This window comes from Leptotrichia sp., assembly GCF_057270615.1.
Genome location: NZ_DBHIXN010000004.1, coordinates 1 through 57671, shown reverse-complemented (window position 1 = coordinate 57671; position 57671 = coordinate 1). Strand labels below are relative to the sequence as shown.

59 protein-coding genes (1 of these 59 running past the window's edge) are annotated in these 57671 nt (G+C 28.9%); 9 read left to right on the top strand and 50 right to left on the bottom strand.

Going from position 1 to position 57671, the window contains the following annotated elements; genetic code table 11:
• The 5 genes from ACO409_RS01650 to ACO409_RS01630 all read left to right on the top strand — a co-directional run.
• Window positions 1-209, top strand: partial view of a manganese-dependent inorganic pyrophosphatase gene (locus ACO409_RS01650; protein ID WP_485554210.1) — the 3' portion only. 712 nt of this gene lie to the left of the window's left edge; the window shows 209 of its 921 coding nt (coding positions 713-921); its start codon lies beyond the left edge, outside the window; the stop codon is at window positions 207-209.
• A gap of 32 nt (window positions 210-241) precedes the next feature.
• The gene (locus ACO409_RS01645; RefSeq protein ID WP_485554209.1) at window positions 242-595 is read left to right on the top strand and encodes a hypothetical protein; all 354 of its coding nucleotides are present in this window, start codon (window positions 242-244) and stop codon (window positions 593-595) included.
• Window positions 596-671: 76 nt separating this feature from the next.
• Window positions 672-1352, top strand: a complete 681-nt coding sequence (locus ACO409_RS01640) for a peptidylprolyl isomerase (RefSeq protein WP_485554207.1) — start codon at window positions 672-674, stop codon at window positions 1350-1352.
• A 39-nt stretch (window positions 1353-1391) separates the two neighbouring features.
• Window positions 1392-2225: a hypothetical protein gene (locus ACO409_RS01635; protein WP_485554205.1), complete on the top strand. Its 834-nt coding sequence runs from the start codon at window positions 1392-1394 to the stop codon at window positions 2223-2225.
• Window positions 2226-2819: 594 nt separating this feature from the next.
• Window positions 2820-6497 (top strand): LPS-assembly protein LptD, encoded by a 3678-nt coding sequence (locus ACO409_RS01630; RefSeq protein WP_485554203.1) that lies wholly within the window; start codon window positions 2820-2822, stop codon window positions 6495-6497.
• A 414-nt stretch (window positions 6498-6911) separates the two neighbouring features.
• Here the strand turns inward: ACO409_RS01630 and ACO409_RS01625 are convergent, their stop codons facing one another.
• Entirely contained in the window at window positions 6912-7436 is a 525-nt protein-coding gene (locus tag ACO409_RS01625; RefSeq protein ID WP_485554202.1) for an OmpA family protein, read from the bottom strand.
• Window positions 7437-8367: 931 nt separating this feature from the next.
• Between ACO409_RS01625 and ACO409_RS01620 the strand changes: the two genes are divergently transcribed.
• The 3 genes from ACO409_RS01620 to ACO409_RS01610 are packed head-to-tail and all read left to right on the top strand — an operon-like array spanning window position 8368 to window position 11002.
• Window positions 8368-8586 carry a FeoA family protein gene (locus ACO409_RS01620; protein WP_485554200.1) on the top strand — a complete coding sequence of 73 codons (219 nt, stop codon included), beginning with the start codon at window positions 8368-8370 and terminating at the stop codon, window positions 8584-8586.
• Window positions 8583-10778 carry a ferrous iron transport protein B gene (gene feoB / locus ACO409_RS01615; protein ID WP_485554198.1) on the top strand — a complete coding sequence of 732 codons (2196 nt, stop codon included), beginning with the start codon at window positions 8583-8585 and terminating at the stop codon, window positions 10776-10778. Before ACO409_RS01620 ends, feoB begins: the two co-directional genes overlap by 4 nt.
• Window positions 10779-10828: 50 nt before the next feature.
• Entirely contained in the window at window positions 10829-11002 is a 174-nt protein-coding gene (locus ACO409_RS01610) for a FeoB-associated Cys-rich membrane protein (protein ID WP_485554197.1), read from the top strand.
• A gap of 439 nt (window positions 11003-11441) precedes the next feature.
• On the opposite strand, the gene ACO409_RS01605 is transcribed toward ACO409_RS01610, so the two are convergent.
• The 4 genes from ACO409_RS01605 to ACO409_RS01590 form a co-directional block, all read right to left on the bottom strand.
• Entirely contained in the window at window positions 11442-12512 is a 1071-nt protein-coding gene (locus ACO409_RS01605) for a tyrosine-type recombinase/integrase (protein WP_485554195.1), read from the bottom strand.
• 89 nt (window positions 12513-12601) lie between these two features.
• Window positions 12602-12820 (bottom strand): transcriptional regulator, encoded by a 219-nt coding sequence (locus ACO409_RS01600; RefSeq protein ID WP_485554193.1) that lies wholly within the window; start codon window positions 12818-12820, stop codon window positions 12602-12604.
• Between the two features lie 275 nt (window positions 12821-13095).
• Entirely contained in the window at window positions 13096-13245 is a 150-nt protein-coding gene (locus ACO409_RS01595; protein ID WP_314713730.1) for a hypothetical protein, read from the bottom strand.
• A gap of 25 nt (window positions 13246-13270) precedes the next feature.
• Window positions 13271-14038, bottom strand: coding sequence for a protein rep (locus ACO409_RS01590; RefSeq protein ID WP_485554191.1), 768 nt, complete (start codon window positions 14036-14038; stop codon window positions 13271-13273).
• Window positions 14039-14327: 289 nt separating this feature from the next.
• On the opposite strand from ACO409_RS01590, the gene ACO409_RS01585 reads away from it, so the two are divergent.
• A complete protein-coding gene (locus ACO409_RS01585) occupies window positions 14328-14966 on the top strand; it encodes a helix-turn-helix domain-containing protein (RefSeq protein WP_485554189.1) in 639 nt (212 codons plus the stop codon).
• A 531-nt stretch (window positions 14967-15497) separates the two neighbouring features.
• On the opposite strand, the gene ACO409_RS01580 is transcribed toward ACO409_RS01585, so the two are convergent.
• From ACO409_RS01580 to ACO409_RS01360, 45 genes are all read right to left on the bottom strand, one after another.
• On the bottom strand, window positions 15498-16577 hold the full coding sequence (locus ACO409_RS01580) for a Fic family protein (protein WP_485554187.1): 1080 nt from the start codon (window positions 16575-16577) through the stop codon (window positions 15498-15500).
• Between the two features lie 347 nt (window positions 16578-16924).
• Window positions 16925-17221 (bottom strand): type II toxin-antitoxin system YafQ family toxin, encoded by a 297-nt coding sequence (locus tag ACO409_RS01575; RefSeq protein WP_485554185.1) that lies wholly within the window; start codon window positions 17219-17221, stop codon window positions 16925-16927.
• Window positions 17211-17489, bottom strand: a complete 279-nt coding sequence (locus tag ACO409_RS01570) for a type II toxin-antitoxin system RelB/DinJ family antitoxin (RefSeq protein WP_485554183.1) — start codon at window positions 17487-17489, stop codon at window positions 17211-17213. The genes ACO409_RS01575 and ACO409_RS01570 overlap by 11 nt, the downstream gene beginning before the upstream one ends.
• 120 nt (window positions 17490-17609) lie before the next feature.
• Window positions 17610-17876: a type II toxin-antitoxin system RelE family toxin gene (locus ACO409_RS01565; RefSeq protein ID WP_295724635.1), complete on the bottom strand. Its 267-nt coding sequence runs from the start codon at window positions 17874-17876 to the stop codon at window positions 17610-17612.
• Window positions 17861-18088: a type II toxin-antitoxin system RelB family antitoxin gene (relB, locus tag ACO409_RS01560; protein ID WP_295724632.1), complete on the bottom strand. Its 228-nt coding sequence runs from the start codon at window positions 18086-18088 to the stop codon at window positions 17861-17863. Before relB ends, ACO409_RS01565 begins: the two co-directional genes overlap by 16 nt.
• A gap of 64 nt (window positions 18089-18152) precedes the next feature.
• Window positions 18153-18305 (bottom strand): hypothetical protein, encoded by a 153-nt coding sequence (locus ACO409_RS01555; protein WP_485554181.1) that lies wholly within the window; start codon window positions 18303-18305, stop codon window positions 18153-18155.
• Complete coding sequence (locus ACO409_RS01550; RefSeq protein WP_485554179.1) at window positions 18305-18847, bottom strand: hypothetical protein; 543 nt, start codon at window positions 18845-18847, stop codon at window positions 18305-18307. The genes ACO409_RS01555 and ACO409_RS01550 overlap by 1 nt, the downstream gene beginning before the upstream one ends.
• A 242-nt stretch (window positions 18848-19089) precedes the next feature.
• Window positions 19090-19269, bottom strand: coding sequence for a hypothetical protein (locus ACO409_RS01545; protein ID WP_485554177.1), 180 nt, complete (start codon window positions 19267-19269; stop codon window positions 19090-19092).
• A gap of 168 nt (window positions 19270-19437) precedes the next feature.
• On the bottom strand, window positions 19438-20013 hold the full coding sequence (locus tag ACO409_RS01540; RefSeq protein ID WP_485554175.1) for an N-acetyltransferase: 576 nt from the start codon (window positions 20011-20013) through the stop codon (window positions 19438-19440).
• Window positions 19991-20176, bottom strand: a complete 186-nt coding sequence (locus ACO409_RS01535) for a hypothetical protein (RefSeq protein ID WP_021743949.1) — start codon at window positions 20174-20176, stop codon at window positions 19991-19993. Before ACO409_RS01535 ends, ACO409_RS01540 begins: the two co-directional genes overlap by 23 nt.
• 726 nt (window positions 20177-20902) lie before the next feature.
• Window positions 20903-21433: an adenine phosphoribosyltransferase gene (locus tag ACO409_RS01530; protein ID WP_485554173.1), complete on the bottom strand. Its 531-nt coding sequence runs from the start codon at window positions 21431-21433 to the stop codon at window positions 20903-20905.
• A gap of 262 nt (window positions 21434-21695) precedes the next feature.
• Window positions 21696-22148 carry an NUDIX domain-containing protein gene (locus tag ACO409_RS01525; RefSeq protein WP_485554171.1) on the bottom strand — a complete coding sequence of 151 codons (453 nt, stop codon included), beginning with the start codon at window positions 22146-22148 and terminating at the stop codon, window positions 21696-21698.
• Window positions 22135-23427 (bottom strand): hemolysin family protein, encoded by a 1293-nt coding sequence (locus ACO409_RS01520; protein ID WP_485554169.1) that lies wholly within the window; start codon window positions 23425-23427, stop codon window positions 22135-22137. The genes ACO409_RS01525 and ACO409_RS01520 overlap by 14 nt, the downstream gene beginning before the upstream one ends.
• A 56-nt stretch (window positions 23428-23483) precedes the next feature.
• Window positions 23484-23963, bottom strand: coding sequence for an acetyl-CoA carboxylase biotin carboxyl carrier protein (gene accB, locus ACO409_RS01515; RefSeq protein ID WP_485554167.1), 480 nt, complete (start codon window positions 23961-23963; stop codon window positions 23484-23486).
• A 39-nt stretch (window positions 23964-24002) separates the two neighbouring features.
• On the bottom strand, window positions 24003-24854 hold the full coding sequence (gene folD / locus ACO409_RS01510; RefSeq protein ID WP_485554166.1) for a bifunctional methylenetetrahydrofolate dehydrogenase/methenyltetrahydrofolate cyclohydrolase FolD: 852 nt from the start codon (window positions 24852-24854) through the stop codon (window positions 24003-24005).
• 48 nt (window positions 24855-24902) lie between these two features.
• Window positions 24903-25568, bottom strand: coding sequence for a redox-sensing transcriptional repressor Rex (locus ACO409_RS01505; protein WP_485554164.1), 666 nt, complete (start codon window positions 25566-25568; stop codon window positions 24903-24905).
• A 91-nt stretch (window positions 25569-25659) separates the two neighbouring features.
• The gene (fmt, locus tag ACO409_RS01500; RefSeq protein ID WP_485554162.1) at window positions 25660-26637 is read right to left on the bottom strand and encodes a methionyl-tRNA formyltransferase; all 978 of its coding nucleotides are present in this window, start codon (window positions 26635-26637) and stop codon (window positions 25660-25662) included.
• 178 nt (window positions 26638-26815) lie between these two features.
• Window positions 26816-27331 carry a peptide deformylase gene (gene def / locus ACO409_RS01495; RefSeq protein WP_485554160.1) on the bottom strand — a complete coding sequence of 172 codons (516 nt, stop codon included), beginning with the start codon at window positions 27329-27331 and terminating at the stop codon, window positions 26816-26818.
• Between the two features lie 97 nt (window positions 27332-27428).
• Window positions 27429-28313, bottom strand: a complete 885-nt coding sequence (locus ACO409_RS01490; RefSeq protein WP_485554158.1) for a DMT family transporter — start codon at window positions 28311-28313, stop codon at window positions 27429-27431.
• A gap of 21 nt (window positions 28314-28334) precedes the next feature.
• A complete protein-coding gene (gene recG / locus ACO409_RS01485) occupies window positions 28335-30401 on the bottom strand; it encodes an ATP-dependent DNA helicase RecG (RefSeq protein WP_485554250.1) in 2067 nt (688 codons plus the stop codon).
• Window positions 30402-30789: 388 nt separating this feature from the next.
• A complete protein-coding gene (locus tag ACO409_RS01480) occupies window positions 30790-31638 on the bottom strand; it encodes a cysteine ABC transporter substrate-binding protein (protein ID WP_485554156.1) in 849 nt (282 codons plus the stop codon).
• A gap of 41 nt (window positions 31639-31679) precedes the next feature.
• Window positions 31680-32462, bottom strand: a complete 783-nt coding sequence (locus ACO409_RS01475) for an amino acid ABC transporter ATP-binding protein (RefSeq protein ID WP_485554154.1) — start codon at window positions 32460-32462, stop codon at window positions 31680-31682.
• A 54-nt stretch (window positions 32463-32516) separates the two neighbouring features.
• Complete coding sequence (locus tag ACO409_RS01470) at window positions 32517-33194, bottom strand: amino acid ABC transporter permease (protein WP_485554152.1); 678 nt, start codon at window positions 33192-33194, stop codon at window positions 32517-32519.
• Window positions 33175-33834, bottom strand: coding sequence for an amino acid ABC transporter permease (locus ACO409_RS01465; protein ID WP_485554150.1), 660 nt, complete (start codon window positions 33832-33834; stop codon window positions 33175-33177). The genes ACO409_RS01470 and ACO409_RS01465 overlap by 20 nt, the downstream gene beginning before the upstream one ends.
• A 299-nt stretch (window positions 33835-34133) precedes the next feature.
• Entirely contained in the window at window positions 34134-34595 is a 462-nt protein-coding gene (locus tag ACO409_RS01460) for a divergent PAP2 family protein (protein ID WP_485554149.1), read from the bottom strand.
• 232 nt (window positions 34596-34827) lie between these two features.
• The gene (gene yhbY / locus ACO409_RS01455; RefSeq protein ID WP_485554148.1) at window positions 34828-35154 is read right to left on the bottom strand and encodes a ribosome assembly RNA-binding protein YhbY; all 327 of its coding nucleotides are present in this window, start codon (window positions 35152-35154) and stop codon (window positions 34828-34830) included.
• 1 nt (window position 35155) lies between these two features.
• A complete protein-coding gene (locus ACO409_RS01450) occupies window positions 35156-37027 on the bottom strand; it encodes a ribonuclease J (protein WP_485554147.1) in 1872 nt (623 codons plus the stop codon).
• 21 nt (window positions 37028-37048) lie between these two features.
• Complete coding sequence (gene mrdA / locus ACO409_RS01445) at window positions 37049-39016, bottom strand: penicillin-binding protein 2 (RefSeq protein ID WP_485554146.1); 1968 nt, start codon at window positions 39014-39016, stop codon at window positions 37049-37051.
• Window positions 39017-39043: 27 nt separating this feature from the next.
• The gene (gene rsfS, locus ACO409_RS01440) at window positions 39044-39382 is read right to left on the bottom strand and encodes a ribosome silencing factor (RefSeq protein ID WP_485554144.1); all 339 of its coding nucleotides are present in this window, start codon (window positions 39380-39382) and stop codon (window positions 39044-39046) included.
• Between the two features lie 573 nt (window positions 39383-39955).
• Window positions 39956-40669, bottom strand: a complete 714-nt coding sequence (locus tag ACO409_RS01435) for an RsmE family RNA methyltransferase (RefSeq protein WP_485554142.1) — start codon at window positions 40667-40669, stop codon at window positions 39956-39958.
• Window positions 40670-40785: 116 nt separating this feature from the next.
• Window positions 40786-41796, bottom strand: a complete 1011-nt coding sequence (gene ruvB, locus ACO409_RS01430) for a Holliday junction branch migration DNA helicase RuvB (protein WP_485554140.1) — start codon at window positions 41794-41796, stop codon at window positions 40786-40788.
• A 393-nt stretch (window positions 41797-42189) separates the two neighbouring features.
• The gene (locus ACO409_RS01425) at window positions 42190-42816 is read right to left on the bottom strand and encodes a DUF445 domain-containing protein (RefSeq protein ID WP_485554138.1); all 627 of its coding nucleotides are present in this window, start codon (window positions 42814-42816) and stop codon (window positions 42190-42192) included.
• A 62-nt stretch (window positions 42817-42878) separates the two neighbouring features.
• Window positions 42879-43301, bottom strand: coding sequence for a flavodoxin (locus tag ACO409_RS01420; RefSeq protein ID WP_485554136.1), 423 nt, complete (start codon window positions 43299-43301; stop codon window positions 42879-42881).
• A 61-nt stretch (window positions 43302-43362) separates the two neighbouring features.
• Window positions 43363-44559 (bottom strand): acetate/propionate family kinase, encoded by a 1197-nt coding sequence (locus ACO409_RS01415; RefSeq protein ID WP_485554134.1) that lies wholly within the window; start codon window positions 44557-44559, stop codon window positions 43363-43365.
• A gap of 159 nt (window positions 44560-44718) precedes the next feature.
• On the bottom strand, window positions 44719-45723 hold the full coding sequence (gene pta, locus ACO409_RS01410; protein ID WP_485554132.1) for a phosphate acetyltransferase: 1005 nt from the start codon (window positions 45721-45723) through the stop codon (window positions 44719-44721).
• Between the two features lie 28 nt (window positions 45724-45751).
• A complete protein-coding gene (gene ftsY / locus ACO409_RS01405) occupies window positions 45752-46987 on the bottom strand; it encodes a signal recognition particle-docking protein FtsY (protein ID WP_485554130.1) in 1236 nt (411 codons plus the stop codon).
• Window positions 46987-47751: a tRNA (adenosine(37)-N6)-threonylcarbamoyltransferase complex dimerization subunit type 1 TsaB gene (gene tsaB / locus ACO409_RS01400; protein WP_485554128.1), complete on the bottom strand. Its 765-nt coding sequence runs from the start codon at window positions 47749-47751 to the stop codon at window positions 46987-46989. Before tsaB ends, ftsY begins: the two co-directional genes overlap by 1 nt.
• A gap of 109 nt (window positions 47752-47860) precedes the next feature.
• Complete coding sequence (tsaE, locus tag ACO409_RS01395; protein WP_485554126.1) at window positions 47861-48322, bottom strand: tRNA (adenosine(37)-N6)-threonylcarbamoyltransferase complex ATPase subunit type 1 TsaE; 462 nt, start codon at window positions 48320-48322, stop codon at window positions 47861-47863.
• A 54-nt stretch (window positions 48323-48376) separates the two neighbouring features.
• Window positions 48377-48829, bottom strand: coding sequence for a D-glycero-beta-D-manno-heptose 1-phosphate adenylyltransferase (rfaE2, locus tag ACO409_RS01390; RefSeq protein WP_485554248.1), 453 nt, complete (start codon window positions 48827-48829; stop codon window positions 48377-48379).
• A gap of 382 nt (window positions 48830-49211) precedes the next feature.
• Entirely contained in the window at window positions 49212-49508 is a 297-nt protein-coding gene (locus ACO409_RS01385; protein WP_485554124.1) for a PG0541 family transporter-associated protein, read from the bottom strand.
• A 121-nt stretch (window positions 49509-49629) separates the two neighbouring features.
• Window positions 49630-52704 carry an efflux RND transporter permease subunit gene (locus ACO409_RS01380; RefSeq protein ID WP_485554123.1) on the bottom strand — a complete coding sequence of 1025 codons (3075 nt, stop codon included), beginning with the start codon at window positions 52702-52704 and terminating at the stop codon, window positions 49630-49632.
• 50 nt (window positions 52705-52754) lie between these two features.
• Window positions 52755-53954, bottom strand: coding sequence for an efflux RND transporter periplasmic adaptor subunit (locus ACO409_RS01375; RefSeq protein ID WP_485554121.1), 1200 nt, complete (start codon window positions 53952-53954; stop codon window positions 52755-52757).
• A gap of 79 nt (window positions 53955-54033) precedes the next feature.
• Entirely contained in the window at window positions 54034-55311 is a 1278-nt protein-coding gene (locus tag ACO409_RS01370; RefSeq protein WP_485554119.1) for a TolC family protein, read from the bottom strand.
• Between the two features lie 132 nt (window positions 55312-55443).
• Window positions 55444-56061 (bottom strand): TetR/AcrR family transcriptional regulator, encoded by a 618-nt coding sequence (locus tag ACO409_RS01365; RefSeq protein ID WP_485554117.1) that lies wholly within the window; start codon window positions 56059-56061, stop codon window positions 55444-55446.
• Window positions 56062-56516: 455 nt separating this feature from the next.
• Window positions 56517-57671 (bottom strand): PD-(D/E)XK nuclease domain-containing protein (locus tag ACO409_RS01360; protein WP_485554115.1); only part of this gene is annotated, 1155 nt, incomplete at its 5' end.

The window sequence follows — 57671 nt, the reverse complement described above, 5'->3', positions numbered from 1 at the left end:
TTATCGCAAAAGAAGAGCTAAAATTCTTTATGCTTGCAATTACAAATATTTTGACAAATGATTCTACAGCATTAGTTTCTGGAAATGGAAATGATGTTATTGAAAAAGCATTTGGAGAAAAAATTAATAGCAATTTAGTGACTTTGAAAGGTGTAGTTTCAAGAAAGAAACAAATTATTCCGCCATTGACAAAAGCAATTCAAGGATAAATTTACAAAAATAAAAAATAAGGATTTTAAAGATGGCAATAATAAAATTAAAAAAAAGGGAAGAACTAAAAATTTTGTTTGCGATAAAGCTCCCTATGATAATTTCTGAACTTTACAAAGAAGCTAGAAATAAAAGGGAAGCAAATGAAATAATAAGAAATTCCCTTAATATGAAAAAAAATAGAGTAATTAACACATTGGAGCTGGTTGACGGATTTGGAAACCAGTTTTCCGTCCTTGTAATTTATGATAATATTATGGAAGAAAAGGAGCTTTTAAAATATAATATGGATGTTGAAGAGATTAATTTCAGAATCTTGGAATTTGACTTTAACAATAAAATGGAAATCGAAGAGACAATAAAATATATAAAAAGTGCTCATTAAATTTATTTGATAATAAAAAAATTATTTAACAAGGGGATTCGTCCCCTTTTAATAAAATAAAAAGCGAGGGAGAATAATGAAGAAAGTAGCAATATTGGTTAGTATTTTAATGCTTGTAGTAGCTAGTACTCTAAATGCTAAAGGAAGTAAAAATAAACAAGCAAAAGAAGATAAAAAATTTGAAAAAATAATGAAAGATTTTCAGATGGAAGCTGTAATAAAAACTACAAAAGGAGATATAGAATTTTTTCTATATCCTGAAGCAGCTCCTAAAAATGTTGCAAATTTTGTATTTTTGGCAAAAAATGATTTTTACAATGGATTGAAATTTTTTAGAGTTGTTCCAAATGGACTTGTTCAGGGAGGAGATCCTGATGGAAATGGAACTGGGACAACAGGGTACCTTGTTCCAGATGAGAAAAAGAAATGGCTAACTTTTGATGTTGAGGGAATACTAGCAATGTCAAATTCAGGTCCAAATACTAACAGCAGCCAGTTTTTTATTACTATGCAAGCAATGAAAGAATTGAACGGAAAATATACGATTATTGGTGGAATAAAATCTCGTGAAGGTTTAAGCGTATTAAGAACATTAAGGGAAAATGACAAAATATTAAATATTGACATCAAAGGAAAGAAAATAGACAAATTTTTGGATTATTTTCCTGATGAAGTTAGCGAATGGGAATCAAAGCTAAAAAAACCATCAAATCAAATAGATACAAATACAAAACTTTCTGACTATAATCAGAAATAAAATTTAAATAATAATAAAATTAAAACAGAAGGAGAAAAAATGAACAAATTAAGAAATTTATTAAAAAGCGAAAAATTAAGCTTTTCTCAATATTTTGAAGAGGCGTACAAACTTTTTAATGAAATGATCAGAAATGATAACAGAGATATAATAATTATTCTAGTTTTATCGCTAATTTCAGTATTTTTTAAAAATTTTATTGGAACTTTGGCATCATTTGTCAATTTAGTTAGAATATGGCTTTTTTATAAAAAAGTTATTTTCAAAATAGAAAGAAAAAAATATAAAGCCGATGATACAATTATAAAATCACTTATATTGCTTGGAATTATAGCAGTAGCAGGATTTTTATCAGCTCTTTTTATGATTCCATTTATTAGCCAAGCAATAAAAATGGGTCTATATGGTGAAAGAGGATTTAAAGTTTTAGCAACTATAATTATTCCGATTGTTATTTTATTAGTTGTTTATATTGTTGTATCATTATTCATATTGTATTTTATACCTGCATATATCTCCAGAAATGGAAGTATTATTGAAACATTTAAATATAATCTTTTTCTTTGTAAAAATAATAGAATGAGAATGTTTGTACCTATAGTCATTTTGATTATTTTGGGATTACTCATTGGAATTGTATTAAATTTTTTGGGAATTATAGGGGCTATTTTATTTGGAATTGTAAATGGAGCTATTAATATTTTTCAAGTAATAATTATTTCAATAATTTATTTAAATGTAGAATATAATGCTGAAATTCCTGAAGAATTTTCTTTCGCTAAAGAAACTGAAAACAATAAAACAGATAATGAAAGTAAAGAACTAGAATATATATCACCATTAGAAGAAAAAAAAGATGATGAAAATAATTAATAAAAAAAATATTTAATTTTATGAAAAACTGTTTTAGCTATGTAACAATGGCTTGAAACAGTTTTTTTCTTTAATTATTATTTTTATAACAAAAATAATTTAAAACTAAACTCAAAAGCTATGGCTATTTTACTCAAATCGTTAAATTTATATTAGACCTGTTCGATAACTATACAAACTTAGAATTTAATAAAATAAATATCTTGAAGCAAGGGGTCTTGACCCCTTGTATAGATAAAAAAACTTAGGTTATCGAACATATCTATTATTTTTAATAGTTCAATTTTGAGTATAGAATCCGTCCTTTGTTCAAACGAGAAGTTATAAATTATTTAGAGGCATAATTTTTACTCTGTCCTCAAAGACAAAAAATTTGAAACATTTTGTCACTTATGATATAATAAAAACAATAATTAAGTATGTCAAATACGGATGATTTTGAATTGAAAAAGCAAGAAAATTGAGAATGTCTAAAATAATAAAAAATCTCAAAAATCTTATTGACTTTATTATGGAAGGTTCAAAACATAGAGGTGTGATATAATTTTAGTGATTGATGAGATATTATATAATAAAAAATAAAAGGTTGAAAAAATGAAAAGGATGAAGAAATATAAAGTATTGTTTATTTTGCTGTTTTATATCATACTTTTTGGCAAGCTGGATGCTGCTGGGGAAGTAATAGATCTGGAAACAGAGAAATCTAAAATAAATTTGGAAACGGAAGAAATAGAAACAGAAGGTAACGTTACTGTAAAATACGGAGATTACACAATAAATGCTGACAAATTAAAAAAAATTGCTAATAGAAATATTCTTTCAGGTTCTGGAAATGTTGAATTTTCTCAAGGTTCTCAAATTATAAAGGCTGATAACCTCATTTTTGATATGGATACAAAACTGGCAAAGATATTTAATTCAGAAAGTTATGATGCCAATTTAAAATTACGTTATGGTGGTGAAGAAACTTTAAGTTTAGGAAATAAAGCAATTTTTATAAAAAATGGATGGTTTACTACAAGTCCTTATGAAAATCCAAGCTATAAAATAAATGCAGAAGAGCTGGAAATTTATCCAAATAGAAAAGCTATTGCAAGAAATATTGGCTTTTTTGCAGCTGGGAAGACTTGGTTTAAACTGCCATATTATGTAACTTCTCTAAAACCGTCTACTCAAAGGGCCACATTATTTCCTTATATTGGAATGGATAGTGATAGAGGACTTTTTGGGATTATGGGATTTGATTATGATTTAGGACCGCTTGCACAAGGATTTGTTGATTTTGAATTAAGTACAAAACAAAAATTAGCTTTAAAAATTTCAAATGATTATTCTTTTTGGGGAAATAATTCTGGAAATATATTTGTAAATAGAATTGTTGTTCCAATTGGAAATCACAAAAAAGAATGGGACTTCAAATGGAATCATAAAGTTACAAATGTTCCAAAAAAAGCTAAAGAAGATAGAAAATTTTATGATGCGGGTTATGGAATCTGGAACTTAAATTATCAAAATATTACAACTAATCTAATGTATGCAGTTGACGGTGCAAAATTAAAGGACGATTATACTTCGTTTGTAAATAAATATAGACATATCGGTTTTTGGGATATGAATATTAATCAGGAACTTGGTCAAAATGGAGAATTTAATGCAAAATATTATTGGACACAAGATAAGCGTGCATTAAAGGCATTGACTGATATAAATGATAAGATTATGGAAGATGATGATCTTGATCCGCATAGAACAGATGTCGATTTATATAAAAACATAAAATATACAAATGGAAACAAAGACGTTGAAGTAATATTGGAAAATGAAGATTTTCGTGACATTAATCCTGGATATATTGGAGATTTAAATTCATACAGAAAAAAAAGAAGCTATGGAATTGACTTTAAAGGTCCAAAAATAAAATTCAATTATCTTAATTCAGATAATGATGAATATGGTGAACTTTCAGGAATGCGTGACCGTGGTGACGACAAGACAATCCACTGGGTTCAAAATGTTGCTTACGATAAGAGAAAAGAATGGGGACTGACATTTGGAAATTACTATCCTTTTAGGGAAAGTGACTTTTTTGGATATCAACCTCATACTAATTCTCAAAATTTAACAAACACATTGTACTTTGGAGCACAAGCAAAACAAGTTGAGGTTATAAAAAAAGAATATGAATATGATTATACAAGAGATAATGAAAATTACAACTCACTATTTCTTAATCCTACAACAACTGATGAAAGCCGTATTTACAAAGTTTACGAAGATAATGAAACAATACGTCGTCCTAAAAATATTATCTATGAAAAATACAGATCACAAAAATTTAATATAGGTAATGACAGAATTGATATTCCATTGAGAGATTCATTTATTGGATATAACTTGGCATTTGAAAATCGTAATTATAGCAATTTGCCAGTTCCCGAATTTAAAAATGGACGAAAAGTTGAAGACTTGAATTCAAAAACAGGATATAAAGTAGCAAGAAATGCAAGCGGAGATACAATAAAGCAAAGTCCATCAATGAGAATTTTTACATTAGATACAAGACTTTTTACAACAATTTATGATAATACATCTAAAAAAAATAATAAATACGATGTAAAAGTTACAAATGATGCAACTGTCAGTTTACAAAGGACAACTGCAGGAAGTGCAACTTACGGAGGATATGATATTGTAGAAATTCCAACAAATGCACTTGGACTTAGAAATGATTTTAATTATCATATAGGAAATATAACGTTTAATTATAATTTGGCAATGAGAGATGATAGACACTTTAAAGATAACTGGTTAAAAAACAGATATGTCAAAAATTATTTAAAAGCTGATATTGCAAATAAACGATTTGTAAGTCTTAGTTTTGAAAATAATGATAACTATGAATTTAAAGATTTTAAATCTGATAGGAATTTTAACAGGGAAATTCAATATGGATATTTATCAGATGCTGGAGATAACTTCTTGTACAGATTTTCTGATAAAAATAAACAATTATTTCCTTACAATACTAGCCTTGGATGGAATCAAAAGATATATAAGGAATCTTTGAAGGAAAGAAGTTTTGGAGTCAATTTTAATGAATGGGGATTTGAATATACAAACTCATTAAACAAAGCGAATGATATTTATGGAAATGTAGCGACGTTTGGTTATCCAGCATTAAAATTAAAAACAAACTATCACAAGCTGGGATTTGTTTTTGATACTTCAAAAATGAAGAACAAAAAAATTGAGTCGGATCATTATTTTAAAATAAATCTTGGATTTGGAAAAAAAATATATAGGGATTTAAATAATACACCAATTGTTACTTCAGATGATAAATACATACGTGGAAATGATTATACTACAATCGGATTTTTGTACAAATATGAAAATAATGCTAAACCTAAGTATGCTGCTGATCTAAATAAAAACGAAAAAGAAAAAGAAATTACAAAAACAGAAAATCAAATTAAAGATATAAATATGGTAAAAAATTCAAATACACAAGAATTTTCTATTAATAATGCTAATAATTCTAATATAGATAATATCGTTGTAAATAGTGACAACAGATTATTTTTAAGCAGTGAAGAAGAAGAGGCATATAAAAGTTATGTGGAAGAAGAAAATTATCGTCAGAATAAGTTCAGCTTAAATGATTTTAATGCTAAACTTCAAAATTTAAGAAGTCAAAAAAAATATTTTCAAATTGGAATGGATATACAATTAGATGGATCTGATGCTTCTAATCCTACTGGAATGAATGGATTTGATAAAATTAATGATTTGACTTTTAAAGTTGAAGCTGGGTATTTGGAAAAGATGTTTGTGAGATATGCTTTTATAATGGAAAGACCAGATAGAATATATCGTAATGCATCAACACGTAATAGCACATTTGATTTTAGAAAGCATGAATTTGAAGGAAAATATATGTTCTCAAGAGATCCAGATAAGCCATGGTGGGTTGGAGGAAAAATTCAGTATATCCAAAATGGAGCCCCAAAATCTTCTGATCCTGAAATCTATGAAAGTTCATGGTATGCAAAAAAAGTTAACAAGTTAACCTTAGGAATGGCAACATTAACACATAGATTTGAAAATGTTGAATGGGAAATTGGAGCAGGGATGAAATGGGATAAACCTAATAATAAAAAATTAGGCTACTATCCAGTAGTTTCATTAAAATTTGGAGTAACGCCATTTCCTGAAAAGAATGCTCAATTTAAGTATTCTGGAAAAGGATTTGAATTTGGAGCAGGATTATAGTTATAATATTATTTTATGTTACATAAAAATAATAGCTTTGTTATAATTTTTGTTATGCACTGGATAAGACCTCTTGTTAGTATAAAATATTAGATTTAATCTAATAAAAAATTTTATAATGTATCCGTTATTCAAATAAGGTTTAGTATTACTTTTGTATTAAGAGGAAAAAGTAAATTTTTATACTCTTTTAAAAAAAATCAGCCGAGTTTAAAATTCGGCTTTTTTATTTTATACTATTTCTCATCAAAATAATAGATTTTTTAGAAAGTAAGTAAAATATGTTTTTTATTTTTCAAATGAGTCTTAGTATAAAAGAAATTCTAGTTATATTTCTAGTAAATATATTATTTTTATGAAGTGAATATTTATGCTGATTATAAAATTTTTAAGTTTTGTAATTTCTAAAAAATTTTAATTTATAAACTGAACTTCAATACGTCTATTTGCAGCTCTTCCTTCTTCCGTGTCATTTGAAGCAACTGGATTTCTATCACCATTTCCTTTTGTTTCAATGATTTTTTCTGGAGCAAGTCCAAGATCAATTAATTTTTCTTCAACACTTTCAGCTCTTCTTAAAGACAATTCTTTGTTATATTCTTTTGTTCCTTTGGAATCAGTATACCCAATAATAGATACTTTATAATTTTTAGATTCAATGAAATTTTTAAGCTTTTCTAATATAGGAGTATATTCTTCCTTTATTGTAGCACTATTAAAATCAAATTTTAATTTACTTGTATCCAACACTACAATATCTGATTTATCCTTGTTTTTTGATATGTTAAGATCATCTGTCGCATTTGTTCCGTCGACTTCAACTGCTGTTGCTTGCATCGCATTATCACGTAAATTTGATGTTGTAATTTTTTTAGCTGTAGTTGGAGCTGAAACTAATAAGACAGATAACATTGCAGTTATTTTTGATTTTTTTTCCATATTATACCTCTCTTCCTTTTTAATTTTTGTTATAATCTATTTTTTAAAACCTAAATTTTTTACAATTTATGCTAATCAAGCAAAAAAGTATAAATATATTTTTATTATACTTTCCTTTATCTTAGTATAGCATATTCTTTTTAATTTTCATAGATTTTTTTGATAAAAATTGTAAAAAGTAAAGTTTTTCTTAGGGTATAACTATTTTTCCCCTGTATTAAGTTTAGTCATTCTTGAAAGTGTATTAGACTTTATTCTGTCTATATGAAGAATCCAGCTGTGAAACATAATATCTAAAAATATTAAAAAAACTTTTATCAACCAACTTAGCTACGAAACATATAAATTTCCTTTTATTAAAACATACTTATTTGTTCTTTTTCAGAAAAAGTTAAATATTTGCAGCAACATTTATGTTATTGTTATCTTGCATAATGAGAATGATTCTTTTATTGTATAGTAAAACTAATTTAAAACTAAATTCAATATCTATAACTATTTTACTCAAGCTCTAGTTTATATGATTTTTAATAGCTCGATCTTAAACGGTTTTGAATATATTTTATTAGACCTGTTCGATAACTATACAAACTTAGAATTTAATAAAATAAATATCTTGAAGCAAGGGATCAAGACCCCTTGTATAGATAAAAAAACTTAGGTTATCGAACATATCTATTATATAACACACCTCCAAATAATTTACTTTATAATTTTGAAAAAAAAACTTGCAATATTTAATAAAAAGGTATAAAATTACTTTGTTAATTAAAATATTCGGTTTTCATAGTATTTGTTACATTTTTGTAATTATTATAAAATACTATATTATATGGGAATTTTTTTCTATTAGTTTGGACATATAAGTGTTTTTTGAAAATCGAAAATCATAAATATTACTAAAATTATAAATGAGAGGAGATGATCTGACATGACGTTAGTAGAAGGAAAAGTCGGAGACAAGTTTTTGTTAAAGGACATTGATCAAAAAAAATTAGACACACGGTTGTTAAGTCTAGGAGTTTGTAGAGGAGATGCATGCACAATTGAAAATATTGCAAATGGAAATGTCCTTATAAAGACAGTTGAAACTAAAATTGTCATTAGTACAAATTTAGCAAATCACATTCAAATTGAGGTGATAAAATGATAAATGTGGCATTTGTCGGAAATCCTAATGTTGGGAAAACCGCTTTAATTAATCAAATTTCACATGCAAGTTTAAAAATGGGGAACTGGCCAGGGGTAACAATTGAAAAAAAAGAAGTATTTTTTAAGGTCGGAGATGAAGATGTAAAATTAATTGATTTGCCAGGAATTTACAATTTATCAATGAGTACGGCAGAAGAAAGAGTTTCACGAGATTTTTTGCTAGATGAAAAAGTTGATGTGATAATTAACGTGCTGGATTCAACATCGCTTGAAAAAAATATTTATTTAACAGCATTGTTAAAGGAACTTGACATCCCAATTGTTATGGCTCTTAATTTTCAAGATGAATTTAAAAGGGTGGGTTATGAATTAAATGTAGAAAAATTTGAAAAACAATTAGGAGTTCCAGTAGTTTTTACAAGTGGAAAATCTGGAGCTGGTATAGATCAGCTTATGAAAAAAGTTGTAGAACTTTACAAACAAAATTTTTCAACTAAAAAAATCCAAACTAGATTATTATTTAAAAAAGAAATTGAAGATAATATTGAAAGCCTAAGAAATAAATTAGAAAATGACAAATCTTATGAAAAAGTTTTGGAAAAATATCCAATTGAATGGCTTGCAATTAAAATTTTAGAAAATGATTTTGATGCTCTGGCAAGAGTAAAAAATGAATTTGAAGTTGACCTTTCAAATATTGGGGAAACTGAAAAGAAAAATATTGAAAATCAATATGGAATTGAAGCTCAAGATGCTTTGGCAAGGGAAAGATACGGAACAGTTCGTGGTATTATTTCAGTGAATTTAAAAAGAGGAACAGGTGATAAATTTGCCTTAACTGATAAAATTGATAAAATACTTTTGAACAAGTTTTTTGGTGGAATAGCTTTTCTTGCTATAATTTATGCTGTTTTCGTAGTTGTATTTGATGGAAGTTCTCCATTTATTGACTGGATTGATGGATTTTTTAGTAACTTTGTCATAAAATATGTGGGTCACGCTATTGAAGGAGTGCCAAATTGGTTAAGCAGTTTTATACTTGATGGAATTTTGGCTGGTGTAGGTTCAGTATTGACATTTATACCGCTTATGTTCTTTATCTACTTTTTTATGGCAATCCTTGAAGAAAGTGGATATATGGCTCGTGTTGCATTCATCTTAAACAAAATGATGACAAAAGTTGGACTTTCAGGAAAAGCATTTATTCCAATGTTAATTGGATTTGGATGTACAGTTCCTGCAATTTATTCAACAAGAACATTGGAAGATGAAAAAACAAGAAGATTGACAGGAGTTATTGCAACATTTATGTCATGTGGGGCAAGACTGCCAGTTTATTCATTACTTGCAGCTGCATTCTTTAGTAAGCATGCGGCTTTAGTGGTAGTTTCAATTTATCTTTTTGGTGTATTTATGGCTCTTTTAGTAGCTTTTATATTAAAAAGATTTGATTATTTTAAAGGAAACAATACAGAACTTCTTATAGAACTACCACCATACAGACTTCCAAGCATCAAAGCAGTATGGGCTAACATGAGATCAAGAACTTTTTCTTACATAAAAAAAGCAACTACAATAGTTTTAGGAATCTTATTAATTATTTGGTTTTTTCAATATTTTCCAAATAAAGGAGATGCAGAAAATTCATACATAGGTCAAGCAGCAAAAATTGTACAGCCTGTATTCAAGCCAACTGGTTTTGGTGACAGATGGGAGCCTGTAGCTTCTATTGTACCAAGTATTGTAGCAAAAGAAACAGTAGTAGGATTTTTAGGACAAATATTATTATCTCAAAAAAAAGACGAAAAGCAGGAATATAACTTTATGTCAGACTTAAAAGATCAAGGAATTGCACTTGGAGGAGCTGTAGTTGATTCAATAAAATCATTAGGTCATATTGCAACATTCAAAATTTCAACATTAGAAATGAAGAATCAGCAAGAGCTTGACCAAGATGCAGGTGGAAATATCATCCCAGCAATCAGAAACTTATGGAATGACAAATATGGACAAATAAGAGCATATTCATTTATGCTATATGTTCTTCTTATAGTACCATGTGCCGTAGCAATGGGAGCTTTAAAACAAGAATTTGGATGGAAATTACTAATATTTCAAGTATCAATGTTACTAATTACGCCTTATGTAGTATCAACCATATTTTTCAACATTGCAAGGCTATTTATATAAATTAAAATAAAGTACAAAAATATTAATTTAATAAGGAAGTGAGTATAAAAATGATAATAAAAACAATCATTATTGCTGTAATAGCAGCTGCAATTGTATTTGCAGTATTCAGAAAAATATACAAAGACTACAAAAAAAATAAAAATTTCTGTGGAACAGACTGCTGTCACTGTTCAGGTGGTTCATGCAGTTCACATGAAAAAGTAGAAAATCACTCTAAATAGTAAAATAATTAAAATAGAATGTCCATAATTTTTTCTCAAGCCCTAATAATATTTAGTCACATCAATATTAACAGGGCTTGATTTTATTTTTAATTCCATAATTCCACAAAGTAAAAACAAACACAATAAAAAATCTATTATAAGAGTATTCCTGTATAATAATATTTGACCAATAGAAAAAGTGAAAACTTTTTTCTTCAAAACTCCTTTTTAATACGTCATCACAAGGATGGCGTATTTTTTTATAGCTATTCTTTTTACTAAGCCAAATAATACAGTATTTTGAGATAATTTTTTTTGAATTGCTAAACATTACCATATTTTGTTATATTTTTTTAAAAGTTTGGAAAAATAACCATTTACCTTATGTGTTGGTTACCTGTTGGTTACCTTTTTTGATATATTCAAAGTATGATTTTTAGACTTTTAAATAATATTTTTATACTACATCCTTAAAAAAATCTATTCTGTTAATTGATTTTTTTAATTCCTGTTCATCTTCTTTTTTAATATAATAATCTATTGTTGTGTTTATACTTTCGTGTCCTAATATATCTGTTATTTGAACTTCATTTAATTGATATTTTCTCATAAAAGTTGCCAATGTTTTTCTGCAATCGTGAGTTTCGTGTTTTTCTATCCCTAATGTTTCAAGTGTTTTATAAAATTTTTCACGAAAGTAATTTTCTCGAATTGGCTTATTTTCATTATTTTTTTTCTTAAATACCCAATTCTTATTGTAAAATAAATAATCTGTAGGACTATTTTTATAAAGATTTTGTATGATTGGATAAATATCATCACGAATCGGTATTTTTCTATTCATTCCTTTTTCTGTCTTATTTCCACCAAATATGATTCCATTTATCAAGTCAACATTCTCTTTTTTTAAATTAACAGCTTCCCCAATTCGCATTCCTGTATAAATCATAATTAAAATGTATTCTACCCAATCAATTTTAATATTATCCCACAATTTTTTAATATCATAGCCAGTAAATATATTTATTTCTTTATGTTTGCTTTCTTTTGGTAGTTTTATATGTTCCGCTCTATTTATAGTTAGTATTTCCATTTCTATAGCATATTTATAAAGTACACTTAAAAACCCTTTAGTAATACTTTTTGTTCCTTTGCTACAATTTAAATTATTTATAAGACTTTGTAATTGTGGAGCTTTTATATCCCTAAATATAAGGTTATATAATGGTTTACATCTCTTATAACTGTTTATATAAGATTTAAAAGTTACCTTAGCAACATTTTTTTCTTGAGCTTCTTTAAATAAATTGAATATTTCCTCAAATGTCATTGTATGTGTTTCTAAATTGTAAGGATTAAATAAATATTCATCTAATTTTTGTTGTGCTTCTTTTTTCGTTTTATACAGTCCTAACGATACTCGTTTTTTTGTTGCTGAGTCTGTAACTCGTACCCAATAAGGTTTATTCTTTTTAGTTTTTGTTATACTACCTCTACCATTTCCTTTCTTAGTTCTATTTTTTTCCATTTCTTCCCCATTCTAAAATCTAGCTATAGGGCAGTATCATTCTACCCTATAATTTTAATATTATTTTTCTTTCATCGCAATATATTTATTTAAAAAAATATCTGTATTAATTCAGAATTTTTCAATTTCAATATCTTTTTCAACAAAAATATTTCTTCCTGTGTAAAAAAATACTTTCCATTTACTTTCTTATTAAATCCACTTTCTGAAATTCTCATTTTTTCAGACAATTTTTTATAATTCAATTTTTTATCTCTAATCTTTTCTTTCAAAATATTATACATTTCTTTTTTTAATTCTAAATTCAATTAAATCACTCTCCATTTCATTTTTAAAAATTTCTTTATTAAATTGTAAGAGTGTGATAAAATAAAAGTGGTTGCGAGGGGCTTTTATAAAGTCCTTCCTTTTATTTTTATCAACACTCATTCTATTTTTCAACTCCTAACTAATTTACTTAGTAATTTAAAGTTTTTTTATATTCTTGTCTTGATTCTTAATCATTCGTTGCCTAATTCTTTTATTACTTAATTTATCTGTGTAAATTATTCTTAACAACTTCACATATAGGTTTCACAAATTCTTATTTTTTTGAATTTTTCAATTCTTCTAGTCTATATTTCCACAAAGGACAATCTTTATAAGGGCAATCTATAACTTTTTGCTCATCGTCATCCCAGCACTCAAGACAATGTTTTTCAATAGACTTTTTCATATCATCTTTTTCATCCATTTTCTTCTCCTTTCCTTGCTTACGTTTAAGTATAGCTATTTAATTTCAGTTCTTTTAATATATTTTTACTCCAAACAAAAAATCTTTTATTCTGAATTACTTCTAAATGAACCTTAACTACATTATTACCTAAATTAAACAAATTATATAACTGTTTTTTATTATCTCTTGTTAAATAAGACACCTCCTTTTCTATTTTTTTCTTTGTTCCTAAACTTTTTAAATACACATTTGCATTGAATCCTTTTAAATTTCTCCATTCTTGTGTAATCATATTCTTAAATTCATTTATCTTGAAGTGTTTGTATATTCCTTTTATTGTAAATAAAATAATATGAATATGTGGAAGTGAATCATAATAAGTATAATTAATTTCAATTACTTTAAAATATCCTCTCACAACTTTCTCAATAAAGGGCCTACTTAATAATATTTTTAACTTTTCATTGTTATCCTTTATTTCCTCATTTATCTTATCAGTTTTAATTTCAACATTATTACCATTTAAGACTAGTATAAACAAATTATATTTCTTTTCTAGCTTTAAGGCCCTGTCTTTATGCCTATAGTACAACATTCTTTTATTTTTCATATTACATATAGGACAAAATGATTTCTTACATCTAAAAATTTTATGAGGCCATTCTGGATGTTCATACCAATATAAGTACTCATTATAACAATTTTTCACATTCAATAATTTCTTTTTAGAAATAATATCTTTAAAATCTTCTCTTTCATATATTTCAATGCTTTTCTTATAATACCCAATATACTCTTCTTCCTTATTCAATCATTATCGCTTCCCTTTTTTAATTTTTCTACCCCTACCTTTTACAAAAAAGATTATAATTTTGAGTTAAAAATATCTTAATTTTTCTTTTCCTCTATACTACTATTTAATAATAGAGAGAAAATAAAATTTCTTGACTATTATTTCAAAACAATATATAATATTCCTACGTGGGTGGATATATTAAGTTTAAAAAAATACAGCTTCTATTTATATCTATCCACCTATGGATATATTACCACAATTTTATAAAATTGTCAATACTGTTTTAAAAATTAGGAGGAAGAATATGGCAAAAACAAAATTTAAGGAAAATTTTAAGGAAATATTGAAAGAGTTGAGAAAAAAAAAGAATCTTACTCAAAGAGGATTAGCTGAAAAAACTGGAATTTCATTAGCAATGATAACTAAATATGAACAAGGGTTAAATACTCCAAGTATAGAAAATCTAAGAGTTTTAGCTGATTTTTTTAAAGTACCTATACGTAACTTTTTAGAAGAAAATAGAGATAGGGATAGAGTTTTTAAGGTTTTTTTATCAGAAGAAGAGGCTAGTATAGATATTGAAAATTATGATTCTTCTACTAATGATAAAAAATTTTTATCTATATCCAAAGGAAGGCAATATATTTATCACATTTTAAAATTTTTAGAAGCAGTTGGATTTGAAATTTACATTGATGAAGAAAAGAATGTTTTTAATATAAGAAGTTCTGACCCTGAATATCTTGTGAATATTTACTGGACAATCAATAATCTTCAGTTTCAAATACAATTTTTAAGAAATATTCTTATTGACTATTCTTATATGTTTTTTAAAGATATGGATAACCATATAAAAAAAATTAATAATGATACACAAGTACGTTTACTTGAAAATGATAATACAGAAAATAATAATACAAAAAATTATGAGGATAAAAAATAGGTTAAAAAAAGAATATAGAAAAAATAGAGAATTACTTATTATTGAAAAAATAAGAAAAGATATTCAAAAAGAGTGTAGTCTGTATTTTTACACTCTTTACTTTTAACTTCTAAATTTATTTTATTGATTTACTTTTTCTTATTTTTCTTATATTTTTTAACTAATTTTTTTTAAAATAAGTTGCAAATTCTTGTATCTCATTTCTTACTTAATATTCAAAATAAATTACTTATTTTTAATTTCTAATAACTAAAAATTTATTTTATAAAATTATTTTTTACTTGATTATCCTTAGCCAAAGGGTTAAGTATGAGTGGGATTTCTTTTTGTCCTTAATTCGATCGGAAATGGGGGTAGAAAGCGATTTAAAAAGTTTTTGGATAAAATATACCAATAATTATTTTAATGCTCTAAAACGCTAAAATTTGTTCTATTTTATTTTAAAATTTGTTGCATTTTATTATATAATCTATCATATCTAAAATATTTTAAAAGCAACAGATATTTAATAAAAAATTTAAATTTATTTTTTTAATTTCTCAAAATATCCATTAAGTCTGAAAAGTAAAATAATTTATTTCTCATTTTATTATCCTGATAAATTACACCACTATTCAATAATTTTTTTACATTTGTACTTGTAGCTGTATAGCTTGAATTAGTAGCATTTGATAAAAATTTTATTGTGAATACTGGATTTTTAAAGATTGAATCCAAATATTTCTCTTTTATGTTATTCTTTATACAATAATCTTTCAATTTAAAATATAATTCCTCAACTTTTCGCAGTTTTTCTATATTTTTATCAGCTTGAGAAATAACAGCATCTAGGAAAAATAAAATCCATTCTTTCCATCGAGGACTATCTGTTCTTAAATTATTCAATAATTGATAATATTTAAATTTATTTTTTTCTAATTCCCCACTTACAAAGAATGTCGGTGTATTCACTATTTTTTTATCCAATAAATATAACATTATCAAAATTCTTCCAACTCTACCATTACCATCCAAAAATGGATGTATAGTTTCAAATTGTGCGTGTATTATCGCAATTTTTATTATTGGGTCTATTTCTTCCTCTATCTCATCATTAATGTATTTTTCCAAATTCCTAATATATTCTTCAATATTTTGCGGCTCTGGTGGAATATATGTAGCGTCTTCAATTCTTTTTGATGTTCCTATCCAATTTTGTACTTTTCTATATTCACCAGGCCCTCTATTCTTCCCCCTACCATCTTTCAATATTATCTCGTGCAATTTTAAAATCAATCTTGTGAAAATCGGAATATTTTTTAACATTTCACTCCCTGTATTTAATGCTTCCAAGTAATTTCTTACTTCCAATATATCCACATTTTTTTTATTAGTTATTTCAGCTTCTACTACTTCATCAAATGTTGCTTGTGTCCCCTCTATTCGTGTTGACTGCAAAGATTCATTCAACGACAACATCCACATTATATTTTCTGATGTTAAATTTCTCTCTAACAATACCGAAAACTCAACCAGTTTATTTCGTGCTACAATAGCCTTTTTATAAAGCTCTATCATAATATCATTACTCAAATTTAACGGTAATTTGATAGGTTCAAACGCTTTTTTCATATTTCCTTCCTCTCATACATTATTTTATATTTTTAATTATACATCATTTTATAACTTTTTTCAATATAAAAACGTTATAAATCCAAATTTTATCAACTTTATTTTCTTTTTATAACCAAATAAGTTATAACTTTTTTTATTAATGCTTTTTTAATAAAAATTTTTCAATCTTCATTCATACAACCGTATAACAGTCTTGTAGCATTCGTTTAAAAATTTTTTGGATAAATAACCTTGCCTTGAAATGAAAAAGTCTATCAAAACGATACTACTTGATTTTTTTTAACTTATAGAAAATAATTTTAAGAAAAAATCACAGCTAAATTAATAACTGTGATTCAATCAGTTTATCCAAATAAATCGCTGTGAGTTCCTGTATCTGTCAATAACAGTATCAACTCCTTTTCTGTTATCTTGTATATTAATAGCCAATCAGGTGCTATATGACACTCACGGTGTCCTATAAAGTTCCCTCTCAAAGAATGGTCTTTATTTTTTTCAGGCAATTTCTTCCCTTTTGCTAGCATATTTACAATTTCATCCAATAAATTTATATTATACCCACGTTTTTCTACACGTTTCAAACTCTTACGAAACTGTTTGGTTGTGTGTATTGAGTATGTCATTCTATCATTATTCTTCATTTTCCAGTATATCCTTTATCATTTCTTTTGCTGAAGAATAACCTTTACCCATATTGCCACTTTTTTCCATTTCCTCTGCCTCTTTAATAGCAGCTAATAATTCTTGTCTTGGACGAGGATTTTTAATTTCAAAAGGTATTCTTTGTTCCTTTACTAATTGTTTTAAAAATACATTTACTGCTGTACTCAAATTCATTCCCATATCTTTTAACAATTCTTGAGCTTCTTTTTTAGTGTTATCATCTATATTTATAGTTGTTGCACTCATTTCTATCACTCCTTAAAATTTATAATATATGTATATTATACATCCAAAATATTTAAAAATCAATTACTATTTAACCAATAAGAAAAAATCACAGCTAAATTAGTAACCGTGATTAAATATTTATTTATAAATTTCTCTTCTATGTGCAAAATCAATTGCGATTATAACCAATTTATCATCTTGAATATCCACAATTAATCTATAATCCATTACTCTATATCTCCAAAGCCCCTTTAAATTTCCTTTTAGAGCCTTTCCATTCTTTCGTGGATTATCGGTATCTTTTAAATTTTTAACGATATAAGAATATAGCATTTTTTGAATATTCTTATCCATTTTCTTGATTTTCTTATTCAATTTTTCAGAAATTTCTATTCTAAATCCCATTCTTTTATTGCCTCCTCAAATGGAATTGTAACTAAAGTCCCTTTCTCTTTTGCTTTTAAATATTCTTTACAAACTTCTAAATCATATTCTTCCTCTATTTTTTCCATCAAAGTTTCTTTTATTAATTGAGAAATAGAAAAGCCTTTTGCTTTTGCATAATTTTTAATAACATTTTCTTCTTCACTATTGAATCTAATTGAAATTACTGACATAATATCACTCTCCTTTAATGTTTACATTGTAGACTATAAAAGAAATAAAGTCAAGCAATAAAAATTATTCCTCTGTATTTATATATTTACCTATTGTTGCAACAAATTCTCTTGCGTCTAGGAAATAATTTGGGTACGCTTTTCGTAAGTTCTTTAAGTTCTCAACCGATACTGATACAACGTTATTTGTGTCCTCTTTGTATTCACGTTCATACATCAATAATCTCGGCTTATATTTTCTTCAGGTACTTGAATATATCTTATGCTATTGCCCTTATAATCCAATATCAATATCAAATAGCCTTCTCCTGTGATTTCCTCAAGCCGTTTGGTTATAACTCGTAAACTGCTTAAAGTTTTCAGTATATTAAATTCTCTGTTTAATTCTCTCAACTTATCCAGTTCTTTTGAAATTTCTGAAATATCTTTGTTCAATTCAATGTATTCTATCAGTTTACTTGATAATTTAAAAAATTCCCTATAATAAATGTCTCCCCCACCTGTCTTTAAAGATTGCTGTTTTATGCTGTCTATTATTTCAACTGAAGTAGCCCATTGGTGCTGTAACTTCGTTCTTATCTGCAATTCTATCTGATACCCTTCAAGCCTCTTTTCCTTTTTCCCTTGATACTTAAATATTTGATGTATTGACCTGTAGCCGTCCTCTTTTGGCTCTAAGATATAATTTTTTTCCCTAATAGATAAAAAATTATTCTTGTCTTTTTGTTTATAAACTTTATTTTTTAAGTAATTTGCCACTTCCTCTGTATCCTTTATATATTATCTTCCTTTTATCTGTATTAATTTATCTAAAAATTATGTATAAAAAAAAACACTATAATAGTGGCTCTGTGGCTGGCGTTCTTACATAACACTTAAACTTTCATTCAGTTACACAGATATACAGTCTAGTCTCCTATCTGCAATTTAATTATACATTATTTGTTGTACTTTTACAACAAAAATTTAAAATTTTTTTAACAATTGATAAACAGGTTAAATTAATAGTTGCTATTTTTCTCAAATTTCAAAATATTCTCTATCATTTCTCTAGCACTATGATAAGACTTGCTCAAATTCTTACCTTGTTCTACATCTTTCATAGCTTGATAAACTTCTTCCTTATATTTTGGCTCTCCAACATAAAAAGGTATTCTCTGCTCTCTTACTTCCTGTTTCAAGAATATATTATTGCTGTAGTTAAACTCATTCCCATATCTTTAAATAATTCTTGTGCTTCTTTCTTTGTTTTGGCATCTATTTTTATACTTGTACTAACCGTTGGCATAAAAAAATCACTCCTTTGAATATTTTATAAAAAAACATTACTATATAATAATCAGTAGTATTTATTTTTCATCCAACTTCATTATCATAACAACAAATCCATCTTCAGAAATAAAATCATCTATTTTTTCAAATCCAAACGTTCTATAAAAATTTATAAGTTTTTCAGAATTTTCACATTCTAGCCAAACATAACGTGCCGTCATTATTTTTTTTACTTCCAGCAATAAATTGAATCCAAATGAAAGCAAGTCTTTTCCTTTTATTTGTTCTTCTTTTGCTAAATTATAGTTCTTTCCTAATTGTCCAATTAAGTAACTATTTACAGTTAAATGTCCATTTTCAAGTATTTGTCCACTTTGCATTAATTTTTTCTTTCGGCTATTACTTAATTTTTCAAATCGTTCTTTGGATAAAATTAAACTTTTATTTGACAACGATAAATAACCAACTAATTTTTTATTGTTAAATACTAAATGAGTTGTTGAAACAGATTTTTTCTCAAATTCAATTGCTCGGTTATGTAAAAATTTTTCTATATCATTGTTTTCTAAACTTTTAAAATTATTTAAAAATTTATTTTTTATATTTTCCTCTGTATCATATTTCAACAATTCACTCAACGTTATCTTTTCCATCATTTAACCCCAATAATTCCTTTATTTCCTTTTCATCAGTAATTGTTCTTATTTTTACATCTGTTAAATTAGGCTTTCTATCATTCTCTAAGGCTTTTATTAAACCATCAATTTCTTTATCTGTCTTAAATTCTGGTGTTCTAAAAAAACTTATTGTAGCCATAAAAATCACTCCTTTTATTAAAAAAATATCACTATAATAGTGGCTCTGTGGCTGGCGTTCTTACATAACACTTAAACTTTCATTCAGTTACACAGATATACAGTCTAATCTCCTATCTGTAATATAATTGTATAATAAAAAAATATAGAAGTCAAGATTTTTTATTTCATAATTTTTACAACAATTTATACAAATTAAATTAATGGTTGCTAATTTTCTCAAAAAAAATTATTTGTATTTCAAAGCCACACTAAGTAGAATCAAGAAAATGGTGCTATGCTTATAGGGATGGCTTATCTAATACATCTCTTTTATTATCCATTCATATAACCTTGTATTAGCCTTGTGGTAAGTGTTTAGAAAATTTTTGGATAAATAACCTTGCCTAGACTAAAATAATGATCCTAAATTGATATAAGTTTGAATTTTTAATTTTGGAATTAATAAAAAAAGATTATCTGTATTTTAAGATAATCAATTTTTATTATAAAGTATCTAATACTATTCCCTATTTAAAAAACGGATATTTATTTTAGTTATTTGAAAATAAATATTAGGTTTAATCTACTAAAAGGATTTATAATGTATTCGTTATTAAAATGGAGTTTAGTATCAGATAAAAAAATGGGTGTGTGGATATGTAAAAATTTTTACACACCCTTATAAAATTAAAGATACAAAAAAAGTACCTATTACTTCTAGGCACTTCATTAACTTTTTTGCTACTTAATATTTTAATTGAGTATATATTTCATATCCTTTTAACAAATTTCTAGCTTTTAAGTCGACTAATTCTATCATAAATGCTAATTCATATACTTTAGCTCCTAATTTTTCGACTAATTTTACCATTGCCTCAGCTGTTCCTCCAGTTGCTAACAAATCATCCACTATTAATATTTTAGAATCTTTTTCAAAGGCATCTTTATGAATTTCTATACTATTTTTTCCATATTCTAATGAATATTCAACTCTTTCTACTTCTGCTGGCAATTTTCCAGGTTTTCTTGCGGGTACAAATCCAGCTCCAATATTATATGCAATAGCAGCTCCAAAAATAAAGCCTCTTGCATCAGCACCTACAACGTAGTCAATTCCTTTATTTTTATATCTGTCTGTAAAATCTTTTATGATAATTTCCAATCCTTCTTTATCTTTTAAAGCTGTTGTAATATCTCTAAAAATTACTCCCTTTTCTGGGAAATCTTTTACTGAACGTATTAACTTTTCCAACTTTTCTTTTTTTTCTATTGTCATTCTATTTTCCCTCTTTTCTAAATTTTATTTATACTCAATTATTAAACAATCCAAATTTTTTTGCTTTTATAATAGATATATTTGATAACCTAAACTTTTTTTATCTCTACAAAGAAGAAAGTTCCCTTGTTTCAAGATATTTATTTTATTAAATTTCTAAGTTTGTATAGTTATCAAACAGGTCTAATAAAGTGATTTACTACTGCTTACATAAATGAGAGACTTTTTAACAAATTTTGTTAAAAAATCTATTTAGTTTTTTTTATTCATTCCATAAACTTCCCAAATAATTTTTTATTTTTTCACCATTCAATAATCTCAATAAATTTTCTTTAATATTTGGATAAATTGTCATTGTTCTAAGTTCTTCTTTTGTTACAAATTTTAAATCGGTTAAAATAGCTTCATTTCCTAATTTTATAAGATTGTTATTTTTCTCATTGCGATGTATTTTAAAAAATAAATTTAAAATATGGCGTTCCTTATTAGGATAAATAGTTTCTGAAAAAAACAAAAACTCATCGACTTCTATGTCCATATTGGTTTCTTCTTTGTATTCCCGAATCAATGCTTCTTTTGCAGTTTCTCCCCATTCATTTCCACCACCTGGAATAAGCCAATATTTTTTATTATTTTTATTATGTTGAATTAATAAAATTTTGTCATCTTCAATAAGAATTCCTGCAACACGTATTCGAGGTCTATTCTTTTCCATTTTCTCTCCTTACTTCTTCTTGATCTTCCTTTTGCTCAATAATAATTGCTCTTACTCTTTCGACACGCTTATTATCTACATCCGTTACTTTTAATATAAAGTTATTTTCCTTTACCTGATCAAAAACTTCGGCAACTTTTCCTAATTTATCTTGAATATATCCAGAAATCGTATCATATTCTTCAGACAACGGGATTTCTATTTTTAATCTGTCGTTTATTTCCTCAATAGGTGTATCCCCTCTTATATCAAATATTTTTTCACGAATTTGTTGAATATTTTCCTCTTCCTGATCAAATTCATCCCTTATTTCCCCAACAATTTCTTCAAGTAAATCTTCAATTGTAACTATTCCTTGAGTTCCTCCATATTCATCAATTACAATTGCCATATGAAGCTGTTTTAACTTAAATTCTTCCAGCAATTCAACTAACGGTTTTGTAATTGGAACAAAGTAAGCCTCTTTCATAAAATCTTTTATAGGCGGATTATCTCCCGTTTGTCTATCGTAATGAAGCAAATCTTTCATATGGACTGTTCCTACAATCTTATCAATTGTTTCAGTATAGATAGGAATACGTGTGAATCCTTGATCCAAAATTTCATTCCATACATCTTCAATTTTGCTTTCTGCTTCCAATGCAAATACATCTATTCTGGGAGTAAGTATCTCTTTAACGGTTGTTTCTGAAAATTCAAAAATACTAGTTATCATCTCTTCTTCGCCCTCTTCAAATACACCGCTTTCTGTACCAGCTTTTAAAAATGTCAAAATCTCGTCTTCTGTTATCTCAAACATTTGATCTTTTACTTTTATTTTAAATATTCCAACAATAAATCTTGAAATATGTATAAATAGCCAAATTAACGGTTTTAAAACAATTCTTACTGCATTTAACGGTATTATTAATGTTTTAGAAACTCCATAAATATTATTTCTGGCGATCAGCCTTGGAACCATTTCTGAAAACAATAAAATAAAAACAATTAATACAAAAAACGAAATTCCTATATAAAGATTTTTTTCATAAATTCTTTTTATTAAATAAATTCCTGTAAAAACCATCGAAGAATAAGAAATTGTCTTTACAAATAAAAGTGTTGTAAGTAACTCATTTGGATTTTCTAACCAAAGCTTTAGCAATTCACTTTCTCTTGACTTTTCTTTTTCTTTTGAATCACTTTTTAAATGAATCTGTTTAAGTGACGACAATGCCGATTCAGCAGCTGACAAAAATGACGTAAAAAATAATAAAACTAACAATAGAACAATATTCAACCAAATCCTCTTCTCTTCCAAATTTTATCCCTTCTTTTTTTATTTTTTTATAAAAATTACTCGATAACCATTAGTACTTGACCTTTTTTTATACTATCATTATCTTTCACAAAAATCTTTTTCACTTTTCCTGAAACAGTTGATTTAACTTCATTCATAAGTTTCATTGCTTCAACTATACAAAGTATTTGACCTTTTTTTACTGTATCTCCTTCTTTTACAAATGGACCTGTTGTTGGGGTCGGTGAAGCATAAAAAGTTCCGACCATTGGTGAAGTGATTTTTGTTCCTGAAATTTCTTCTGGAGATTCTTCTTGTACTGGAGCTGTATCTTCCACTTCTTGAACTTGTACTTCCTTTGGAGCATCTGCTACTGCTGCAGGTTGAACCATTTGATTATTAAAAATAACATTTCTTTCTTTCTTTTTTTTAGTTAATGAAACTTCAAAATTATTATCCTCATACTTTACTGATTCAATTTTGTTTTCATTCATACTTTCAGCCAATTTTTCAATAAATTTAATTTTATCATTCATTCTTATCTCTCACTTTCTTTTTTTATTTTTATTTTAAGTTTATTTATTTATTTTCTGTTTGTATGACTTAAATGTGTTTTTTATTAACATTGCAATTGTCATTGGTCCAACTCCACCAGGGACAGGAGTAATAAACGAAGCTTTCTTTGAGACTTCATCAAAATCCACATCTCCACATATTTTCCCATCAACCCTATTTATTCCAACATCAATTATAACAACTCCGTCTTTTACATCTGAACCTTTAACTAATTTTGGAGATCCTGCTGCTGCTATTATAATATCCGCTTTTTGAAGTTTTTCAGATAAATTTTTTGTTCGAGAATTACAAGTCTGAACTGTTGCATGTTTTTGCATCAATAAAAGTGACATAGGTTTTCCTACAATATTACTTTGACCAATCACAACTACATCTTTTCCATCTAGTTCAATGTTATACTCTTCAAACATCTGAATTACTCCAAAAGGTGTACAAGGTAAAAATCCTGTTTCATCTCCAATCATCATTTTACCAATGCTTGTTGTATGAAATCCATCCACATCCTTTTCCGCTGAAATTGCATTTATAACTTCCAATTCATCAATATGTTTTGGAAGTGGTAATTGTACCAAAATTCCATCTACATTACTGTTATTGTTCAATTTTTTTATTTCCAGAAGCAAATCTTCTTCTGAAATGTTTTCATCAAGCCTAATCGTTTCAGAATAAAATCCAACTTTCTCACAAGCTCTCATTTTATTCCTTACATAAATTTTAGAAGCTGGATTTTCACCCACTATAATTACTGCAAGTCCCGCTTTTCTGCCAGCTTTTTTTTGCAACTCCTTGTGTGCTTCTTCAATTTCCATTAAAGTCTTTTCTGAAAGTGCCTTTCCATCAATTATAGTCATAGCTTTTCCACTAAATTTTATTTAGCAGGTTCTCCTTTCATTATTTTTTTATATTTTTTCATTTATATTATTGATTCTCCAGAAATTTAATTCTTGTAATTTTGCTGAAATATCCATATCAACAACTTTTATATTTTCATCTAACTCCAGTTTATAAGTTGTCATATTAAGTATTGCACAAATTCCGCTTTTTACAAGTCCCTCTGCTGCGATTTGTGCCTGCTGTTTTACAACTGCCAATATAGCTGTATCAATTTTTATATTAAAATCATTTTTCATGTTTTTTATAAATTTATCTACATCTTGAATATCTTGCACAACCAAATTGTTTTCAGCTATTTTCCCAATTTTATTTTTATCCTTGTCAAATATTCCAACAATTTCAAAGCCTTCACCTAGAACATCCAAATTTGATGAAAGCATTTCTCCCATTTTACCGTGTCCTACAATTATAACATTGTTAATTTTATCAATACCAAGAATTCTTGTAATAATTTCTATCAAATTATCAATATCATAACCCTTTCCACGTACACCAAACTCACCAAATGTCGATAAATCCTTACGCACTTGAGCAGAAGTTGTGTTCATAATTTTAGCAAGCTCGATTGAATTTATCTCATTATCCTGTTTTCTAACTTCTTTTAGAATAGATAGATATTCTGTCAATCTTTGTACAACTCTTTCTGAAATTTCTAATTTTTTTAATTTCATATTTCCTCCTACAAAAATTAGAGAATTATTGTCAATTCATTTAATTTAAAATTATAGCAAAAATATATAAAAATCAATAGCTTTTAAACTTCTACTTTTGTTTTAAATTAGAATTGCTATACAATAACTTTTCTCCAATTACCATCTTACGTCCATTTACAATATCTACTCCCTTTTGAAGCTTTTTACCTTCAAATTTTGCCTCCAAAATCAAAAGCCCGCCATTCGGCACTTTTATAACAGGCCCTTTTTTGTTAATAATTTCAACAACCGTTCCGTTTTCTATTTCATTTCCATTCTCTCCTTCATATCTTTTATTAATTTTTTCACTTTTGTAAATTTTTATATTCTCACCCTTCTCATTAAAAGTGTGTGCTGCTAGAAACGGATTTAATCCACGAATTTGGTTATAAATAACTTCCTTTTCATTATTCCAGTCAATTTTTGCCTGTTCCTTTGTAATCGGCTTTACCAAAGTCGCCTTGCTGTCATCTTGTTTTTCTGCCTGAACTTTCCCATTTTCAATTAATTTCAACGCTTTAGTAAGCCCCACTGCTCCCAATTCCTTCAATTTATCATGTAAAGTTCCAAGTGTATCATCTTCAGTAATTTCACAATATTCCCTTAAAATCACATCTCCAGAATCAAGACCTTCCTCAATATACATTATGCTCACACCAGTTTCAGTATCCCCATTTAAAATTGCAGAATGAATAGGCGAAGCTCCACGATATTTTGGCAAAAGTGAAGAATGAACATTTATTATTCCATACTTTGGAATATCAATTATTTCCTTTGGCAAAATTTTTCCATAAGCCACAACCACGATCAAATCAGGATTTATTTCCTTAATTTTATTTATAACTTCCTCGTCCTTCATTTTTCTAGGCTGAATAATTTCTACATTATTATCAATTCCAAACTGCTTTACAGGGGAAAATATTATTTTATTTCCTCTAGCATTTCTTTTGTCCTCTTTTGTAAAAATAAGCTGTAAATCAGTATTTTTAAACACGACTTCCAAACTTGGTATTGCAAATTCTGGTGTCCCCATAAATATTGTTTTCATTAATTTTCCCCGCTTTCTTAACTTTTTAAATCTGCTTGGCAACTTATAATTGCTGTAAAATATAATAAATGCCTATGACAAAAAGCCAATAACAGTTTTCATTATTCAGGTAAACTATTCTCACTTGCAGAAAATCTATGACTTCTTGCCAGATTTTGTTAAAAGTCACCAAACAAACCTAGTCTAAATCTCTATAAATTCTACCTTTAGAAAAGTCCTTTTTCAAAACATCTAATTTTTTAGCAACCAATCTTTTATTTAGAATCGAAAGCCTATCTGTAAACAAAATTCCTTCAATATGATCAAATTCATGTTGAAATGCTCTAGCCCACATTTCTTCCAATTCTTCAATAACTTCTTCCCCTTTTTCATTCAAATATTTCACTTTAATTTTCGCAGGACGGTTTACTCTTTTGTAAATTCCAGGAATACTCAAGCATCCTTCCTCCATATCCGCAATTTCCTCTGAAAATTCCAAAATCTCAGGATTAATAACCTTTTTCACGACTCCATCGTATTCCAGCACAAAAAATCTTTTTGCAATATCCACCTGATTTGCAGCAAGTCCCACTCCTTTAGCTTTTCTCATAAGAGCAACCATTTCATCCAAAGCTTCCCTTATGTTATCATCAATTTTTTCAACTTTTTCTGCTTTTTCACGCAAAGTTGGATGTCCATATAAAACTATTTTCATTTTTATTTTTTCTCTCCTTATTAAACTAATTATTATCCATTTTATTTTATCATATTATTTGATAAATTTTAATACAAAACATCAATTAATTTTTTATTTAATTATCCAATTTCTTAAACCCCAATTTTGTTTCTGAAATAAGCACCGCAAAAATCATCATTCCAGCCCCAATTGCTACTCTAAGCGATAATCTCTCACTTAGTATAAAAAATGCAAAAAGTGGAGCAAAAAGCGATTCTGTTGACATTAATATTGAAGCTCTTGTAGAAGTCGTATACTTTTGGCACAAGGTCTGCAATACTGTCGGTATCGCCGTTGAAAAAATTGTCAAATAAATTATCGAAACTAGCATCATTCCATCAGGCTTTTGAATTTTGCTCATATCTGAAAAAATAAAAACATTTATTACAAACAATATTCCTGCCACAAACATCTGCATAACAACCAATTTTAATGGCTCAACTTTTTTACTAAAATATCCATTCGTAGCAATTTGACCTGCAAAAAATACCGCACTTATAATCGTCAAAACATCTCCAAAATTAAGATTTGCAAGATTCATCTTCCTGTCAAAACTTATCACAGCAACTCCCATTACACAAATAACCGAAGCCAAAAATGCAAAAATATCAGGACGTTTTTTATGTAAAAGCCAAAAAATATAAGGTACAATTATAACGTTAATTGATGTAAAAAAAGCATTTTTACTGGCAGTCGTAAGCATCGCCCCATAAGTTTGGAATGCATATCCAAAAAACTGAAAAATTCCAACTATCAATCCAGCAAGAACATCCTTTTTTGTGAATTTTCCTACTCTTCTGAAAAAAATCCCATAGAGAATAAACCCTCCTACAAGAAATCTAACCGCTGATAAATAAAATGGATCAATCCCTGTATTTAATCCAATCTTCACAAATATAAACCCAAGGCCCCAAAATATCCCCACAAAAAGCAGCCCAAAATCTGCTAAATACTGTTTCACACAATTTCTCCTTACTGTACTTTAATCTGCATTATTAAAAAACTTCCTATAAATATCCATTTTCAAAAATTCATTTTCTATTTTCCCATCATTTTTTTCTAAATATTCCATTACAAAATCATGCACAAATTTTATTTCTTTTACATTTTTTACAATGTCTGTAAAAATCATATCAGACACTCCACTTTGCCTTGTTCCCAAAATTTCTCCTGAATTACGTAGCTTCAAGTCTTCTTCAGCGATTTTAAATCCATCTGTTGTTTCTTCCATAACTTTTAGCCTTTTTGACGAAATCTCATTTGTTGTTTCTGATTCTAAAAAGCAGTAGGACTGGTATTTCCCACGTCCAACCCTTCCACGCAGCTGATGAAGCGAAGAAAGTCCAAATCTTTGTGCGTCACGGATTACCATAATTGAGGCATTTGGCACGTTTACTCCAACTTCAATTACTGTTGTAGAAACTAAAATATCTAGCTCATGATTTTTAAACTGTTCCATAACCTTTTGCTTTTCCTTGTAATTTTGCCGTCCGTGCATAAGTCCAATTTTTCTATTTGGAAAAATTGAAATATATTCCTCATAAGTTTCCTGTGCAGATTTTACATTCAAAGTTTCACTTTCTTCAATTAATGGCGATACTATATAAACTTGCCGTCCATCTTTCATTTTCTTTTCCATAAAATTATACATTTTTTGCCTGTCAATTTCATTTTGTATCCACTTTGTCTTAATCGGACTTCTTCCAGCAGGCAGCTCATCAATAATTGACACATCTAAATCTCCATAAATTGTAAGAGCAAGCGAACGTGGAATTGGAGTGGCACTCATAACAATAAGATTAGCAAGATTTCCCTTGTCACGCAAAAGTTTTCTTTGCGTTACTCCAAATCTGTGCTGCTCATCAATTACAATTAATCCTAGATTTTTGAAAATTACATTATTCTCAATTAAGGAATGTGTCCCAATTACAATGTCAACAAGCCCTTCTTTTATTTCGTTCAAAAGTTTTTCCTTTTTCTTACCCTTTACACTTCCAGTCAAAAGTTCTACTCGTATGTCAAGATTCATAAACTCATCTACAATTCCTAGATAATGCTGTGTAGCAAGAATTTCTGTAGGTGCCATAATTACACCTTGATAATTGTTTTCAACCATATAAAGAAGCATTATAAACGAAACAATCGTCTTTCCAGAACCAACATCTCCCTGAATTAGCCTATTTACAATCTTTCCAGCTTTTAATTCAGAATAAATCTCCTTTATTACACGTTTTTGTGCCTTTGTCAAATCATAATCCAGACTTTTTATAAATTTAGTCACAAGACTTTTTTTATCTTCAAGTTTGTAAATATTTTTATTTGCCTTGTCAACGCTGAAACGATTTTGCAAAATTCCCATTTCCAGAAGCAAAATTTCTTCAAGCATAAATCTTTTCTGTGCCTTGCTTTGCTTTTCCTCATTTTCTGGAAAATGAATATTCAAGATTGCTTCTTTTCTTGCTAACAATTTCCCTTTTTGCAAAAATTCTTTTGGCAAGTTTTCCTGTAGTAAATATCCATAATCCATAAGGGCATTTTCTATAGCTTTTCTGATTGCCTGCTGTCTAAGCGACTCTGTAGAAGGATAAATTGGCAATATCTGCTTTTGTTTTTGCATATCAAAGCTATCCAGCTTGATTTTTTTATATTCAGGATTTATAAGCTGAAATTTCATAGTTTTTCGTACTTTCCCATAAACTGTAATCTCATCCCCAATATGAATCCCATTTTTCACAAACTTATTATTAAACCACACAAGCTCAATCATTCCGCTATCATCGCTCAAAACTGCCCTAAACATAGTCCTTCCAGCCTTTATATACTGATTAACTGCATTCACAATAGTCCCTTGCAAAATTACGAATTCACCTTCCAAAATTTCCTCGATTTTCTTATGATTAGCCCTATTTTCATAAGCTCTTGGAAAAAAATAAAGCAAATCATAAAGTGTAAAAACTCCTAGTTTTTTAAATTTGGGAATATTTGTTTTTGTAACTCCTTTTATTTTTAAATCTTCTAAATTTTCATAAAGCAAATTATATGTATTCATCGTTATCTTCCGCCTTATTTTTATTACTTTTCCATTAAAATCTGAATTTATAGCCAATCCACTTCCAAATTTGAATAAAAATAAATAAAATATATTTTCTATTTTTCAAATAGAATTTAGTATCAAACTAAAATTACTATATACAAATTATAGTAAAACTGATTTAAGACTAAACTCAAAAGCTATGACTATTTTACTATAATAATACCATAATTTATTTAATTTTTCCATATTCTGAAAAAAATAAAACTGTCTCAACATTCTGAAACAGTTCAATTTTTTTATTTTTAAAATTTCCTATCCATATAAAAACATGGAATAAAGTCAATAGACTAGCTATAACCTGAGCTTTTATTCATACTTCAAATTAGAATCGCTAACATCAGTCTTATTTATTTTCAATAATTACTGTTTTAGGATCAACTTTATTTCCGTAAACAGGGGCAAGAGTAGCTTTATATGCCTTCTTAAAGAATCCTTCTTTAGTAAGGGAATCTATTTCAGTATTTAACCATTCAAGTAGCTCCTTATTTCCTTTTCTTACAGCTGGAGCAATGTAATCTTGTTCTCCCAATTCTTTAATACCTACAACAAATCCAGGATTTTCTGTCGCCCATGCAAATACTAATGTGTTGTCATGTGCAAGTGCGGCTCCTCTTTTATCTAACAATGCATTAAATGTTTCTGTATTCTGGTCATATTTTAATAATTCTATATCTGGATAATTTTTAGTAAAGTAAATTTCTGCTGTCGTTCCTTTATTAACAATTAACTTTTTACCTTTCAATTGCTTTACATCTGTTATTGGAGCACCTTTTGGAGATACAATCCCTAATGATACTTTCATATAAGGTTTTGCAAAATCAACTTTTTGTTTTCTTTCGTCCGTTACTGTAAAGTTTGCCAAAACAATGTCAACTTTGTTTGACAGCAAATATTCCACCCTATTTGCAGCTTCCATTGTAACAAATTCTATTTTATTTTCATCACCTAATAAATCTTTAGCAAGCCTTTTTGCCAAATAAATATCATACCCTTGATTTTTCCCATTTTCATCTACAAACCCAAATGGCGGCTTATCTCCAAATACTCCAATTCTAATTTTCCCTGCTTTTTTTATAGCCTCAATTGAACCTGGCTGAACACTTCCCTTTCCACCTTTTCCACAGCTTATTGCAAACACTCCTAAAACTAAAATTGCAATAATTTTTACAAACCTTTCAAAATTCTTTTTCATAGTTACCTCCAAGTTTATTTATTTTTTTGTTTTTTTATAAATTAAATCAGTAAAGCCGATTCTACTTTATCTTTCTTTTCAAAATTAAATATATTCAAAAACTTTTTAGCCCGTTCAGTCTTTGGATTGCTAAAAAATTCTATTGGATAATTTGTTTCAACAATTTCTCCAGAATCCATAAACACTATTCTATCTGCAACTGCTTTGGCAAATTCCATTTCATGAGTAACGATTATCATTGTCATACCTTCTTTTTCCAGTTCCAGCATTACATCTAGCACTTCTCTAACCATTTCAGGATCAAGTGCTGCTGTTACTTCATCAAACAGCATAATTTCTGGATTCATACATAATGACCTTATAATCGCTATTCTTTGTTTTTGTCCTCCTGACAACTCTCTTGGATAAGAATCCTTTTTATCAATCAATCCCACTCTTTCCAGCAGTTTTTCCGCCTGTAGCGTAACTTCCTTTTTATCTCTTTTTTGCACTTTAAGCGGCCCTAAAAGCAAATTTTGCATAACTGTCATATGATCAAAAAGTTCATAACTTTGAAAAACCATACCTATTCTTTGACGGATTAAATGCCATTTTGTCTTGTCCTTATTAATAACATTTCCTTGCAATTTTATTTCTCCAGACTGAATTTCCTCAAGTCCATTTATGCATCTTAAAAGTGTACTTTTCCCACATCCAGATGGTCCTAATATTACGACAACCTCGCTTTTATTTACTGAAAGAGAAATTCCCTTTAGTGCAGGTATACCTTTTTTATATTCTTTTTTTATATCAGAAAGTTCTAACAAAACTTCTGAGTCTGCCATTTTTCTTACCTCCATTTCTCTCTTTTACTCTATCTTTACCATTTATCATGTTTTTTAAACAGCCCATTTTTTTTCTAATTGTTTTGACAATAATGTAATCGGATAGCAAATTATAAAATATAAGAAAAATATGAATAAATACACCCAAAATGGTGCCATTGGATTTTTTCTGCTTGAATATTCTATAATTTGTCGCCCTATTTTCAGAACTTCTGCAACTTCAATAAAAATTGCAAGCGAAGTTGTCTTAATCATTCTTGTTATAAGATTTACAGCGGCTGGTGCGATTCTTCTTGCAGCCTGAGGAAGTAAAATATATCTATAAACTTGACTGGCATCAAGCCCTAAAGCCTTTGCACTTTCCTCTTGAATCTTTGGAAGTGAAATAATCGCTCCTCTCACAATATCCATCATTTCAGCCGTTCCCCAAATCACAAACACTATTATTGTCGTAGTTTCTGAGTCAATACTTAAATCAAAACCTTTTGCAACTCCAAAATAAATTATAAAAAGCCACACAAGCAAGGGAATTATTCTCATGCTCTCTAAATAAAACTTCAATATTCCATAAATAATTTTATTTTTTGAAGTCATAACTATTCCCAAAATTATTCCAAATAATATTGAAAATATAATTGAAATAATGGCAATTTTTCCTGTTACAGCAAGTCCTTCCATAAGCCTTTGAAAATTGACTCCTTTAAAAATAACATCAATCCCCGACAGTTGCATATCTCATTCTCCTTTCAATAACTGTTAAAATAATCGAAACTGGCAAAATAATAATCAGATATGCCACAACAAGCATAAACAGACTTTCATTTGTCTTGTAATAAAGCCCTATCAAATCCCTTGTCAAATACATCAGTTCCATCAAAGCCAAAATTCCTATTACCGAAGTTTCCTTCAACAAAAATATTATATTTGCCTCTATTGCTGGAAAAGAAGCCGTTAATGCCTGTGGCAAAATTACATTGGTTACAAGCTGAAATTCTGTAAGCCCAATACTAAGTCCAGATTCTCTCTGTCCCTTCGTAACTGATTCTAGCCCGCTACGAAATGCCTCACACATATAACTTCCACCCAAAAATGATAACCCTATCACAGCACAAGTATGCGAATTAAACGTAATTCCAATCTTAGGAAGCCCAAAATACAGAAAAAACAACTGTATTACAAGCGGCGTATTTCTTGAAATCTCAATATAAACTCCCACAATCTGCCTAACAACTGGCATCTTATAGTAAAGCACCAATGCACAAATTATTCCAATCAATATCGAAAATACAATTCCCAAAATTCCAATAAACACAGTTAATTTCATCGCTTCTAAGTATTTAGGAATGTTTTCTATTATAAAATTAAAGTCCATTTTTCGCTTTTCCTTTCCAAAATTTTTCTTTATATTTTATTTTCTCTATCAGTATATTTGTATATAAAAATATTATACTATAAAAAATTTTATTTGTAAAGATTTATTTTTGTACATATACTCAAATCTATATAAAATTAAACTATTAAAAATCATATAAACTTAGGCTTTAGGTAAAATAGCCATAGCTAATAAATTTCAGTTTTAAATTAGCTTTACTATATTTTACTCTTTCCTATTTTAATAAAAAATCACAGCTAAATTAAACAACTGTGATTTTCTAATAAAAATACTTTATTTTATCCTAATATATACCCTTTAAATAAAAGTCCAACAGCAATTCCTAAAACACTTCCCCAAAATACTTCTATTGGAGTATGTCCTAAAAGCTCTTTAAATTTTTCGTTAATAATCTCTATCCCGTCATTATGCTCAATAGCATCTACCAGTCTATTTAAGGCTTTTGCATGCTTTCCTGCCTGCTGTCTTACTCCAGTCGCATCATACAGTACAATTCCAGCAAAAACCATTGAAATCGCAAATTCAATTGAACTAAATCCCTTTAACAAAAATACACCTGTTGCAAGGGAAACTACTGTTGAAGCATGAGAACTCGGCATTCCGCCAGTCTGGATAAGCCTTGCCCATTGAGGTTTTTCACCCTTTAATAAAGGGAAAAAAACTTTGTAAAATTGTGCCGAAAGACATGAAATTACTGCAACATCAAGCAATCTATTTCCAAACACTATTCCTCCACTCATTTATTTTTCCTCTCTATTTTTCTATTTTTTAGTTTTACTTTTTTTATTTAGAAAATTATCTGTATTTACCACAAGTTTTCAATGATAAAAATCATTAATCAATTTTTATAAAATCTTGCTTTTTTTAATAATAAATTTTGAAAGTTATATAACTTTTTTATATTTTAAATATTTTAGATAATCATCCCTTTAGTTTTCAGAACTGACAAATAATTCAAATATATTATATTTTTTAATTTTTTTGAAAAATTTTATTAAATTCAGGAGTAATTTTTGCATCTTTTTTATATTTAGGCTTAAAAAAGATTAGTACATTTCCTATCTTGTCAACAAATACTGATTTTGTACTGCGAGCAATTTCATTTGCCATTTCCCTGTCAAATTTAACTGATGAATTTTGTAATATTTTTACTTTTATTAATTCTCTTTTTTTTACAACTTCTGCAATTGAATTCAATACATTCTCATCAATTCCATCTTTTCCAATTCTTACAATTGGATCCAAATTATGTGCTAATTTTTTTAAAAAAGCTCTCTCTTTACTTGAAAGCTGTATCATTCTAAACCTCCATTATAATTGGTAAAATTATAGGCTCTCTATCTGTTTCTTTATTAAGGAAGTCTCCAATTTTTGCCCTTATTTTTTGTTTAATTTTTCCAATTTCCTTTATTCCTTCATTTTCCATATTATTAAGCTCAAGCCTAACAAGTTTCTTTGTTTCAGAAAGCAAGCTTTCTGCATCTTTATTGTATACAAATCCACGTGTTACAAGTTCTACCTGCTTATTAAATTTTCCATTTCTATATTGAGAAATTGTAATAATTACAATCCCATCATCTGCAAGATTTTGTCTATCTTTTAATACAGCATTTCCAACGTCACCTATTCCAAATCCATCAATAAATGTTGCTCCACTTGGCACTTTTCCAACAGATCTAAAACTATTTTTAGACAATTCCAATTTTGCTCCATTTTCTGTTAAGATAACATTTTTTTCAGGTATTCCAACTGCCATTGCCAGTTCCTTATGTTTTTTTATCATTGCATATTCCCCATGAACAGGTAAAAAATATTTAGGTTTTACAAGATTTAACATAACTTTTTGTTCTTCTTGGCAACCATGTCCTGATACGTGGATTCCTATTCCTTTTTCAAAAACAACATTTGCATTACGTTTCATAAGCTGATTAATATTTTTTGTAGCAGCTTTTTCATTTCCAGGAATTGGAGTTGCTGAAATTACAACTGTATCTCCTTCTCTTAATGAAATATGCTTATGTGTTCCATTCGCAATTCTTGAAAGTGCTGCAAGTGGTTCTCCTTGTGTTCCAGTACATAATATCAGTACTTTGTCTGCTGGATAAGTTTCAACTTTATCAATATCAATCATTGTATCTCTCGGTATTTTCAAATATCCAAGATTTGAACATATTTCAAAGATTTTTACCATACTTCTTCCATCAATTGCAATTTTTCTTTGATGTTTTGTTGCAATATTTACAATTTGCTGTAATCTATGGACATGTGAAGCAAAAGCTGCCAAAATTATTCTCCCTTTGGCTTTTGCAAATTCGTCCTTCAAGCTTTCTCCAACTGTTCTTTCAGATGGTGTAAATCCTGGTATTTGTGCATTTGTACTATCTGAAAGCAAAAGATCTACACCTTCTTCTCCTAACTGTGCAAATCTTCCAAAGTCAAATCCTTCTCCATCAACAGGCGTCAAATCAACCTTAAAATCTCCAGAATGTAAAATAGTTGCCGCAGGTGTCTTAATGCAAATTGCATAACAGTCTGCAATACTATGAGTTACACTTACAAATTCAACTGTAAAGTATTTTGATACTTTTAAAATAGTTCTTCCGCTAATAACTTTTTCTTTTGGTAATTTTGCATCTTTTTTTTCAAATTTTGCTTTTGCAAGTGCAAGTGTTAATCTTCCCCCATACATCGGTATATTTTCCGTCCCTAATTTCTGATAAAAATAAGGGATCGCTCCTATATGATCTTCGTGTCCATGTGTCAATAAAAGTCCTTTTATTTTATGACGGTTTGATTCCAGATATGAAAAATCAGGAATTATTACATCTATTCCCAAATGTTCATCTTCTGGAAATGTAAGACCAGCATCCACCACAATAATTTCATCTTTATATTGAAAAGCTGTCATATTTTTTCCAACTTCTTCAATACCACCAAGTGGAATTACATACATTTTTTCTTCTTTCCCGTCCACTTTTCTGTCTATGTGTACATTCCTGTCATTTACTCTTGGAATATAACGTATTTCATTTTTTTCATCTAAATGTCTTCGGCTTGTATTTTTCCTTCTAAATCTTTTCATTCCAGATTTTATTTTACTAACATCTTCCTTTTTGGAAAAATTTCTTTTTAATGTTTGATTTCCAAAATCGCCTTTTTCTCTTTCTGACATTTAGTAAACACCTCCTTTATTTTAATTTTTTACATTTTTATTATTTTTATTTTTCCCTGCTTGCTTTTTATTTTCTTCTTCTTGTTTCTTTTTATCAGCCTCATGTTTTTTCAAAACATATTTATCTCTATATTTATATATAAATTTTTGTGCCATAGATCCTGAAGCTACTCCTCCATATCCTCCACCTTCTACAACTGACACAAATACAATCTGAGGATTATCAGATGGAAAATACCCTGCAATCCATGAGTGGTTATCTACAAATCCTGAATTTTGTGCAGTTCCTGTTTTTGCTGAAACTGGATAATTCGGAATATATAACACTTTGGCTGTTCCTCCTGGACCACTTACTGGCAATCTTAATGCATTTTGTAATAATTTTAAATTCTTTGGACTTACCTTCAATTTTTTTAATACCACAGGTTTATTATTTTCAACTTTTCCTGAATATGTCACAAATCTATCAACAACTGTAGGTTTCAATTTAACGCCATTATTAGCTATAGTTTGATAAACTGATGCAATTTGAATTGGAGTTGCCAAAACATAACCTTGACCAATTGACATATTTATCAAATCTCCAGGTAACCATCTCTGATCCTGCTTTTTCTTAAATCTCTTTTTCTTCCATTCAGGACTAGGTAATGTTCCCGATAATTCCCCAGGAATATCAATTCCTGTCTTAGATCCAATTCCAAATTCCTTTGCATATTTTACAATATTGTTAATTCCAGCTTTTTGCGAAAATACATAATAATAGGTATTTACAGATTGTTCTATAGATTTTGCAAAATTGGTAATTCCATTTCCAGATTTATGTGAATCTCTAAATATTAATTTACCATATCTATATTGTCCTGTCGAGTTTACTGTCGCATAAGGGGAAATTCCAGATTGCAGTATTCCCATTCCTGTTACAGCTTTAAAAGTCGATCCTGGTGGATAAAGTCCTGCAATTCCTTTATTTACAAGTGGCTTCGCTTTTGAATTTACTAATTCAGTCCATTGGTTATCAGGTATTCTTGAACTTAACAAATTCAAGCTGATTTCAGGATTACTTACAAATGTAATTATTTTCCCAGTTTTTGCTTCCATTGCAATAAATGCCCCACTTTTACCTGAAAAGGCATCAGTCATATATTTTTGCAGTTCCATATCAATTGATAAGTAAACATTTTTTCCAGCAACACTTTCTGTTGTTTCTATTTGTCTTATAACATTTCCTTTAGCATCAACTTCAACGTTTTCTTTACCGTCTTGACCTTTCATTTCTTTGTCATAAGAACGTTCAACACCTTTTTTACCAATTAAATCACTATTTCTATAACCATCCTTTTCCAGCTCTTTAAATTCCTTTTCACTAATAGGTTTCACATATCCAATAACATGAGAAGCAAGTGCATCTTGAGGATAAAATCGCTTATTATATTCCACAATATCAATTCTATCATTATTAATTTTTTCGATTGCTTTTAATGCTACTTGCTTATCCAAATCTTCAATAACAAGTATTTTTTTATCAGTTCCCATTCTTTGCTGCTTATAAAATCTGTCTATAAGATAATCTACCTGAGACCCTGTAATCTGACTTATGGTATTTATATCTTCCATTGTTTCTTTTATACGTTTTGCAACAGCCTTACGTTCCTTTGAAAGTCTTGCATCCATTTGCTCTGACGTCATTCCCTTAACTTCTTTTAAAAGTTTCAAATCATTTGGATCTAGCGTATATGTATGTAAATGTATCAACTGATACCCCGTCATATTTTTAGCAAGCAACTTGCCTTCCCTGTCGTAAATTTCTCCACGTGTAGCTTTTATTATATTTGTTCTAATTCTATTTTGCAATGCCTGTTCTGCATACTGTGAAGCTTCTAATATCTGCAATGTAAACAAACGGGCAATTAATATTAAAAAAACTGCTCCAACAAGAACAAGAAAAGCAATAAACCGTACATTTTTTTCTTCTTTGTCTAATTCTCTCATAATTTCCCTCTTTATAATTTATCTATTCTATTTTCCCTCATTCACGCCATTATAAAAATCATCCAGTCTGTAATACTCTCTGGCATCCTTACTAAATACACTTATAACCAAGTCTCCAGCATCAATAAGAACCCAATTTGCTTCCTCAAGACCTTCCACATTTCTCACATTTTCAAGACTCTTCTTTATATCAGTCGCTATTGCTTCAATATTTCTTGAAGAACTTCCAGTACACAATATTGAATAATCAAAAAACGGTGATTTTCCTCTCATGTCATAAACTTTTATATCCTGTGCCTTTTTATCTTCCATAATATCAATTATTTCTTGAACTTGCTTTTCATAATTATTATTCACTTCACTCATTCTAAAAATTTCCTTTCTTTTTTAACATTATTTAGTGAACTACTCCCGCTTTTAGAATCGGGAGCTTCTTGGGAACTATCTGCGTATGACTAGCCAAATATATTTACCAAGCTCTTCGGGTAGTTCCTACCCTGATATATTTAGTGTAATACATTTTGCTATAAATATCAATCAAAAATGCAATTCATCTCCCACTTATAGAAAGCCTACGACTTCTTGCTATCTTTTTGTTAAAAAAATTTTATTTGAATATAAAAAAAATTATTACAATATCTACTACTACCGTATATTATATTATATATTCAACTAATTTTCAATTTATTTCTTAAATTTGACAGAATAAATTATTTAGGGAAAATCAAAAATTATATTTTAAGTTTTTTATATTACTGACAATAACATTTTTCCTCTTTTAAGCAAAAATATCATTATAATATCGCTGCAACATTTTCTATCTATTTTTTAAAAAATTTGCTTATGCCTAAACAGCTTTATCAGCACATAAAAATTCTATTGCAATAAATACTTTATGTAAAAATCTACTCTGTCCTTAAATTTTAATAAAATAAAAAATCATATATAAAAATTAGCAATAACGCCACAAACAACGATTGCTGCTGTTTCCGCTCTTAAAATCCGTTTTCCCAAGCTAATTTCTATTGCCTTTTTATTTTTTAAAAAATCAACTTCATCCGTTGTAATCCCACCTTCAGGTCCAATTATGTATAAAATATTTTTATCTTCTTTTTTTATTATTTCTGATAAAGATTTTGATTCATCACTATTTTCATAAGCAAAAATTATTTTATCATATTTTTGATAATCAATTTCTGAAAGTTTTTTTACAGGTGTAATTTCAGTAAATTTTATGCCTCTGCATTGTTTCAATGTTTCTCTTACAACCACATCCCATTTTTCCTTTTTTTCATTAATTCTTACAACAACTCGTTCAGTTTTTAAAGGAATTATGCGATTTACACCAATTTCTGTCAGTTTTTGTATTGCCAAATTCATTTTATCATTTTTCAAGATTCCTATTGCAACATCAATATTTACACTCAAAGAATAACTATCTTCTTTTTTTTCCAATATTTTTACAGCTATTTCCTTTTTTGAAATTTCAATAATTTTTGTAAAATATTCGTATTCCCCGTCAATTACCCGCAATTCATCACCTATATTTAAACGATACACATTTTGAACATGATTACAGTCTGATCTGTCTTTTATTAAAATTTTTTCGTTATTTTCATCAATATTTTCTTTTTCTGCTATTACTGTCAACAACAGCTTTTCACCTCATTTTTTTATTTAAATATCATTTCCCATTTAAATAGCAGATTTACTATAAACTTTTGGGAAAGGTCCTAAATCCAATAGATATATTCAATAACCTAAGTTTTTTATTTTTTTCCGCTAAATATTTTTTCAATTCCTAAATGGTTATATCCTAATTCTGTCACGACTCTTCCACGTGGAGTTCTTTTTATAAACCCAATTTTTACAAGATACGGCTCATAAACCTCCTCAACTGTCCGTCTGTCCTCCCCGAGCAAAAGCGACAAAGTTTCAATTCCAACAGGTCCTCCGTTATAAACATTTATAATCGACAGCAAAATATTCCTGTCAAGTTCATCTAGGCCATTGTCATCCACTCCTAGTAATCTCAGGATTCCATCCACACTTTCTTTTTCCAGAACTCCCGAACCTTCCACAAGTGCAAAATCTCTTGCTCTTTTCAATAGCCTGTTCGCAATTCTAGGTGTTCCTCGACTTCTTTTGGCAATTTCTGTAATTCCATCTTCATCATAAGAAATATTAAGAATATTCGCCCCTCTTCGTATAATCTCCTTCAATTCCTCCAGCTTATAATATTCCATCCTATGAGTAACTCCAAATCTATCTCGAAGCGGCGTACTTAACTGCCCTGCCCTAGTAGTCGCTCCAATTAAGGTAAATTGTGGTAATTCCACACGTATACTTCTAGCAGATGGCCCTTTTCCGATAAGAATATCCAGTTCCCCATCTTCCATCGCAGGATATAAAATTTCCTCCACCGATGTATTCAATCTATGAATTTCATCAATAAATAAAATATCATTTTCTTCCAAAGACGTCAAAATAGCCGCCAAATCCCCTGCTTTTTCCAATACAGGCCCAGTTGTTACTTTCAGATTTACCCCCATTTCTGTGGCAATAACTCCTGCAAGTGTAGTTTTCCCCAGTCCTGGCGGCCCATATAACAAAATATGATCAAGTGACTCATTTCTCATTTTAGCAGCCTTTATGAATATATTCATCTTCTCTTTCAAATCCTGCTGGCCAATATACTCCTTAAATGTCCTTGGCCGTAAACTTTTTTGAATATTGTCCTCCCCTAATTCCTTAGTTTCCAATATTCTTTCTTCATTCATTCCTTCTCCTCAATAATTTTTCTTTATTTACTTAAACTTTTGCTATTTATAAGTTAATTCTTTAAATACTCTAGTTATATTTACCTAAATCCTATAAAATAAATTTATTAATAAGTATTTTTCTTCGAGTTTTATATTTTTTTAACTTTAAAGAAAATCAATTTCTATTTTCCTTTTGAGCTTTTGTAATAAACTTTAAACTGAATAAATTTATATATGTTAAAATAATTTATATTCAAAAGCAAGTTTTATTTTTCTTCTATAAAAAAGTTTTGTATAGAGCCTGGTTGTAAAGGCATGGCGTTTGACGCCCTTACGTTAAAATAAATTAAAAATATAAAAGGAAAAATATTATTAATTAAAATAATCCATAATAAAAATTAAAATATTATTTTATATCTGTTTTAATAATAGCATTATAAAAAACTGAAATAATGCAATTATTCCTCCCAATACTCCACCAATAATTTCAATATGCTTCAATTCATTCTTAGATACAGACAAAATTATTTTTTCCATTTCTTCTAATGAGAAATTTTTCATTTTTTCAAGCATAATTTCCTTAAAGTCAATTTTATCTTCCGCAATTTTTAGGATTTCTTCCACTATTTCCTCTTTATTTTCCAAAATTGATTTTTTAAAATATGCTTTTATTTTTTCAATTAATGAATCATTTAAAAACATTTTTAATAGCGGATTTTTTTCTAATATACTTTTTTTCAGCTTTTCTCCTATAATTTTGTCCAATAATTTATCCAAAACTTCATCATTTATGACATCATCATCTTTTAATTTTTCAGTAATGTATTTTACCGAAATAAGTTCCTTTTCTATTGTTTCTGCTATATTTTCTGAAATTTTATCTCTATTTTTGGGAATTAATCCCTGTATTTTGAAAAATAGGAAGTTTACTTCCTTATAGGGCCTAAATAACAATTTTATAGCCAAATAATTTGTAAACCATCCTATGAGTATTCCAACAAAAACCATTATGGCAAGTTGGATTAACAAATTTTCCAATTTTTCCTCCATTTTTTTATAGACATCTATAAATATCAAGAAATATTTTAAGTCCTTGTAATTTAACCAACTATTGCTTTTCCATATTCCTTACATTTTTCAATTTTTTCATCATCATCAACAGCTAAATGAATAATAAGACCATCATTCACAACTGAAAGTCCTTCATTTGTGATTTCTTCACGCCAAGTGTCCATCCATCCACCTTGTCCCCAGTCGTACGAACCAAATAGTCCAATTGTTTTCCCAACAATCTTATCTTTTATTCCTTCAAAGAATTCTACCATTTCAGGTGCAACTTCCTCTGCTCCAACTGCTGGCGATCCAAATGCGATAAAATCAGCATCTATTGCACTCTCATCAGCTTCTTCTACATTTATAAGTTTAACATCAGCTCCAGCATTTTCTGCACCTTCACCAATATATTTTGCTATTTCTTCAGTATTTCCAGTACCTGTATAATAAACTATGTTTAATGTTGCCATATTTTTCCCCTTTCTTTAATCATTCTCAAAAATCTATAAAATTCTACTAACAAAAATTTTTTTATTTTGTCAATCTATAAGTATCTCTTGCAATTACAAGTTCTTCAGCAGTCTCAATTCTATAAATTTTGACTTTTGAACTTTCTGAAGATAATTCCACATTTCCAGATAATCTTTGTGCATTCTTTTCTTCATCTAAATCAATTCCAAAAAACGAAATTCCTTCACAAATACTTTTTCTCGCTCCAACAGAATTTTCTCCAATTCCACCAGTAAATGCAATAGCATCAATACCGTTCATTGCAGCAATATAAGCTCCTATATAAAGCTGAATTCTATAACAGAACATGTCATAAGTCAAAACAGCCTTTTCATCTCCTGCTTTTTTAGCCGCATCTAAATCACGAAAATCCGAACTTTCTCCAAACATTCCTAAAATACCAGATTTTTTATTTATTCTGTTATTCATTTCATCCAAAGAAAGCCCTCTTTTTCTCATAACATATATAACAGAAGCGGGATCCACATCTCCAGTTCTAGTTCCCATCATAACTCCTGCAAGCGGTGTCATTCCCATTGATGTATCTACAACTTTACCATTTTGAACTGCTGAAATACTTGCTCCATTTCCAAGATGGCAAACTATAATTTTAGAATTTTCTTTACCTAACATTTTTCTTGCTATTTCACTTACATATCTATGAGAAGTCCCATGAAAACCATACTTTCTCACTTTTAATTCTGTGTAGTCTTCATAGGGATAAGGATACATGTATGCTTTTGCTGGCATTGTTTGATGAAATGCAGTATCAAATACTACCACATTTTTCTTTCCAGGAAGCAATTTTTGAATAACTTTTATTCCCATTATATGAGCTGGGTTGTGTAAAGGTGCAAGCGGTGCAATCTCTTCAAGATTTTTCATAACTTCATCATCTACAAGTACAGACTCTCCATAATATTCTCCACCATGGACAATTCTATGACCTATTGAATCAATTTCATCTGTGCTTGAAATTACTCCTATTTTTTCATCTTGAAGTGTCTTTAATATTAGTTCCACTGCAACTGTATGATTTTCCATAGGAATTTCCATTTCACTAATTTTTTCTCCTGTTATTAAATTCTTATAACTAAAAATCGGATTTGCAATTCCTATCCTCTCACAATTCCCTTTAGCCAACGACTGTTCATTAGTCATGTCAATAAGTTCAAATTTTGCAGATGAACTTCCACAATTTATTACTAAAACTTTCATTTTCTCCTCCAAATTTATGTTTTTGCTTTTTATTTTTTTAATAAGGGTTCTTGCCCCTTTACTACTAATACTATTATTGCTTAAACAATTATATATAAACCCTTCATTTAAATAGAAACAGTATAACTTCAATTTTAATTAATTTTTTACCAAAAAAAATTACATTTCAGATTCCACAGCTGTAATTGCTACAACTTCCACTATATCTTCCACACTGCATCCTCTTGACAAATCGTGAACTGGTCTTGCCAATCCTTGGATTAACGGTCCTAATGCTTTTGCCTTTGCCAATCTTTGAGTTAATTTATAACCAATATTTCCTGAATCCAAATCAGGAAAAATCAATACATTTGCCTGTCCTGCTACTTTTGAATTAGGAGCTTTTGCAGCAGCTACTTCTGGAATAATTGCCGCATCCAGCTGTAATTCCCCATCAAAGTCAAAATCAACGTTTCTAACTTTCAAGATTTCAATTGCTTCCCTAACTTTGCTTACAGACACTCCATCTGCGCTTCCCTTTGTGGAAAATGATAGGAATGCCACTTTAGGTTCTTTTATTCCAGCAGTAAATCTAGCTTTTTCTGCAGCAGAAATTGCAATATCAGCTAGCTGCATTGCTGTAGGATCAGGGATTACTCCACCATCTGAATATACAAATGTTCCATTATCTCCAAATTCAGGTGTATTTGTTATCATAACAAAAGAACTTGATACTGTTTTTAACCCTTCTCTTGGTCCAATTACGTGAATTGCCGCTCTTAAAACGTGTGCTGTTGGAGAAGATGAACCTGCTACCATTCCATCAACTCTGCCTTGATGTACAAGCATTGCTGCAAAATATCTTGGATCTGACATAAGTGTTGCTTTTGCAGTCTCAAATGTCATTCCCTTTTTTTCTCTTCTCTTTCTCAAAAGTTCCGACATATCATCAATTGTTGCACAAGAATCAGGATTGTAAAATATTGCACCTTCTAGTGAAACACCTATTTTTTTTGCTTTTTCCTTAATTTTTTTCTCATCTCCAACTAAAGCAATTTTTGCAATTCCTTCGTTAATAACTTTTTCAGTTGCACGTAAAACTCTTTCATCATCTGTTTCAGGTAAAATAATAGTTTTATTTAACTTTTTAGCCCTTTCTTTTAATTCATTTGTTAATGTGTTCATAAATCTATCTTCCTTTCTTGTTTTTTTATTAGTCAAACATAGCTTCAACAAATTCCTTTGTATCAAATTCCCGTAAATCCTCAATTCCCTCTCCGACACCTATAAATTTGATTGGTTTTTTCAGTTCTTCTGTAATTGGAAAAATAATTCCACCTTTTGCCGTTCCATCAAATTTAGTTAAAATAATTCCTGTCAAATCTACAATTTCATTAAATATTCTAGCCTGCTCTAATCCATTTTGCCCAGTTGTACTGTCAATTACAAGCAATGTTTCAAAGTCAGTCTCTCCAGATTGTTCACGTATAATTTTATTTATTTTTTCAAGCTCTTTCATCAAATCACGTTTATTGTGAAGTCTTCCAGCCGTATCCAGTATCGCCACATCAAATCCACGATTTTTTGCAGTTTTTACAGTATCAAAAATTACAGCGGCAGGATCGCTTCCATGTGCCTGTTTTATAACTTCCACGCCAGTTCGTTTTCCCCATTCTTCAACTTGTTCAATCGCAGCAGCTCTAAACGTATCTCCAGCCCCAATAATAACCTTTTTCCCGCTATCCTTTAAATTTTTCGCTATTTTCCCAATGGACGTAGTCTTTCCGACTCCATTTACACCGACAATCAAAAGAATATTCAACTTTCCATCCTGCAATTTTAATTTTGTGTTACTTTCATCGCTATAAACAAGTTTAGCTTTTAGCAATTCCTTTAATTCATCATAAATTTGCTCTGATGTTTTCAATTTTTTTCGTGAAACCGATTTTTCCAGCTCTTCCACAAGCTGCATTGTCATATTCATCCCAATATCCGATTGAATCAGCAATTCTTCCAATTCTTCATACAAATCATCATCTATTGTTTTTCCCAAAAGTACTTCTTTTAATTTTCCAAAAAATCCCTTTTTAGGTGTTGCTAGTCTGTCTTTTAATGGCTTTAATTTAGGCTTTTTCTTAGTTTTTTCTCTTTCTTCAGAGTCATTTTCATCTAATTCACTTTCAAAGTTTTTTTCTAAATTTTTACTAATATTTTTTGGGCTTTTATCTTTCAACTTTTTATTTTCAACTTCAGAATTTTTATTTGATTCATTATCCTTTTTCAAAATTTCATCAGCTGTTTTTTTTATTTCTTTTTCTGTTTCTTTTTTTATTTTTTGTATTTCATCTTCACTTTCCTGAATTTCTTTATCCACCTGGTTTTCAAGCTCGCTTTTTTGCTCTTCCTCACCTTTTTTCTTTTTCCCAAATTTAAAAAAATTTTTCAGCATTATTTTTTATCCCTTTCCGCCTGTGATTTTTCCAGATAATCTGGCTTTAAATTAAAAATGTCAGTTTTTTTCACAATATTTTTTTCAAAAACATCATCATTTCTCAAATCTTTATCCAAAAACATTTGAACATAAGTCATCGTATTAATAGACAAATTTTTATCCTCAAATATTTTTACAAAATTTCCCAATTTATCCAATATTTTAGCTTTATAATTAAAAACTGCATCTCCAATCAAATAAATTTTTTTGTTATTTTTTTTATTTTCAATTATTTCCTCAATTATGTTATCCAATTTCGTAACTTCATAATTTTTTACTAATTCCAGCTTATTTCCAGCTTTCTCATCAAAAATTTCATAAGCTGCACAATAAATTTTTTCTTTCCGTGAATCAATTAGTGAATATATTTTCACATTCTCATCATTTTCCAAACTTACCTTCAAATTATAATAGCCTTGAAATCCAAGTGCATCTAATTCATTCACTTCATAAAAATTCACATTTCTTCCAAAAAAAAGTCCTTTAACAACTGAAATTGCTATCCGAACTCCAGTAAATGAACCAGGCCCAATTGAAACAATCACATTTTCAATTTCATCCAGCTTTTTCCCAGTCCATTTCAAAAGACTGTCAATTTGCTCTAAAATCGTGGTAGAATGTGTCTTTGCCATTTCTACATGGATTTCTCCCAAAAGTTTATCCTTTTTATAAAGTGACAAACCAGCCAGTTTAGTTGTAGTCGTCATTGCAAATGTCAACATATCTTTTCTCCATTTTTTATTTTTATTTTTTAACAAGAGTTCTTAATCCCTTGTTATATAATTTTTTTGTTTTTAAAATTCAAAATTTTCTTTAGTATAAACAATTTTGTTATAAAAATTGTTCAATTCCAAAATCTACTTTTTCTCCATCAAAAATTGTATAAACTGCAATTTTTCGAGCTTCATCCGAATAGTGATTTATCTCAACAAACACAGCATCTTCAGGCATCTCATCCAAAATTTTATCCGCCCACTCGATAATCACAACACTTCCCTCTTCCCCAATATAATCCTCAAATCCAATCTCATAAATCTCTTCAGGATCATTAATTCTGTAAACATCAAAATGATATACAGGCACATCTCCAGAGCTGTACTCAATAACATAAGTAAACGTCGGACTCTTTACATTTTCCGTAATATTATAATATTCACAAATTTTTTTAGTAAATGTAGTCTTTCCAGCTCCTAAATCTCCAATAAGTCCTAGACATCCTCCATTTTTTAGCTTTTTTGCCAAATTTATCGCCAGTCTGTCTATCTCTTCAAATGTCAATATTTTCTTTTCCATAATTTTCTCACTTCTAAATATCTTTTAAATCCTATATTCAAAAAAATATATAAACTAATTTTTATATGCTTCAATAATTTTTTCAATAATCTGAGTTGTAGAAATATTATCTACAAAAGACAAAATCTTTACTTCTCCGCCATTTTTTTCAACAATTTTTGTTTCTGGCAAATCCTCTTTTTTATAATCTCCACCCTTTACGTGAATATCTGGCTTTAAAATATCCAGCAGTTTTTCTGGCGTTTTTTCATCAAAAATCACCGTATAATCCACAAATTTTGTTCCCAAAAGTACATAAGCTCTATTTTTTTCACTATTTATAGGTCTTTTATCTCCTTTGTTCACCTTAACCGAAGCATCGCTATTTACACCTACAATCAAAACATCTCCTAAATTTCTAGCTTCTTCCAAATAAGTCAAATGTCCAATGTGCAAAATATCAAAAACTCCGTTAGTAAACACTACCTTTCTCCCAGCTTTCTGCAATCTTCCTATCTCATTTCCCATTTCATCAGCAGTCAGCAAATTATTTTTAAAACTTTTTTTCAATTTCTTCTCCAATATATTTATTTATAATTATAATGTATTTTATTAATATTCATGCAATCCCTAAAGTCATTTAATTTTACAAAGGTCTAATCATACATCAAATTATACCACATTTTTTACAAAAAAAGAAAATTTTTCTATTTTTTTGACAGAGCATATATTATATAACTTATATAATCGGTGCAACACTAAAATATACAATAAAACTAATTCAATACTATTCCCTGTTTAAAAAGTGAATATTTATTTTAACGAAAAAATAAGAGCAGAAAAAAGTTCCGCTCTTAAAAAATATTTTTTACTTTTTTGTTACACTCAACTTGGTAATATGCCACATTTTTTATAAAATAATATCTTCAACAGGCAAAATAACCGCACCCATCGAAATTCCTCGCCCCAAATCTATCTTCATAATTTTAATAATTCGTATAATTTCCTGTGCATGTTTATCTTCCAAATAAGTAACTAAAATGCTATCTGTCCCTGGCCAAACATGTGTATTAAAATGTTTAAAAGTCTTACTCCAAGAACTATGAACAGCTGGAACTATAAAATATTGATCTATTCCATACTCTCTTAATTCTTCTTTCATTTTTTCCGTGTAAAATGAATCAAAATATATCTCTAATCTTTTCACAAAATTCTCCCCTCTAATTTTTCTGAACCTCCCATGACTAAAGTCGCGAGTGTTCTTGTACTATTTAATAAAAAGTAAATTTTACAAGTTACCAAACATTTCAACAAATCAAAGAACTGAATTATTTAGTATATCCTATTCTTTCCTGTTCTTTTTCCTGTCTTCTTTTTTCCTCTTTTTCTTTTTGCTTTCTCTCTTTTCTTTCTTCAACTAACGAATACAATACTGGTGTAAAGAATAATGTCAAGACCGTACAGAATGAAAGTCCAAACATTACTGCTATCGCCATTCCTTGATAATATCCTGAACTTCCTTTATTTGAGAATACCATTGGAAGCCATCCTAATACTGTTGTAAGTGTTGTCATTAAAATTGGTCGGAGTCTTGAACCACAGGCTTCTACTAAGGCATCGTGTATCGACCAGCCTTTTTTCCGCAATCCCGCAACGAAATCAAGCATTACAATCGCATTATTAACCGCCATACCAAATAACATCAAGATACCGATCATAACGAACATACTAAGTTGTACTCTAGTTATTGCTAATCCTAAAATTACTCCAATCATTGATAATGGCAATGTTGTCATAATCATAAGTGGCAATATAAATGATTCCAACTGAACCGCAAGTACTGTATAAATCAACACAATCGCAAGTAACAAGTCTTTCATAATTTGTCCACCCATTTCAGCTTGGTTTTTAGCTTGTCCTGCTACCCCAATTTTATATCCTTCAGCTGGATTTGCCTTTTTAAATGACTGTTGAATAAATGCCGCTGCATCGTTAAATCCTTTTGATTTATCCAAGTTTGCACCAACTGTTACAATTCTTGTACCATTTTCTGTTGAAATAGTCGAAGCACTTTCTTCATATTGCATTGTAGCAATATCTCCTAATCGAACATAAGTTCCTTTATTAGTTTTTATCTCTAAATCCATAATTTTATTCAATGAATTTTTTTGATTTTTTTCCAATTCCAACACTACATCCAATGTTTCTGTACTTTGAGTTACATCAATTGGATTTGCTGATCCAGACGCTGTCATAAATAGCATTTGAGTAATATCTGTTACAGTTATTCCATAACTTTCTGCTTTTACTCTGTCAACTTCCAATTTAGCTTGTGGATATCCACCTTCAGTTGATGACTTAACATCCTTAAACCAAGACTGGCTCTTCATATCATTCATTATCGAATTTGCAATTCTATTTAATTCTTGTGGGTCTTCACCTTCTATTTGGAATGAATAATCTTTTTGTGACATCATACCTCCTGCTTTTTGTGGTGAAACCGCAAGTGTTACATTTGGTAAATCTTTTAATTTTTCTCTGACACGGTTCATTGCCTTCATCGTATCTTTTTTTACATCGACATTTATTGTCGCTGCACTTTTTGAGGCAATAACATTTATATCTTTAGTCGCTGGATCTGCTTTTACAACAGCTTCCATTTTATTTGCAATATCTTTTGATACATCTAAATCCAATCCTGTCGCAAGTGTCGCAACTACCGAATATTGATTATCATCAATCGTTGGGAAGAATGTAGTTTTTACTGTTTTTCCTACTCCAAATACAACTATCACAAATGCTATTATAACTCCAATTACCATTTTCCATCTATTTTCCAATACTTTTGCCACTAATCCTTTATATTTATCCCTAAATGCATTAAATTTAGCAGCTTTTTCAGCATTATCTGATATTTTTTTAACATCTAAAAATAAACTCGAAGCCATTGGAACCCATAACATCGCAACAATAATCGAAGCTGACAACGCAAACATCATTGAAAACGCAATACTCTTAAATACTTCCTTAGCAATTCCTTCAAATAATATAATTGGCAAGAATACACAAACTGAAGTTGCAGTTGATGCCATCATTGGAAGAATTACTTCATTCGTACCCCGTACCGCTGCTACATCTGCCGGTTCCTTATTAATCTGAATATGATCAAAAATATTATCCAGCGTAACAACTCCGTTATCTACTAATGATCCAACCGCAAGTGATAATCCCATTAACGAAATCATATTCAATGTTATCCCTTGTGTCGTAAGTAAAAAGAATGTAAACATTGCTGAAATCGGAATCAATGTTCCCACAACTAATGAGGCCCTCAAGTTTTTCAAGAATACAAAAAGTACTATAATTGTAATAATAACCGCTTGTATTCCTGAACTTGCAACATTTTTTATTGATTCACTAACTTTTTCACTGTTATCAACTATTATATTATAACTAGAACCTGCTGGAAATAATGGTTTTGCTTCTTTCAAAGTTTCCTTAGCCTTTTTCGCAACCTCTACCAAGTTACCATCTTTACTCTTTTGAATCATAACAGCAACCATTTCTTTTCCATTATACGTTACATACGATGTAGGATCCTCTGTTCCATACTCAACTTTTGCCACATCAGCCAATCTAACTGTTTGATTATTTTGATTTGAAATAACGATATCCTGAATTTGATCAAGCTCTTTTAATTCTCCATCAACTTTTAGGATAAATTCTTTCGTCCCATCAGTTATCGTACCTGCTGGCGTTACTGCATTAGCCGCTTTTATTTTACTATAAATTTCTGCCGCTGACAAATTATATTCCTTCAATCTAGCTGGATCCAACCAAACTTTAATTTGTCTTGTTGCATTACCCATTACAGAAATATTACCAATACCTCTATTTCTCTTCAATCTAGGTTGTAATGTTTCTTCAACAAATGATGTTATTAACTCTTTATTTCCTCCAGTAATCCCAATCATTAACGCCATATTGGAACTATCTGCCATATCTAATTTTGATACTGTAGGATCTTTAAAGTTATCATCATCTGGCAGTTGTCCTTTTATTTTATCTATTTGTGTTTGAACTTGTACCTGTTTAATATCCGTGTCCACTCCATAGTTAAACTCTATCGTAACTACTGATGAACCATAAGATGAAGATGTTGTAATATTTTTAATTCCATCTACATTCAATGCCGCATCTTCAATTTTTTTAGATACTTGTGTTTTTACATCTTCCGCTGTCGCTCCTGTCCAAGTAGTATTAACAACAACTATCGGTGTATCAAAATCTGGTATTCTTTCCTGTTTCATACCTGTCATCGCTACCCAACCAGCAAAAATCATAAATACAAGTATCATCGTTGTCGACACTACTCTCTTCGTTGCAAATTCTGCTACTGTCATTTTATCTCATACGATTGCAATAACCGTACACTCCTTTCTCTATTTTTCTATTACTGCACAATATTTACTTTTTCATTCGCTTGTACAACATTTTGTCCATCAACAACTAACTGATCTCCAGCTGTCAGACCATCACCAGTCACTGCCGCATAAGTTTCATTTTGATTAGAAATATTTATCGGTATCATAACCGCTTTTCCATCTCTAATAACATAAATAACTTGCTGAACACCTCTTACTACAATCGCCTTTTTAGGAATAATCAACCCATCTTCAGCTCCTGTTGCAATATTTGCTTTTCCATACATTCCACTTTTTAATTCTCTATCTGGATTAGGGAATTTAACTTTTACAATAAATTGTCTACTAGCTGAATCAGCTGAAGCTGCTATTTCATAAACTGTTCCAACAATTTCTTTACCATTCAATTCATCAACCTTTATAGTTGCTTGTGCTCCCATTTGAATTTTTTTAACAATTTCTGCTGGAACTCCAATTTCCAATTTCATTTCACTTTCATTAACCAATGTAAATAATTTTGCTCCTGCTGATACTTGTTGATGTCTTTCTAAATCCATATTTGCAATATATCCGCTAACTTTAGTTTTAATAACAGTTTTACTGTTAGTATCATTTGCTGTAGCCAAATTAGCTTGTGCCGAACTCAAACTGTTTCTTCTAGAAGATAATGCATTTACCGCTGTATTATAGTTACTTCTAGCTGAATTTAAGTTAGCTTGTGCCGAACTTAATTTTGTTTGTGCTGTCAAGAAATCAGTTTCTGTAATTAATCTTTTATCATATAACATTTTATATTTTTGATAATTAATTCTTGCTTCTTCCACTGCTGCTGCTGCTGAGGCAATATTTCCTTTAGCTGCACTAATATCTCCATGTGCCGAACTAATATTAGATTCTGCTGTTCTTACATTTGAAACAGCCTCTCTAACACCAGATCTTGCAGCTTGATTATCAATTGCTACAATTACTTGCCCAGCATTTACATAATCTCCATTTTTCCCATTAATTACTACAACTTCCCCGCTTGAAGTCGCTGTATACGGTATTTCTTCTATCCCTTTTATCGACCCACTTGCTGTATATCCTAGTGACATTTGATTCTGACCAATTATTTGCACCTTTACTGGTCTTGCTGTAGACAAATCCCCTTTTGGATTTTTCTTTCCACACGAAGCAGCAAGCAATGCCAACACCGTCATCACTACAATTATTTTTTTATTTATTTTCATTTTTCCTCCTTATTTTTCATGACTTCAATTTTTATAAAATTCTCTTAACTCATACTATTTTTTTGAAAATTTGTTATTTTTAATCTAAAAATGCTCCATATTTTGAAACTAAGAAATAATAATTCAACTTAGCCTGTGCATAATTTACTCTTGCCTGTCTCAAATTTGTTTCCGATTGCAATAAATTTTCCATCGTAATCAATCTGTATGAATATCTTTCCCTTTCTGAATCGTATGCTTCTTCAGCCTTTTGAACTGCCAGTTGTAATGCCGCTATACTTTTTTCAAGTGCTCTTAGCTGATAATAAGTTTTTTTCATATTCGCCTGAACAGTTTCCAAAGTCTGATCTGCTTGAAGTTCTGATATTTCTTGAGTTTTTTTCGCATATTTTACATTATTTTTTCTTTCTCCCCAGTCAAATATGTCCCAGCTCCATTTTATTCCAGCCGAAGTCGTAAAATTTTTTGTTTTAAAAATATTTCCAAATTTATCTTGACTTTTTAATACACCATAATTTACCATTCCACTAACTGTCGGTTTAAAGTCAGCTTCTTGTATTTTTATATTTTTTTTACTTAAATCATTTTGTTTCACAGCCATTTTATATTCTGTATTTTCTATCGGCAATTTTGCCAAATCATCTTCCAATTTAATAGTTTTTGTAAAATTATCTTCTACTCCAAAAGGAACTATCTCAATTTTTGAACTATTTTTTACTCCAATCAAAATTCCAAGTGATTCTTTTGAAACTTCAATATTCCCTTCTTGCTCTACAATCTGTGCCTCAATCTCAGCCACACTTCTTTCTGCTTCTGTCAATTCTGGCTTAGTCGTCATTCTCAAATCATACAGCTCTTTTTGCGTCTTCAAATTTTCATCCAACGTTTCCTTTGACTTTTGTAGCACTCCCAAAGTACTCATTGCATTATAAACATCAATATATGCTTGAACTGTGCTTAAAATTGTATCTTTTCTTACTTTATCCAAGCTAAGCTGTGCTAGTGTCAACTTTTCCTTACTTATTTCATGATTCAATTTTAATTTTCCACCTGTATAAATTGGCTGTGATAACGTCAAATAATGCTGATATGCCTCTCCAGTTCTATTAAAATCTTTATCCAAATGTCCTTGTGCACTTCCTGAATATCCTACTGTAAAAAACTTGCTTGCCCACGTTCTATCCACATCAATTTTTCCTTGTTCTGTTTTCAACATTTCAATCTTAATATCTTTATTATTTTTAATTGCCATCTCTGCTGCTTCCTGTATCGTTATCTTTTCTGAAAAACCAGGAATTGCAATTAACAATAATAATGATACCACTATTATTTTTAGTTTATTTTTATCTCTTTTCATTTTTTTCTCCTATTCACCATTTTTAAAATTCAATTAATCCAGTATTCTTAAATTTTTATTTTTGTACAATTTTTAACAAAAAATAACTACTGTTTGCTATAAACTTTCTATTTTTTTTACAATTGTCTTTATTTATTTCAATGCATTATCAGTAAATTTCACGATTTCACTAATTAATTCCTTATTATCTTCCACTATTCCATCAAAATCTTCTTCTAAAGCAAAATTATATTCTTTCCTATATAAAATTTTTTCAATCAAATAATTATTAATTGAAGAAATTATAAAGTCTGAAATTATATCAATATTATATTTTTTAGTATTCTCATATTTCAAAAGTATATTTTCTTTAACAAAATTCTTAAAAAACTTTGTCATTTCTCCATTAAATTGACTTACAATTGTATTTTGAGTAAAAGCATTTACTATCCCAATATCCATATTATTAAAAAGCACCAAAAAACTTCTAAACTTTTCCTTAATAAAATTTTCTAATGTTTTCCTTGGATCTACATTAATCTCCATCTTTGAATACCGCTCTATTTCAAATCTCTTTATATCTTTCAACAACTCATACAAAAGTTCCTCTTTTGTCTTAAAATATGTATAAAAACTCCCCTTTGAAATACCTAACGTTTTCGTTATATCTTCCACTTTCGTATCCGTATATCCATTTTTTCTAAACAATTCAAAAGATTTTTCAAGTATTTTCCTTTTTTTCTGTTTTTTTACATTTTTTTTCCCTTCCAAACGTCTTCCCACCTAACAATATAAAAATTGACTCGCAAGTCATTATATTATAATATAATTTTTTTTCTAATTTGTCAATCATTTTTAAAAGTCTATATTTTCTTTATAATATACCCAAACTCTAAATTTATATGATTTTGAATAGTTTAATTTCGACTGGATTTTAAGTATATACTTTAATAAATGAAAAAACTAGTTCTATAATAAAACTAGTTTAAAACCAAACTCAAAAGCTATGACTATTTTACTCAAGCCCTAAGTTTACATAAATTTCAAAAAAAAATAAAATTATCTAATTTGGACAAAAAAATAGAAGCTGAACTCAAAATCTTAATTATTTTAAGACAGCTCCTTTATATATAACAAAACCAAAACCCTGTTTAAAAAATAGAAGTCATATTTTATATTATAACAAAACATCTCTACTTCTTTCAAAAAAATTAATAGCTATTCCCCTATTTAAAAACAACTTTCACTTCTTTCCCATAAAACGCAACCCCAATCTTCAAAATATTCTTTATCCCTCTTGCCTTAAGCTTCGTATCATATTTCTTCTCATCAATCTGCTTCAACGCCTTCTGTGCTCTCTCTTCCATCCCCTTTTTCGTCTTCGATATTTTAAATTCCATAAGGTAAGCTTTCTCGTTACTTTTTATTGGAATCATTGCGAGGTCATATCTTCCATATCCACTCTCATCATTTGAAATAATCTCATATTTCCCCATTAAGAATCCTACAAGCCCTATCATAAACACTTGATATATTTTTTCCATTTCCTTATCCAAATCAAAATGACTCAGCATATTTATCATTATTTCTCCCAAGGTCTTCTCAAATTTTTTAATATCTCCATTTTCAAGTGCTTTTATCAAAATATTTGTTTTAACTTCTGTTCCAAAAAATCTATTTAAAAACATATTCCCAAAATATTTTCGTATTTCCTTATTTGGAATTCTTAAGTTATAAACATCTGTATATTCTGAAGTTACATCTATTTCCTTCTGCTTTTCATCTTTTGTCAAATACCCACTATACAAAAGTAATTGCCATATCTCATCATCATTATTTAAAAGACTTTTTATCGTAGTTCCATCCGAAATATATTTTTCAATGCTTTCCCCATCAGTAAACCGTTTTAAATCATCATAAACACTTTCCCCAGCATTATTAAGCATATTTTCTAAAAGCGTATTCCCTGAAACATTTGCCCAATATGCCTTTATCTCTTTTTCTCTCACATAATTTACAATAGACCAGGGATTGTATACTTCACTTTCTCCAAAAATATATCCATCATACCATTCCCTAACCTCTTCAATCTTATATTTCATATCAAAATACTCAAGCATTTCAATCACTTCGCTCTCAAGGAGTCCAAAATATTCTGAATAATCTTTACTTAAAATCGTATTTACATAAAGATTATTTAAACCTGAAAATATTCCTTCTTTTATGATTCTTGTTATTCCTGTTAAAACACCATATTTCAAGGAATTATTAGTCTTTAATGCTGAGCTGTAAAATGTTTGAAAAAAGTTTATTGCTTCATTGTAGTATCCTTTATCAAAAGCATTTATTATTGGAGCATCGTATTCATCTATTAAAATTAT

Excerpts from the sequence above, each read along its gene's own strand:
- ACO409_RS01470 (WP_485554152.1), bottom strand. The coding sequence starts at position 33,194 with ATGCAACTGTCGGGGATTGATGTTATTTTTAAAGGAGTCAATTTTCAA.
- ACO409_RS01465 (WP_485554150.1), bottom strand. The coding sequence starts at position 33,834 with ATGGACTTTAATTTTATAATAGAAAACATTCCTAAATACTTAGAAGCG.
- relB (WP_295724632.1), bottom strand. The coding sequence starts at position 18,088 with ATGTCAGTAATTTCAATTAGATTCAATAGTGAAGAAGAAAATGTTATT.
- ACO409_RS01555 (WP_485554181.1), bottom strand. The coding sequence starts at position 18,305 with ATGTATGAACGTGAATACAAAGAGGACACAAATAACGTTGTATCAGTA.
- feoB (WP_485554198.1), top strand. The coding sequence starts at position 8,583 with ATGATAAATGTGGCATTTGTCGGAAATCCTAATGTTGGGAAAACCGCT.
- ACO409_RS01370 (WP_485554119.1), bottom strand. The coding sequence starts at position 55,311 with ATGAAAAGAGATAAAAATAAACTAAAAATAATAGTGGTATCATTATTA.
- ACO409_RS01620 (WP_485554200.1), top strand. The coding sequence starts at position 8,368 with ATGACGTTAGTAGAAGGAAAAGTCGGAGACAAGTTTTTGTTAAAGGAC.
- rsfS (WP_485554144.1), bottom strand. The coding sequence starts at position 39,382 with ATGAGTGAAGTGAATAATAATTATGAAAAGCAAGTTCAAGAAATAATT.
- rfaE2 (WP_485554248.1), bottom strand. The coding sequence starts at position 48,829 with ATGGGAAATGAGATAGGAAGATTGCAGAAAGCTGGGAGAAAGGTAGTG.
- ACO409_RS01585 (WP_485554189.1), top strand. The coding sequence starts at position 14,328 with ATGGCAAAAACAAAATTTAAGGAAAATTTTAAGGAAATATTGAAAGAG.
- fmt (WP_485554162.1), bottom strand. The coding sequence starts at position 26,637 with ATGAAAACAATATTTATGGGGACACCAGAATTTGCAATACCAAGTTTG.
- ACO409_RS01375 (WP_485554121.1), bottom strand. The coding sequence starts at position 53,954 with ATGAAAATAAATAAAAAAATAATTGTAGTGATGACGGTGTTGGCATTG.
- ACO409_RS01595 (WP_314713730.1), bottom strand. The coding sequence starts at position 13,245 with ATGGATGAAAAAGATGATATGAAAAAGTCTATTGAAAAACATTGTCTT.
- ACO409_RS01610 (WP_485554197.1), top strand. The coding sequence starts at position 10,829 with ATGATAATAAAAACAATCATTATTGCTGTAATAGCAGCTGCAATTGTA.
- ACO409_RS01640 (WP_485554207.1), top strand. The coding sequence starts at position 672 with ATGAAGAAAGTAGCAATATTGGTTAGTATTTTAATGCTTGTAGTAGCT.
- ACO409_RS01505 (WP_485554164.1), bottom strand. The coding sequence starts at position 25,568 with ATGAAATTAAAAAAATTAGAAATTTCAGAAAGAGTTGTACAAAGATTG.
- ACO409_RS01635 (WP_485554205.1), top strand. The coding sequence starts at position 1,392 with ATGAACAAATTAAGAAATTTATTAAAAAGCGAAAAATTAAGCTTTTCT.
- ACO409_RS01420 (WP_485554136.1), bottom strand. The coding sequence starts at position 43,301 with ATGGCAACATTAAACATAGTTTATTATACAGGTACTGGAAATACTGAA.
- accB (WP_485554167.1), bottom strand. The coding sequence starts at position 23,963 with ATGAATGATAAAATTAAATTTATTGAAAAATTGGCTGAAAGTATGAAT.
- ACO409_RS01645 (WP_485554209.1), top strand. The coding sequence starts at position 242 with ATGGCAATAATAAAATTAAAAAAAAGGGAAGAACTAAAAATTTTGTTT.
- mrdA (WP_485554146.1), bottom strand. The coding sequence starts at position 39,016 with ATGAGAGAATTAGACAAAGAAGAAAAAAATGTACGGTTTATTGCTTTT.
- ACO409_RS01625 (WP_485554202.1), bottom strand. The coding sequence starts at position 7,436 with ATGGAAAAAAAATCAAAAATAACTGCAATGTTATCTGTCTTATTAGTT.
- ACO409_RS01415 (WP_485554134.1), bottom strand. The coding sequence starts at position 44,559 with ATGAAAGTTTTAGTAATAAATTGTGGAAGTTCATCTGCAAAATTTGAA.
- ACO409_RS01575 (WP_485554185.1), bottom strand. The coding sequence starts at position 17,221 with ATGAAGAATAATGATAGAATGACATACTCAATACACACAACCAAACAG.
- def (WP_485554160.1), bottom strand. The coding sequence starts at position 27,331 with ATGAAAATAGTTTTATATGGACATCCAACTTTGCGTGAAAAAGCAGAA.
- ACO409_RS01525 (WP_485554171.1), bottom strand. The coding sequence starts at position 22,148 with ATGGAAAAGAATAGACCTCGAATACGTGTTGCAGGAATTCTTATTGAA.
- tsaE (WP_485554126.1), bottom strand. The coding sequence starts at position 48,322 with ATGGAAAAGAAAATATTGACATTTGAAGAGATAGACAGACTGGCGATA.
- ACO409_RS01530 (WP_485554173.1), bottom strand. The coding sequence starts at position 21,433 with ATGACAATAGAAAAAAAAGAAAAGTTGGAAAAGTTAATACGTTCAGTA.
- yhbY (WP_485554148.1), bottom strand. The coding sequence starts at position 35,154 with ATGATACAGCTTTCAAGTAAAGAGAGAGCTTTTTTAAAAAAATTAGCA.
- recG (WP_485554250.1), bottom strand. The coding sequence starts at position 30,401 with ATGAATACATATAATTTGCTTTATGAAAATTTAGAAGATTTAAAAATA.
- ACO409_RS01630 (WP_485554203.1), top strand. The coding sequence starts at position 2,820 with ATGAAAAGGATGAAGAAATATAAAGTATTGTTTATTTTGCTGTTTTAT.
- ACO409_RS01570 (WP_485554183.1), bottom strand. The coding sequence starts at position 17,489 with ATGAGTGCAACAACTATAAATATAGATGATAACACTAAAAAAGAAGCT.
- ACO409_RS01580 (WP_485554187.1), bottom strand. The coding sequence starts at position 16,577 with ATGAAAAAAGCGTTTGAACCTATCAAATTACCGTTAAATTTGAGTAAT.
- tsaB (WP_485554128.1), bottom strand. The coding sequence starts at position 47,751 with ATGTTGACATTTGCAATGACGACTACAACTAAACTGGCTGGTTTGTCA.
- ACO409_RS01535 (WP_021743949.1), bottom strand. The coding sequence starts at position 20,176 with ATGGCTACAATAAGTTTTTTTAGAACACCAGAATTTAAGACAGATAAA.
- ftsY (WP_485554130.1), bottom strand. The coding sequence starts at position 46,987 with ATGCTGAAAAATTTTTTTAAATTTGGGAAAAAGAAAAAAGGTGAGGAA.
- ACO409_RS01565 (WP_295724635.1), bottom strand. The coding sequence starts at position 17,876 with ATGGGATTTAGAATAGAAATTTCTGAAAAATTGAATAAGAAAATCAAG.
- ACO409_RS01480 (WP_485554156.1), bottom strand. The coding sequence starts at position 31,638 with ATGAAAAAGAATTTTGAAAGGTTTGTAAAAATTATTGCAATTTTAGTT.
- ACO409_RS01540 (WP_485554175.1), bottom strand. The coding sequence starts at position 20,013 with ATGGAAAAGATAACGTTGAGTGAATTGTTGAAATATGATACAGAGGAA.
- ACO409_RS01475 (WP_485554154.1), bottom strand. The coding sequence starts at position 32,462 with ATGGCAGACTCAGAAGTTTTGTTAGAACTTTCTGATATAAAAAAAGAA.
- pta (WP_485554132.1), bottom strand. The coding sequence starts at position 45,723 with ATGAACACATTAACAAATGAATTAAAAGAAAGGGCTAAAAAGTTAAAT.
- ACO409_RS01380 (WP_485554123.1), bottom strand. The coding sequence starts at position 52,704 with ATGACAGTAGCAGAATTTGCAACGAAGAGAGTAGTGTCGACAACGATG.
- folD (WP_485554166.1), bottom strand. The coding sequence starts at position 24,854 with ATGACTATAATTGATGGAAAGGCACTTTCAGAAAAGACTTTAATGGAA.
- ACO409_RS01450 (WP_485554147.1), bottom strand. The coding sequence starts at position 37,027 with ATGTCAGAAAGAGAAAAAGGCGATTTTGGAAATCAAACATTAAAAAGA.
- ruvB (WP_485554140.1), bottom strand. The coding sequence starts at position 41,796 with ATGAATGAAGAAAGAATATTGGAAACTAAGGAATTAGGGGAGGACAAT.
- ACO409_RS01460 (WP_485554149.1), bottom strand. The coding sequence starts at position 34,595 with ATGAGTGGAGGAATAGTGTTTGGAAATAGATTGCTTGATGTTGCAGTA.
- ACO409_RS01605 (WP_485554195.1), bottom strand. The coding sequence starts at position 12,512 with ATGGAAAAAAATAGAACTAAGAAAGGAAATGGTAGAGGTAGTATAACA.